Below are 56,482 nucleotides of genomic sequence, written 5' to 3'. Positions count from 1 at the left end.
CCGGCCTTGAGCACGCGCAGACCCGTCATGATGTCGGTGGCGCGGCTGCTCGCCATGCCGATGGCCGTCTGCTGGGCGGTGCTGTGCCGGGAGATGACGCGGCTGGGCAGCGCCACCAGCACCAGACTCAACGGGACGCCGATCAGGACGATCAGCCCCACTAATAGATCGGTCCACAGCAGGTAGGCCGAGATGCCCACGATGCCGATGAGCGCGGACCCGCCCAGGGCGATCTGGCGGAACACCAGGGCCGCGACGTCGGCGTCGGCCGAACACACGGACAGCACGTCACCCGAGCTCGCGTCGTCCATGGCGCGACGCCTGGTCAGCGGCACCCGGGTGGCCTCCACCCGCAGATCGTGCGCCTCTTCTTGGAGTGCGCGGTTGCTCAGTCTGGCGCCGAAGCGATAGCTCAGGCTCAGCACCGTGAACAAGGCGATGAGCCCGAGGACCGACCACAGCATCGCGGTCGCGTCGAGAGGGATGATCGCCCGGTCGACGATCACACCGATCGCGATGGGCACCAGCGCCTCGCAGAGCTGCCACATCGTCATGAGCACCAGCCCGGGGCCCACGAGGCGCTTTCGACGGCCGATCGCCCGGAGCAGGAGCCCGTTCGCGGTCGACGGGATGCCGGTGTCCTGCCGGCGCGTCGATGTGGGTGCTGACATGCGTGTGGGGCTCCCGCCGATGGTGAAGGGCGTCTGTGGGTCTCGCCGACTCACGACACTAGTTCCACCCGGGAACCCGGCGGTCTACGGTCCCTTCCGGCTGCGGCCTACGCGTCCCCCTACGGCGCCGTGGTCCCCACCGAGTACGCCGCCGCGGAGTCGCGCACATCCATCACGTACTCCCGCGAGGCGTTGTAGGCCAGCACGGCCCGCTGCCAGTTCTCGGCAACCGAGAGGTCTCCCCCGTTCTCGCACAGCAACCGGGCGGCGGCCACGGCGGCGTCGTCGATCTGGTTGGGGTCGGCCCGCCCGTCGCCGTTGGCGTCGACTCCGTACTTGCGCCACGACTCGGGGATGAACTGCATGGGCCCCACGGCACGGTCGAACTCCTGGTCTCCGTCCAGTTCCCCGCCGTCGGTGTCCGGGATGTTGGCGAATCCGGGCGAGCCGTCCAACTGGATACCGATGATCGGCGGCAGCGCGTAGCCGTCGTCGTTCAGGGAGGCTCCCCGGTAGCGACCGTGCCGGGTCTCCACGTGCCCGATCCCGGCGAGGGTCGTCCACGCCAGGTTGCACTCGGGCCGGGTCTGCCGCATGGTCTCGGCGGCGTTGCCGTAGGCGGCCAGGGCGGCGACCGGGATGTTCATCTGCTCGTTGATCCCCTGCGCCCAGGGCCGCAGCTGATAGGAGGTCCGGCCGGGGGCATTGATGTCGACGGCAGGGACGGGAGCTCCGGCGGCGGGTGGGATGCCGGGCGGGATGGCGACCGGGGCTTCACGGGTGGGCCCGTACGAACAGGCTGATGCCACCACGGCCGCGGCGAGGGACAGGGCCACAGCGCAGCCGCGGCGGGGGCGAATAGTCATTGAGTGCCATTCTGCCGAAAAGCCGCGGCGGGGGCGAATAGTCATTGAGTGCCATTCTGCCGAAAACTCGCCACGGCCCGCCTCGGGGGATTCCCTGATCTCACCCGCACCTGCCCTGATTCACCCGCGCGGGCCGTACCCCCCGGCCAAAGCGGTGAACTCGTCCAACAGGGCCGCCCGGCTGATCTTGGGTTGATCCAGCACCCAGCGCACGGCCACGTTCTCCACTGCCATCACGATCACCCACGCGCGCGCGGCGGGATCACCGGCCGTGACCCCCGCCGCGGAGAGGTAGACGGCGAGGAGTTCACGCACCCGGAGCTCGAGTGCGTGCTGCGCGGCCCGGTGACGCACGGCGGGAAGTTCCTCCCACACGATCCGCAGCAGCCCGGCGTCCACCTCCAGCGCGGTCAGCAGGGCGTCGGCGATGGAGCGGACCGTGCCGGGGTTCTGGACGTCGACTGGACCGGCGCCGGCGAGCGAGGCGGCAACCCGGTCGGAGATCTCCGCCGACCATCGGTCCATGACCTCGGTGACCAGGGCCGATTTGTCCGGGAAGTACTGGTACAGCGAGCCCGGGCTGACCCGGGCCTCGTCGGCGACGCGGTTGGTGGTGAACGAGTCGTAGCCGTCGCGCACGAGCACGACGCGAGCCGCCTCCACGATCCTCTCGACCATCGCCCGGGAACGTGCCTGCTGGGGGACCTTTCTCATGAACGCGAATTGTATGCGAGTAATTACTCGCGTCATAGTTGCACCATGACCACAGCGCCTGAGCGTGACACCGTCACCTCCTCATACCCCACCCGATACCGCGAGGCCGAGGACCGCTCCCGCCGCATGGGTCGCGCCCTCAAGCACATCGCCCGCGTGGACCAGATCGACGAGCAGCTCATGGACCGCCTGGGCCGCGGATACCTGGAGAAGGACGAGCCCGGCGCCCGCCTGGCCCGCGCCATGCGGCTGCGGTCCGGCGAGCCCGGGGCCGTGAGCCGGCGGCAGCTCGACGAGGCCCTCACGAGCGGCTCGGCGGGCCTGCCCGACGACGCCCCCGAGGTGCTCCGCGAGTACATCGCCCTCCTCGAGGACACCCCGGACTGGGTCGACTGGGACCAGATCGCCCACGGCCAGAAGGTGTACCTGCGCCTGGGCCAGAACGCCGCGGACATCCTGCTCCAACTCTCGCTGATCGGCGGCTACCGCTTCGGCGGACCCACCGACCTCCTGGTGGCCACCGGCGGCCTGACCGGCAACACCACGCTGCGTCGCCTGGCCGAGACCAGCCACTGGACCATGTCCCTCTCGATTCCCGACGGGCTGCGGCCGGGCGGCGAGTCGTGGCGCCTGACCGGGCACGTGCGGGCCATGCACGCCGTGGTCAACGAGGCGATGGAGCCGCGCTGGGACACCGGACGGTGGGGACTGCCCATCAGCCAGAGCGACCTGGCCGCCACCCTCGGCCTCTTCGACGCCGTTGTCCTGTTGGGCGTGCGCACCCTGGGCGTGCCGATGTCCCGCCGGGACTCCGACGCCGTGATGCACGTGTGGCGCTACGTGGGATGGCTGATGGGGGTCGACGACGACTTCCTGGTCGGCCGCGAGAGGGACCGGCACCGGATCAACTATCACATCCTGCTGGCCCAGGCAGGGCTCAGCGAGGCTGGACCGCAACTGACCCAGGCCCTGGTCGCGGCGCAGCGTCAGCGCAAGCGCAGCGGGCCGCTCCCCGGCGTGCAGGCGTGGCTGGGGCACGAGCGACTGCTGAGCATGCTCACGGTGCTACTCGGCCGCGAGTCCATGCGCGAGTTCGGCCTGCCCGTCCGGCCGCCGTGGGCGCATGCCTACCTGGTGGCACTGAACGGGCTGCGGTACCGCACCCCGTGGGGCCGCGCCCGGCTCGATGCGTGGGGGGAGAAGGTCCGCGACCGCGAGCGCAAGCAGACCTTCGGCGATGCCGCCGCCGATATCGGTAGGCCGCTCGCCTCGTGAGGTCCGTTCGCCTGATCTGCGCCCATTAGGCCCTTTCGGCTAATTGCTCGAAATTAGGCATTTTCACCTCCTGTCGGCCGGATGTGGGAAGATCGCCTCATGTACGTGGTGACGATCGACCAGCGCGGTAGCCGGGTCGCCGACGACCTGGTGCCGGGACTGCTCGAGGCCCTGGCGGTCATCCCCTGCGCGGCCGCCTTCGAGCGGACGGCCGGCGACGAGGTCCAGGGCCTGCTGACCGACCCCGCCGCGGTGCGCCGCGCACTGCTCGTGGCGCTACGCGGCGGCGAGTGGCACTGCGGCGTGGGGGCCGGAGAGGTCGACGACGACTCCTACGCCTCCGGCACCAGGGCCGGCCGCGGGCCCGCCTATCTGGCCGCGCGTGACGCGGTCGAGGCGGCCAAGGGCCTGAGCAGCTCGGTCGCGGTGCGCGTCCCGGCGACACCCGGCGCCGGGGCCGGAGCCGGGGCCGGGGCCGGAGCGGGGTCCGACGCTGCGGCCTGGGCCGGAGCCGGGTCCGACGCTGCGGCCTGGGCCGCGGACTGCGAGGCCGTGTGGGGACTCACCGCTCCGCTCATCCTCGACCGCACCGAGGCGCAGTGGCGGGTCGTGGACGCCGTCGACCGCTCCCCCACCCAGGCGGCGGCCGCACACGAACTGGACATCACCCCGGCCTCGGTCAACGGCGCGCTGCGGCTCTCGCGCATCCGGGAGGAGCGGGCCGCTTACCCGGCGCTCGACCGGCTCCTCGCCGGCGCACACGCTGCGGCGACGGGAGGCACACGATGAGCACCTGGCCCGAATGGATCCCCGTCACGATCGTCGTGGTGCTCAGCCTTCTCGCCTCGGCCGGGCTCGGATCGCCGATCGCGTCCCTGGTCCTGCGCTCCGCGCACGTGCCCGACCCGCCGACGGTCGAGGTCAGCGGGGATTCCCGCAGCCCGGTGGTGCAGCGGCGCGAGAACTCCGAACCGCAGGTCCGCGAGGTGCTGCGGGGCGGGATGTGGATCGGGATCCTCGAACGGGTGGGGCTCACGGCCGCGATCCTGGCCGGACGCTTCGAACTGGCCGCTGTCGTGGTGGCGATCAAGGCCCTGGGCCGCTACCCGGAGATCCGCGAGAACCCCGCCGTGAGCGAGCGGTTCATCATCGGCACGCTCACCTCGCTCCTCGTGGCGGCGGCGTGCGGGGCGGCCGGGCTGGTGGTGTTGGGCGTCGTGGGCTGACCTCGTGCGCGGCCCTCGGGCCGACCGAACCCTCAGTACGCTCGCCGGTATGACGTCTGACTCCGCGACCTCCCACGCAGGCTCCCCCGGCGACGCCGACGACAGGACGGGACGTGCCGGCGCCGAGCCCGAGAACGTCGCCCCCGGCCGGGCACGCCAGAACACCATCTACCGGGCCGGTGTCTCGGGCATCACCCCCACGGTGCCGACCAGCGCGGAGAAGCTCGAGGCCGCCGCACGCCGCGCCCTGCTGCGCCGCCCCGGCGGCAGAAAGGCCTGGGCCTACGTCTACGGAGGGGCCGGCTCCGGGGTCACGATGAGCGCCAACCGCGAGGCGCTCGACCGGCGCCGACTGGTCCCGCGCGTCCTGCGCAGCACCGACCAGCGGGACCTGTCGACGCAGGTGCTAGGGCAGACGCTGCCCGCGCCCGTCCTGGTCGCACCGATCGGCGCCGCGGGCCTGGTGCGCCGCGACGCCGACGTCCACATCGGGCGCGCCGCGGCCGAGCGCGGACTGCCGTACATCCTGTCCTCCCAGGGCTCGTCGCCGATGGAGGCCACTGCCGCGGCGATGAAGGACGGGCCGCGCTGGTTCCAGCTGTACTGGAGCAGGGACGAGCAGCTTGTCGACAGCTTCATCTCCCGGGCGGAGGCCGCGGGCGCCGGGGCGCTGGTCGTCACCCTCGACACCACGACGCTCGGCTGGCGGCCGTGGGATCTCGACCTGGGATCGCTCCCGTTCACGAGGGGGGTCGGGATCGCCCAGTACACCTCCGACCCCCGCTTCGCCGAGATGGTGGCCGACCGGGTCGCGCGTGAGGCCGCCGCCGGCGCCGGCACGGACCCCGACGCGGTCAAGGTCACGCCGAAGGCCGTCGTGACGCTGCTCGAGATGGCCCGGAACCACCCGGGCGCGTTCCGCAGGAACCTCACCGCCCCCGAGACCCGCGCCGCCGTCCAGACCTTTCTCGACACGTTCTCCAACCCGGCGCTGAACTGGGACCACATCGCCACGCTGCGGGACCGGACGCGACTGCCGGTCGTCCTCAAGGGCGTCCTGCACCCGGAGGACGCCCAGCGGGCCTTCGACATGGGCGTCGACGCGGTCATGGTCTCCAACCACGGGGGCCGCCAGGTGGACGGGTCCATCGGCACGCTGGACGCCCTCGTGCGCATCCGCGAGGCCGTCGGCCCCGAGCCGACCCTGCTGCTGGACTCCGGCATCCGCAACGGCACGGACGTGGTCAAGGCCATGGCGTGCGGCGCGGACGCCGTGACGATCGGCCGGCCGCACATCTACGGGCTCGCCATCGCCGGGCAGCGGGGGGTGGGCGAGGTGCTCGACAACCTGCTCGCGGAGATCGACCTCACGCTGTCCCTGTGTGGCGCGAGCTCGTGGGACGACGTGGACGCCTCGCTCCTGGCCTGAGGCGGACGCCGCTCTTCCTGTCCATCCGCCGCTGCTCCCGGCCACCCGCCACTGCTCCGGCCACCCACCGCCTCGCGGTACGCCTGACGGAAAAGACCCTCGGTCTCCGCGATACTGCTCGCAGGCGTCGGCACCCTGCCCGCCCCCAGACCGACCGCGAGGACCTCGATGCGTGACCCCGAACTGTCCGTCCTGCTCACCGTCTACCACGCGATCGCGCCCTCGCAGCTCCGCGATGCCCTGGACAGTGTGCACGCGCAGACGGTTCAGCCGGCTGAGGTGATCGTGGTGGAGGACGGTCCCCTGCCGCCCGCGCTGCGTGAGGTCCTGGACTCCACCCCGGACCTGCAGCGGTTCGCGCTACCCCAGAACCTCGGCGCCGCCGCGGCGTCCCAACGCGGGTTCGACGAGGTCCGGACCAGCTGGGTCGCCCGCCAGGACGCCGACGACATCTCCCTGCCCGAGCGGTTCGAGCGGCAACTCGACGCCGCCCGCACGCTCGGGGTGGACGTCCTGGGTTCGGCGATGCTCGAGTTCGACACCGACCCGGAGCACCCGAAGGCCATGCGCGCCCTGCCCACCGAGCACGAGGACATCGCCCGCTACGCGCGCATCAACAACCCGGTCAACAACCCGTCCCTGCTGGCCCGCACCGACGCCATCCGCGCCGTCGGCGGGTACCGCCACGTGCCCTACCAGGAGGACTACGACCTGATGATCCGCCTGATCGGCGCGGGCTACCGCCTGCACAACCTGCCCGAACCGCTGGTGAAGTTCCGCGTCACTGATGCTCAGTTCTCCCGTCGCAAGAGCCGCCAGCTCACGGCCTCCGAGCGCACCATTCAACGCACCCTCCTCGACGCGGGCATGATCTCCCGTCCCCGCGCCGTGGCCAACTACCTCGCCCGCAACGCCTACCGGCGTCTGCCCGCCCCCGCCATGAACGCGGCCTACCGACGGATCTTCCACAGCTGACCGACCCCGCTCCTGACACGGGTGTGCCCCCTCACCGCAATCGGCGAGGGGGCACACGCGTAGTGCCGTCGAGCACGCTCAGATGATCGGCACGCCGTCCCGCTTGGCCTCGGCGGCCTCCCTGATGAAGGCTCCTACCAGGACGGCCAGGACGCCGGCCACGATCACGGGCCAGATCAGGACGTAGATCGTCAGAAGTATCGGTGTCATCTGCAGTTCCTCTCCTAGACGCGGACGACGTCGTCGTCGTCATCGTTCTTGTTCTCGGCCGTGTTCCGGGCGTCGGCGTCGGCGAGCTCCTCCGCCACCGCGTCGGTGTCGTAGTCGGCGGTGGCCAACGCGATCTCGTCGAAGTCGTAGTCCATCGAACTGCGGTACGACATCGCCACGCAGACGATCGTGCTGACCGCGTACGCGACGAGTGAGGCCGTGAGCGTGTCGTAGTCACGCAGGAAGCCGAGGATGAACGGCGCGCTGCCGAGGGCCGCGACGACAGCCACGACGAGCGCCGGCCTGAGTCCCAGGAAGCCGAACACCATCAGGCCCAGGACCACGCCCACACCCACCACGGCGAGCGCCTCGACGGCGTATGCGAGCACGCCGGAGTCCGGGATCAGCCCGAAGCGAGTGGGCAGGAAGACCGCCAGGGCGACCAGCACGGAGACGGTGAAGGCCGAGTTGGTGACCTTCTTCCAGTAGAAGCTCGCGATCACCGGGAAGACCAGTGCGCCCCACAGCGCGCCCACGAACACCAACAGATCGAGGATGTTGAACCGGATGTTGGCGAAGAACAAGGCGGCCACCGTGGCCAGGACCATGGTGATCCGGCCGACGATGAGCATCACCCGGGGGTTGGGCACCGTGCCACGGCCGCGCATGCCCTGCCCGTACAGGTCGCTCATCGCGATCGACGACATCGCGGACAGGTCCGAGTCCGCGGTGGAGGACAGCGAACCGATGATCATGATGAAGAACACCGCCACCAGGACACCGGGCAGGTACTCGGCCGCCACCTGGGGAAGCACGTTGTTCGGGTCGCCGTCGACGGGATCGATCCCCGCGTAGAGGGCGAGCACGCCGACCATGCCGATGCCGATGATCGTGGCGCCGTACCCGATGGTCGCCGTGATGAAGGTCGGCCTGATCAGGTCCTCGCGGACCGCGAACAGTCGCTGCGCGATGGTCTGGTTGCCGATCGCGTAGGCGAGGACGGCAGCGATGTACGGAGCACCCTGGTTGAGGAACGCATCCGAGGAGAAGAACGACTGCTGCTGCGGGGTCAGGTTCTGGGCCCCGGTGGTGAACAGGTCGACTCCACCGAGGAAGAAGAACATCGACGGCACGATGATGATCACCGCGCCGAGCATCGCCAGTACCTGCGCGAAGTCGGTGAGCACGGAGGCGCGGAAACCGGACCACAGCGTGTAGAGCAGGACGCCCGCGGCGATCACGATCACGCCCTGGATGAAGCTGAACGGGCTGAGCATCGAGATCAGCGCGCCGCCGGCGATGAAGTTCGACGTCAACGAGATGACGGAACCCAGGATATTGGATCCGGCCAGCATGAACTGGGAGGACCTACCGTGGCGGGCGAACATGACCTCCGCGAGAGTGTGCGCCTGCGGGGCGACCTCGCGGATGCGTTTACCGAAGGGATAGATGAACAGGATCATCAGGGCTCCCCAGAACCCGTAGTGGATCGGCCCTGAAATGCCGTAGAGGTATCCGGAGTTGACCGAGGCGTACATGGAGGACGCCCAGATCCACGTGGCGGTCATCGACGCGGCCGAGATCCCGAACCCGATCTTGTGGCCGGCGGTCATGAAACTGTCGGCGTTCTCTTTCCTCTTGGCGATCCGCGTGGACATGACCATGGTGCCGCCGTAGAACAACACCAGAAGTAGAACCACGGCCGTTGCGCTCAGCGCTGTAGAGCTCAGCAAATCTGCCCCTCTCCCTCTTCATTTGTCATGTGAACACGCTGAGCCTAGTGAATGCACCGCCTTAACGAAGAATCGACGTGGGGACGGCGTTGTGCGGATGGCCAAGTGCATGGAGCACTATCCGCGAAGTTCCGGGCCTCGACCAGGCTTTTGCTGGAGGAAATCCCCAAACGGCATGCAAACGGCATCGCACGCCCTCGCGCGCGGGTCGCGTGCTCGTCCCCACTCCACATCCGCTCGCCCGTCCACCCGCTCCACATCCGCTCGCCCGTCCACCCGCTCCACATCCGCTCGCCCCGATGCACGCACGCGCGAGCCGCAGGGCAGGCGAGCGTGCATCCCCGGAGTCGGCGGCGGGCTCAGGCGGGCCGGGCAGGCCCGGTGGTGGCGGCGGGCTCAGGCGGGCCGGGCAGGCCAGGCCGCGTGCCAGTCGGCCGCGGAGGCGTCCGCGGCCGCGACGTCGAGCCGCGACTCGGCCTCGCGGAGGTCGCGCGCGAAGGTCCTGACCACCTGCCGGTACGCGACCTCGGCGGAGCCGGACTCGGACTCCGCGCCCGGACCGTCGTCGCGGCGGCCGGCGGTGTGCTCGTGGAAAAGGCCCGCCGGGTCCACATGGATCACTGTCATCTGCGCGGGGACCAGCTCATCAGGCACACCCGCCGAGCGGGCGCGGGCCAGCACTTTCTGCCCGAGGGCGAGGGCCGGCATGTCCCACGGGATGCCGTCGACCACCCCGCGCGGCGGGCGACCGGCGCGTTCGGCGGCCTTGGCCTCCTGCCACAGGCGGTCCTGCTCGGCTGCGTCGAGGCCGACAGCGCCATCAGCGGTGAACCAGTAGGGCGCACGACGACGCAGCTTGTCCAGCAGTGCGCCGGCCACGTCGTGGATATCGAACGCCCCCTCGGCCCGCTCCTCGCCGATCGCGGCGTGGAACAGCACCTGCAGGAGCAGATCGCCCAGCTCGGAGACCAACTCGTCGCGGTCGCCGTCGACCACGGCGTCGACCAGCTCCCACGACTCCTCCAGCAGGTACGGCAGCAGCGAGGCGTGGGTCTGGGCGGCTTCCCACTCGCCGTCGCGCCGGATGCGGGCCATCACCTCGACGGCCTCGGCGAGCCGATCCCCCGCGCCCACGCCCGCACCTGGGCCCGCGCCCGGGCCAGCGCCCGCGCCCACACCTGGGCCCGTCGAGAAGAGCGTTTCGGACACATCGGCCGAGTGGATCTGTGCGGAACGCTCTTTTCGATGGGGGTCGGAGCCGGAACCGGACTCGGGACTCACACCGACACCAACTCCGGCTGGATCACCGGGTGCGAGCCCTCCGGATCCCCGGCCATGGCTGTGAGGAAGTCGGCGGCGTACTGCAGCATCTCGTCGTCGCGCGCCTTCTCCGCGCCCGCACCGGCACGCGCGCCTGCCGCCTTGGGCAGCGGGAGCAGCACGGTCTTCTGCGTGGCCCGGTACTGCGCGGCCGGGTACATGCGCTTGAGCCGGATCTGCTGGGAGTCGAGCAGGTCGAGCGGGCCCACGCGCAGGCGGGAGCCGGCCAGCACGATCTCCCGCACCTTGTACTTCTGGCACACGAGCCGCAGCCGGGACACCGACACCACGCGCCGGGCCTCGGCGGGCATGGGGCCGTAGCGGTCCACCAGTTCCTCGACCACCGCGTCGATGTCCTCGGGCGCCCGCGCCTGGGAGAGCTTGCGGTACGCCTCGAGACGCAGTCGGTCGCCGTCGACGTACTCGACCGGGATGTAGGCGTCGACCGGCAACTCGATGCGGATCTCGCCCACCTCCTCCTCGACCTCCACGGTCTCGCCGTCGGCGATCGCGCGGTAGGCCTCCACGGCCTCGCCCACCAGACGGATGTAGAGGTCGAAGCCGACGCCGGCGATGTGGCCGGACTGCTCGGCGCCCAGCACGTTGCCGGCGCCGCGCAGCTCGAGGTCCTTCATGGCCACGGCCATGCCCGCGCCCAGGTCGTTGTTCTGGGCGATGGTGGCCAACCGGTCGTACGCGGTCTCGGTGAGCGGCTTCTCCGGGTCGTAGAGGAAGTAGGCGTAGCCGCGCTCGCGGGACCGGCCCACGCGCCCGCGCAACTGGTGCATCTGCGACAGACCCAGCTGGTCGGAGCGGTCCACGATCAGGGTGTTGGCGTTGGAGATGTCCAGGCCGGTCTCGACGATGGTCGTACACACCAGCACGTCGTAGTCGCGGTTCCAGAACCCGCCGACGGTCTGCTCGAGCTGCTCCTCCCCCATCTGCCCGTGGGCCACCACCACGCGCGCCTCGGGCACCAGGTCGCGGATCTTCGCCGCGGTGGCGTCGATGGTCCGCACCCGGTTGTGCACGTAGAACACCTGCCCCTCACGCAGCAGCTCGCGGCGGATCGCGGCGGCGACGTGCTTGTCCGAGTGCGCGCCCACGTACGTGAGCACGGGTAGCCGCTCCTCGGGCGGGGTGAGGATCTGGCTCATCTCACGGATCCCGGCCAGCGACATCTCCAGCGTCCGCGGGATGGGCGTCGCGGACATGGTCAGCACGTCCACGTGGGTGCGCAGCGAGGTGATGTGCTCCTTGTGCTCCACACCGAAGCGCTGCTCCTCGTCCACCACCACCAGCCCGAGGTTCTTCCAGTGCACCGCGGTGGCCAGCAGCCGGTGGGTGCCGATCACCACGTCCACGGTGCCGTCGGCCAGTCCCTTGAGCACCTCCTTGGCCTCGGCGTCGGAGGTGAACCGGCTGAGCCCCTTGACGGTCACCGGGAACCCGGTCATGCGCTCGACGAAGGTCGCCTGGTGCTGCTGCGCGAGCAGCGTGGTGGGCACCAGCACCGCGACCTGGGTGCCGTCCTGCACGGCCTTGAACGCCGCCCGCACGGCCACCTCGGTCTTGCCGTAGCCCACGTCGCCCACCACCACGCGGTCCATGGGGGCGGTCTTCTCCATGTCCCCCTTGACCTCCTCGATCGCCGTGAGCTGGTCGACGGTCTCGGTGAACGGGAACGCGTCCTCCATCTCCCGCTGCCAGGGGGTGTCGGGGCCGAACGCTCGGCCCGGGGCGGACTGCCGCTTGGCGTAGAGCTGCACCAGCTCGGTGGCGATCTCGCGGACCGCCTTGCGGGCCTTGCGCTTGGTGTTCTGCCAGTCGGCGCCGCCCATCTTGCTCAGCGTCGGGGCCTCCCCGCCCACGTAGCGGCTGAGCTGCCCGAGGGATTCCATGGGCACGAACAGGCGGTCGCCGGCGCCCCCGCGCTTGCCGGGGGCGTACTCGATCACCACGTACTCGCGGCGACTCGAACCGTCCCCGCCGCGCACCTGCCGCTCGACCATCTCCACGAACCGGCCGATGCCGTGCTGGTCGTGCACCACCCAGTCGCCGGCCTTGAGCGCCAGCGGGTCCACCTGGTTGCGTCGCTTGGCGTGGCGCGCCTTGGGGCGCGCGGTGGCGCCGAGTCGGTTGCCGGTGAGGTCGGTCTCGGAGACGACGACGAGGTGGTCCCCCTGCTCCCCGGAGTCCCCCGACAGGGCGAACCCCCCGTGCAGGATCGCCTCGTAGACCGACACCACGCCGGGGGCGGGCTCGGATCCCGCCGGGGCGGCGGTGGCCGGGACCTCCGCCTCGGACAGGCGTTCCAGGACGCGGTCGACGGTGCCGTGGCCCGGGACCACCACCGCGGCCCGGCCGCCGGAGGACATGAGCGCCCGCAGCCGGGCGAACATGGCCTGCATCTCGGAGTCCTTGCCGCGCGGGGCGGGCGGGTCGCCGGCGGGGGCGTCCACCACCAGGCCGTCCTCGGGGTCGGTGAGGAATCCCGGGGGGACCAGCTGCCACCAGGGCACGCCGGCGGCGGTGGCCTCGGAGCGGACGGCGGAGAAGGTGCGGTAGCCCGAGCCCGACAGGTCCAGGGTCTCGCTGTCCACGGGGGCGTCGCCGCCCATGGTCGCGGCGGTCCACGAGGCCTCGAGGAACTCCCGACCGGCGGAGGCCAGGTCGGCGGCGCGGCGGCGGACCTTGTCCGGGTCGCACACCACCACGCGGGTGCCCTCGGGCATGAGCATGGGCAGGGTGGCCATCTCCTCCGGCACGAGCACCGAGGTCAGCGCCTCCATGCCGTCCCGGGGGATGCCCTCGGCCAGCGAGTCCAGCAGTTCCGCCAGGGTCGGGTTCTCCCGGTGCGCCCCGGCCAGCCGCCGCGCGCGCTCGCGGACGTCCTCGTCGAGCAGCAACTCCCGGCACGGGAACAGCACGGCCGAGGAGACCTCGCCCTCGGGCAGGGAGCGTTGGTCGGCCACTGAGAACTCGCGGATCTCGGCGATCGTGTCCCCGTCGAACTCCACACGCAGGGGGTGGTCGGCGGTCGTGGGGAACACGTCCACGATGCCGCCACGCACCGCCACGTCGCCGCGGCGGGCCACCATGTCCTCGCGGCTGTAGGCGAACTCGGTCAGGGTCGCCAGCAGGTCGGAGGGGTCGAACTCGGCGCCGCGGGTCACCCTGATCGGCTCACGGCGGGCCGCCCCCGGGGAGATGGGCTGCACCACCGACCGCGCCGCCGCCACGACGATCCTCGGGGCGTGTCCCCCCATCACCGAGTTCAGGACCTGCAGCCGCCGACCGATCGTGTCGGAGGCGGGCGACAGGCGCTCGTGCGGGAGCGTCTCCCAGCTCGGGAACTGCGCCACGGCCTCGTGCGACGAGTCCGGGTCGTCGAACAGTCCCGCCAACTCGTCGGCCAGCTCCTCACATTCACGCTCGGTGGCCGTCACCACCAGCAGCGGGGAACGCTCCGCCAGGGCCGCCACCAGGAACGGCCGCAGGGACTCCGCCGACCGGACCACGGCGGAGTCCCGGTCCAGTCCCGCCCGCAGATCGGCCAGCGCCGGGTTCGCTGCGACCGCCCCGGCCAGGCCGGACAGAGCTGCGGTGGTGGGGCTGCTGACAGTGGTGGTCACGCGTGTGAGTCCTCCAGGTGGGGTGGGCGCGGCGGACGTGGCCGCACGGAAAGCACCAGTGTAATCAGCATCCGGCGGCGGAGCGCGGGGGCGACTCCACGGGCCACGCGGAGCCGCCACAGGACCCCCGCGGTGACGCCACGGTCGCGCCACGGTGCCGCCACGGTGCCGCCACCGGGTGGCCGCGTCGGTCGCGATGTTACGTCGGCGCCGGATGCGTTGTTCCAATCGCAACCACCCGGTAACGGACCGATACGCAGCGGTAACGGTCCGGGCGTGTACTCGCTGCCATGTCATCGGAACCCGTCCGGTGACCCAGTCCCCGAGGAGCCCACAGTGCCCGAGTTCGACGCCACCATCACGGAGAATATCGCCGCCTCCCTCAAGGAGATCCCGCACCCGTCCCTACCCAAGGGCACCAGCATCTACGGCGGGACCAAGATCTTCCCGGACTACAAGGCCGAGGAGGGGGAGTCGTACTTTACGCTCGTCCACGGGATCGCCCACGAGTCCTCCGTCTCCTTCGTCGCCGTCCTCCAGGCCACCCGCGCCCTGCGCAAGGGATTCGAGTCGGCCATCTACTTCTACGGCCCCGGCGCGATCAACTGCCTGGCCACCCGCGGATTCCCCACCACCGGGGACTCCGGCTTCCCCGGCGAGCAGAACATCAACGAGTCCCTCGAGTCGTTCATCTCCGAGGGCGGAACCGTGTTCTGCTGCCGCTTCGGGCTCGGTCTCCACGGCGGTCGCGAGGAGGACCTGATCGAGGGCGTGATCCCCGCGCACCCGCTCGACGTGCAGGACGCCCTGATCCACTACGCCCGTAAGGGCGCCATCATCAACTCGACCTACATGGTCTGATGCCATGACGACCATCGGCTCGGTCGCCGCCAACTTCGGCCGCGACCTCGAGGAGAACTACCGGACCATCGCCCATTACACGGAGATCGCCCGCGAGAGCGGCGTCGACTTCCTGGTCTTTCCCGAGGCCGCCATCGGGGGCTACCTCTCCAGCCTCGGAAACCACGGCGACACCACGCCCACCTCGCGATCACTGCCCCCCGCCATCCGGCTCGACGGCCCCGAGATCGCGCGGGTGCAGGAGATCATCGGAGACCTGGTGGTGGCCATCGGGTTCTGCGAGCTCGACGACGACGGGGTGAGCCGTTACAACGCGGCCGCCGTCCTCGACGGAACCCGCGTCTACGGCACCTACCGCAAGGTGCACCAGCCCCTCGGGGAGAACATGTCCTATGCCTCCGGCGGCGACTACCGGGTGTTCGACACCCCGGTCGGTCGGGTGGGCCTGCAGATCTGTTACGACAAGGCGTTCCCCGAGGCCGCACGCGTCATGGCACTGCAGGGCGCCGAGATCATCGCTTCCCTGTCCGCGTGGCCGGCGGCACGCACCGCGACCGCCGCCAACCTCCAGGAGGACCGCTGGACCTACCGGTTCAACCTCTTCGATTCCGCCCGGGCCCTGGACAACCAGGTGTTCTGGGTGGCCTCCAACCAGGCGGGGACGTTCGGGTCCCTGCGGTACGTCGGGAACGCCAAGATCGTCGATCCCGGCGGGAACGTCCTGGCCACCACCACCCTCGACGAGGGCCTGGCGGTCGCCGAGGTCGACGTGGCGGGGACCTTCGCGGCCATGCGCGCCGGGATGTTCCACCTGCGCGATCGGCGCCCCGACGTGTACGGATCACTGGTCGAGGTCAGTGATCGGGCCGACGAGAGGACGCTCGCCAGTGCCTGAGATGAGCTTCGCCGTCCGGTGGCCCGACGGGACGGTCCGGGACTACTACTCCCCCAGCCTGGTGATCCACGACCACCTCACGGTGGGCGACCGTCTGAGCGTGGCCGAGTTCCGCCGCCGGGCCACCGACGGGCTCACCGAGGCGGGCGAGCGGGTCCGCGAACGCTACGGCTTCCTGTGCAGCTCGGCGGCGGACACCGCCGCACGGGTGGCCTCCGCGTCCCGGTCCCACCCCGGGGACGCCCTCGTCGAGGTCGTCTCGATGCACCCCCCGCTGCCCTCCGCATCCCCACCCCCCGCATCCCCACCCCCCGCGCAGGCGCCCTCCGCCTCGCCGGACCCCCAGGAGCACTCATGAGCACCACGCAGTTCTCCCCCGGCTCCCATGTCCCGGTGCTCGTCATCGGCGGCGGCCAGGCCGGTCTCTCGGTGAGCCATCACCTCGGTACGGCGGGCGTCGACCACCAGGTGGTGGAGAAGCAGACCGCCGTCCACGCCTGGGCCGACACCCGGTGGGATTCGTTCACGCTCGTCACGCCCAACTGGCACTGCAGGCTGCCGGGCTACCACTACGAGGGCCCCGATCCCGACGGGTTCATGACCCGCGAGCAGGTGGTCGAGTGGCTGCACGGCTGGCTGGAGACCTTCGACCCGCCGCTCGCCGAGCACACGGCCGCCACCCGGCTGCGCCGGACCGGCACCGGCTTCGAGGTGACCCTCGCCGGCCCGGTCGGCGAGCGGACGGTCACCGCGGACGAGGTGGTGGTGGCCACCGGCGGCTACCCGGTCCCCGTGATCCCGCCCTACGCCTCGTTCCTCGACCCCGCCGTGACGCAGCTGCACTCCGAGCAGTACCGCAACCCCGACCAGCTGGCCGAGGGCGCGGTCCTGGTGGTGGGGTCCGGCCAGTCCGGAGCGCAGATCGCCGAGGACCTGCACCTCGCCGGTCGCCGGGTCCACCTGGCGGTGGGCAACGCCCCGCGTGTCGCCCGGTTCTACCGGGGCCGGGACTGCATGACCTGGCTCGCGGACATGGGGCTGTACGACACCCCGGCACAGCAGTACCCCGGCGGTAAGGCCGCGCAGGAGAAGACCAACCACTACGTGACGGGCCGCGACGGCGGGCGGGACGTGGACCTGCGGCGATTCGCCGCCGAGGGAATGCGGCTCTACGGCACGCTCACCTCGGGCCGGGACTCCGGGCTGCGCTTCGCCCCCACGCTGACCGACGCGCTGGACTCCGCGGACCGCGTGTACAACTCCATCTGCGCCGACATCGACCGGCACATCGACGCACACGGGATCGACGCCCCGCCGCCGTCGAGGTACGAGCCGGTGTGGGCGCCCGAGTCCGACCCGACGTCCCTCGACCTCGCCGCGGAGGGCGTCACCACGATCATCTGGGCGATCGGTTACCGGCCCGACTACCGCTGGATCGAGGCGAGTGCGTTCGACGGCGCCGGCCACCCCATGCAGACCCGCGGCGTGACGGAGGTACCCGGCCTGTCCTTCATCGGCCTGCCCTGGATGCACACCTGGGGCTCGGGCCGCTTCCTCGGCATCGACCGCGACGCGGCGCACCTGGCCGAGGGCATCATCGCCCGCCGTCACGCCACCCGAGAGGAACGGGCATCATGACCACCTCCACCACCGGAGTGTCCACCTCGACCCGGGTCGACCTGGCCCTGCTCGGCATCCGGGGCACCCCTCCGCTGCACCGCAGCGGGGGCGCGGGCCCCAGCGACGACGGACACCTCGTCGTCTCCGGGCGCGCCGCGGCGATCCCCCGCAACCCCGACAGCCCCTTCGTCTTCGACGGCGACCGGGTCCTGCGTGACGGCGTCGACACCGGCCTGGAGATCTCCGCGATCGGCCGTCCCCGCTTCTACGACCGCACGACCTCCGACGGGGTCCCCTACGAGAAGATCGCGCGCCTCCACGGCCGCGACGTCCTGGCCACGACCGTGGTGCAGACCTGCATCCGCTACCGCCGCGAGGAGCGCTGCCGGTTCTGCTCGATCGAGGAGTCGCTGCGCGCGGGTACGACGGTGCCGGTCAAGCAGCCCGAGCAGCTGGCCGAGGTCGCCCGCGCCGCCGTGGACCTCGACGGTGTCACCCAGATGGTCATGACCACCGGGACGTCGGCGGGACGCGACCGCGGGGCCGCGCATCTGGCCCGCTGCGTCCGCGCCGTCAGAGCGGCGGTCCCGGGGCTGCCGATCCAGGTCCAGTGTGAACCGCCCGCCGACCTGGCGGTCCTCACCGACCTGCGTGAGGCCGGTGCCGACGCGATCGGCATCCACGTCGAGTCGCTCGACGACGACGCCCGGCGGCGGTGGATGCCCGGCAAGTCGACGGTGCCCCTGGCGGAGTACCGGGCCGCGTGGGACGAGGCGGTCCGCGTGTTCGGGCGCAACCAGGTCTCGACCTACCTGCTGGTGGGCCTCGGTGAGGACCCCGACGAGATGATCGCCGGGGCCAGGGAGCTCGCCGAGTCGGGGGTCTACCCGTTCATCGTCCCGTACCGCCCCCAGTCGGGGACCCTGGCCGTCGACGTCGACGGGGCCCCCGCCCCCGACCAGCGGCGCGTGGAGTACATCAGCCGCGAGGTGGGCGCGCACCTGGAGCGCATCGGGATGGCCGGGGCCGACCAGCGTGCCGGCTGCGCGGCGTGCGGGGCGTGCAGCGTGCTGCAGTCGGTCGGAGGGTGAGACGATGCTCGACATCCGAGACCTCACCGGCCCCGCCCTTCCGGGCCGGACGCGCACGGCGGAGTCGGTCCTCGGGGCGGAGTCCGTCCTGGGCTCGGCCGCCGCGTCCATCCTCGCCGGCGGGCGCCGCGCAGAGCCGGGCCCGGTGGTGCGGATCGCCGCGGATCGACGTACCGTCGCCGCCTACCGCCGGCTCCGGCACGAGGAGTTCGTCCTCCGCCAGGGACTGTTCCCCGGAAGCGACCTCGACGACGTGGACGCCGACCCCCGCACGGTGCTGCTCGTCTCCCTCGCCCCCGACGGCTCCGTCCTCGGCGGGGTCCGGATCGCGCCGTGCGCGCAGCCGGACATCGGATGGTGGGCCGGCAGCCGACTCGTCGTGGCCGACACGGCCCACTCCGGTGGCATCGGGCCCGCCCTGATCCGCTCCGCCTGCGCGCATGTGGAGGCCCGCGGGGTCCTGCGCTTCGACGCAGGCGTCCAGGACCGCTACGCGCCGCTGTTCACCTCCCTGGGGTGGGTCGACACCGGGGCGGGACCGGTCGTGGCCGGTCGCGCCCACCGCCGGATGAGGTGGCCCGTCGACCGGATCCAGCGCCTGGCCGACTCCACCAAGTCCCTCCTGTCCGGACTCCTGTCCCCGTTCGCCGGGCAGCCCGGGGGCCTCGGCGCCACCGGCTTCCGCGGCGACGACGGGGCGCCGGTGCCGGGCACCGATCTCATCGCGGCGTGTGACGCGATCCTCCCCTCGATGGTCGAGCGTGATCCCGAGTGGGCGGGGTGGTGTTCGGTCCTGGTCAACCTCGGCGACCTCTCGGCCATGGGCGCCGACCCCGTGGGACTGCTCGACGCCGTCGCCGCGCCGACCAGTTCCCATCTCGAGCGGATCGTCAGGGGCGTGGCCGCGGCCGCCGCTGCCTGGCGGGTCCCGGTGCTCGGCGGCCACACGCAGGTCGGTGTCCCGTCGGCGCTGTCGGTCACCGCGCTCGGGCGCACCCCCCGGCCGGTCCCCGCCGGAGGCGGCCGCGTCGGCCACACCCTGTCCCTCACCGCAGACCTCGGTGGTTCCTGGCGGCCGGGCTACCACGAGCGGCAGTGGGACTCCTCCAGCGGCCGGACCTCCGATGAGCTTCGCCTACTCGCCGGGCACGTGGCACAGATCGCGCCCGCCGCCGCCAAGGACGTGAGCATGGCGGGGATCGTCGGCACGGCGGGGATGCTGGCCGAGGCCTCCGGGACCGGTGCCCTACTCGACGTCGCGGCGATCCCGCGCCCGCGGGGGGCGAGCGTCGGCGCCTGGCTCACCTGCTTCCCGGGGTACGCCATGCTCACCGCGGACCGGGACCCCGCGCCGGCACCCGCGGGGCCGGCGGTCAGCGCTGCCTGCGGTCACCTGACCGACGAGCCCGGGGTGAGGCTGCGGTGGCCCGACGGTGAGGTGACCGTCGCCGTCGCCGGCACCGTCACGGGGCTGGGCCCCGCCTGATGCGCACGGTCACCCTGGGGGCGCTGGCCGGGAACTTCGGACGCGACCTCCCGCGGTGCGTCGGCAAGGCCGTCGGGATCATCGACGCGGCCGCCCGCGACGGCGTGGACCTGCTCGTCTTCCCGCACGCGACCCTCGGCGGCTACCTCGGCGACCTGCGTGCCCCCTCCGCCGAGACCCTCCCCCCGGCGCTCGACCCCGAGGGCCCGGAACTGGCCGCCGTCGCCGCCGCCGCGGGGGACATGACCGTCTGCATCGGCTACACCGAGGCCGGAGACGGGACGCGGTACAACACCGCCGTCTGCCTGACCGGCGACGGTGTGCTCGGCGTCCACCGGAAGGTCCACCAGCCCGTGGACGAGGGCACCCACTACGGCGCCGGGGAGACGTTCCGCGCGTTCGACACCCCGGTCGGGCGACTGGGGATGCTCATCGACTACGACAAGACCTTCCCCGAGTCGGCGCGGTCGCTCGCCCTCGACGGCGCCCAGGTGGTGGCCGCCCTGTCGGCGTGGCCCGCCAGTGTGACCGACCGCGCCGCGCGACTCCCCGCCGATCGTCAGTCCCGGTTGTTCGACCTCTACGACTGCGCGCGGGCCGCCGAGAACCAGGTGTTCGTGGTGGCCTCCAACCAGACCGGGGTCATGGGTTCGCTCCGCTTCCTCGGCCAGGCCAAGGTCGTGGGGCCCGGCGGCGAGGTCCTCGCGGCCACCCGGTCCAAGGGCGGGATCGCCCGGGTCGAGGTCGACATCGACACGGAACTGGCCCGATCGAGGAGGGTGCTCGACCACCTCGCGGAGCGACGACCCGAGACCTACACGATGGAACCGGAAGGGACCCCGCCGTGCGCATAGCCCTGCTCACCTACTCGACCCGACCGCGCGGGGGCGTGGTCCACACCCTGCACCTGGCCGAGGCCCTGGCCCGGACAGGCGCCGCCGTGACGGTGTACTCGCTGGCCCGCGGCGCGGATGCCGACTTCTTCCGTGAGGTCGACCCCGCCGTCACGGTTCGCCTCGCGCCGTTCCCGGACCGCCCGGGCGAGTCCGTCACCGACCGCATCGTGCGCTCGATCGCCACCCTGCGCGAGTTCGTCGATCCGGACGGCTTCGACATCGTCCACGCCCAGGACTGCATCAGCGCCAACGCCGTCGACCGGTGCATCCGCACGATCCACCACCTCGACGACTTCACCACCCCCGTGCTGGTGGACTGCCACGAGAAGGCCATCACCACCCCCTACGCGCACGTGTGCGTCTCCGAGGCCGTCGCCGCCGAGGTCCGGCGGGGATGGGGCCTGGCTCCCACGGTGATCCCCAACGGCGTGGACCACGCCCGCTTCGCGCAGGCCGCCGGCCCGGGGGCAGGGGCCGCCTCCGCCCGCGCCCGGTGGCGGAGCAGGCTCGGTCCGTACGTGCTGGCCGTGGGCGGCATCGAACCGCGCAAGGGCAGCATCGATCTGCTCGAGGCGTTCGCGCTGATGCGCCCGAGGCGTCCGGACCTCTCGCTCGTCCTGGCCGGCGGAGAGACCCTGTTCGACTACCGCGACTACCGCGCGCGGTTCGAGCAGCGGGCCCTCGAGCTGGGGATCGACCCCGTCGTCCTCGGCGTGGTGCCCGAGGCGGACCTGCCGGGCCTCGTCGCGGCGTGCGACGTCTTCGCCTTCCCCTCCACCAAGGAGGGCTTCGGGTTGGCCGCCATGGAGGCGCTCGCCGCGGGCCGCCCGGTGGTCGCGCGTGACCTGCCGATCCTCCGCGAGGTGTTCGGCACCTGCGTGGACTACGCCGCGTCGATACCGGAGCTCGCCGACCGTCTGGAGTCGGCACTCTCCCCCGATCCCGCGAGGGCCCAGGACGGCAGCTCCCTGGCGGCCTCGCTGACCTGGGACGCGGCGGCCGCAGCGCACCTGTCGTTCTACTCCGCCCACCCGCGCGGACACCGCGGACGGCCGTCACCGGCGCGGAGGCGCGCCGGCTGATCGGCCATCGGTACGCTGGCCGCATGCGCGAGACCTCAGACGCCCCGGACGTCGACCCCACGGGCGCCCCCGCCGAGCCCGTGACGATCGCCCCCGCCGCGGGCACCGGCGCCGACGCCCACTCCGGCGTCGTCTCGCGGGTGTTCACCGACCGGTGGATGGGCGTGTTGCTGACCATCGGGTCGGTCATCGCCCTGGTGGCGTCGTTCCAGCTCAGCCTGGACAAGATCCGGCTCCTGGAGAACCCGGACTACATGCCGGCCTGCAACTTCTCCATCCTGATGAGCTGCAAGAGCGTCATCAACTCCGAGCAGGGCTCGGTCTTCGGCTTCCCCAATCCCTTCATCGGGCTGGTGGGCTACGCCGTGCTCATCGCGATCGGCGTGGCCGCCGCCTCGGGCGTGCGCTTCCCGCGCTGGTACTGGGTGGGCGCGCTGCTGGGCCTGACGTTCGCCGCGGGGATGGTGCACTGGCTGGCGTACCAGTCCATCTTCTCCATCCAGGTGCTCTGCCCCTGGTGCATGGTCGTGTGGGCCGTGACCATCCCCATGTTCTGGTACACGCTGCTGCACGTGCTGGCCAAGCTCACCGGCGCCGGCTGGGTGCGGGCGCTCCAGCGGTGGCACCTGGTCCCCGTCGTCGTGTGGTTCCTGGCCATGGCCGCGATCATCCTCTGGGCGTTCTGGGACTTCTACTGGGCGGACTTCTTCGGCAACCTCTGACGGCAGCGCCCTCCGACCGGCAGAGCACTCCGACCAGCAGAGCCCGTCGGCCGGCCCACGCCATCCCCGCCACCGGCACCGCCCGTGCGACCTGAAGGGAACCCGATGCGCTTCGTGGGAATCGACGTGGTGATCCCGGTCCACGACGAGCAGGTGCTGCTCCCCGGGTGTCTGGACTCGCTGGAGGCGTGCGCCGCGGTCACCCCCGTGCCGGTGACGGTGACCGTGGTGCTCGATTCCTGCACCGACGCCTCCGAGACGATCGCTCGCGGCCGGGCCCGGATCGTGCGGTGCGACGCTCGCAACGTCGGCGCCGCGCGGGCCGTCGGGTTCGACTCCCTCCCGCGACCCGCCTCGCCGCAACGGTCCGGGCAGCGCTGGTACGCCACCACCGACGCCGACTCGCGCGTGCCCCCCACCTGGCTGGCCGACCAGCTGGCCCGGGCACTCGACGGCGCCGACGTGGTCGCCGGACTGGTCGAGGTGACCGACTGGTCCGAGTGGAACCCGGACACCCGGGTGCGCTACCTCGAGGGCTACCGGGCCGGTTCCGACCACCGGCACATCCACGGCGCCAACATCGGCATCTCGGCCCGTGCGTACCGCGACCTGGGCGGGTTCGAGCCCCTGCCGGTCCACGAGGACGTGCGCCTGGTGCACCGCGCCGAGGAGGCGGGGCTGTCGATCGCCTGGTCCACCGCGACGCCCGTGACCACCTCCGCCCGGCGGCACTCCCGGACCCCCGGTGGGTTCTCCGGTCACCTGGCCCTCACCGAGCTGGACCACGCCGAGCTGGATCACGCCGAGTCGGACCGCGCCGAGCCGGACCACGCCGAGTTGGACCACACCAGGAGCGGGGTCACCCCATGACATCACCCGATCGCCCCCGCGGAGCCGACCTCGCCCGCGAGTGGGTCGAAGAGGGGCGCGCCGACCTGCCCCTCCCCGGACACGGGGACACCCGCGCCCGCTGGTCCGAGCTCACCGCGATGTGCGCCCACGACGTCTCGGCGGGCCGCCTGGTCGAGGCCCACGCCGACGCCGACGCAATCCTCGCCGAGATCGAGGGCACCCGAGTCTCGCCCGGCGAGTTCTGGGGCGTGTGGGCCGCCGAGCCGCCGACACCGCGGGTCACCGCACGGCGCTCGGAGCGCGGCGCCGGGCGGTCAGACGGCGACGACGGGGGGTGGGTGCTCGACGGGGTCAAGGCCTGGTGCTCCGGTGCGGCGGGGTGCACGCACGCCCTGATCACGGCACATGACGACGACGAGCCGCGCCTGTTCGCCGTGGACCTGCGCCACCCCGGTGTGTCCGTCCGGGCGGACGGCTGGGCGCACCCGGGGATGGCGGGGACCGGCACCACCGCCGTGGAGTTCCGGGACGTGCCGGCGCGCGCGGTCGGCCACAGGCGCTCGTACCTGGACCGGCCCGGGTTCTGGCACGGCGGGATCGGCGTGGCGGCGTGCTGGCTGGGCGCCGGGATCGCGGTGGCCCGGCCGCTCGTGGCCCGCTCGAGTAGGCCCGACACCGACGAGCACGCGCTGGCCCACCTCGGCGCGGTCGACGTGTCGCTCGGCGGCGCGGTGTGGGCGCTCGACGCCGCGGCGCGTGAGATCGATGCCGCCGGCCCGGCCGCTGTCACCGAGTCCGACCTCGTCGCCGCCCGTCACCGGGCCGTCCGCGTGCGGGCGATCGTGGAGGCCGCGGTCGACGACACCATCCGCAGGGTCGGACGAGCCCTGGGTGCCGGTCCGCTCGCGATGGACCCGCGCCACGCGCAGGCCGTGCTCGACGCGAGCGTGTACGTCCGGCAGTTCCACGCCGAACGCGACCTCGCCGGCCTCGGCCGGACCGCCCGCACGCACGGCGGCTGGGCCCGTGGGTGAGGTGCCGATGAGCGAGCCCGAGGGCTGGGCGGGCATCGGACCCGGGGACCGCGGCACCCCCGCGGCCGCGTGGGCCCGATGGGTGGCCGACCGCGGCCCCGATCCGGTGTTCACCATCCCGGGTGAGTGCCGACGGCTCGTCGTCGTCGCTCCCCATCCCGACGACGAGATCCTCGGCGTCGGGGTCACCGCCTCCAGGGCCGCGGCCGCGGGCGTCGACGTCACGGTGGTGGCGGTGACCGACGGCGACGCCTCCCACCCGGACTCCCCCACGCTCACCCGGCAACAGCTGTCCGGACTGCGGGTCGAGGAGAGCCGGCGCGCGTGCACCCAGCTCGGACTCCCCGAGCCCGTCCGCCTGGGCCTGCCGGACGGGCGGGTCCGCGAGCATCCCGCCCTCCTCACCGACGCCGTCGCCGGGATCGTCGGCGACCCGGGCCCGAGCACGCTCGTCCTGTCGACGTGGCGCGGGGACGGCCACCCCGACCACGAGGCCGCTGGCCACGCGGCCGCCGACGCCTGCGCCGCCACCGGGGCCCGGCTCGTCGAGTACCCGGTGTGGGCCTGGCACTGGGCCGCACCCGGGGACCCGCGGGTGCCGTGGGCGCGGCGCCGCCGGGTGGTGCTCACCGACCACGAGCTCGCCGCCAAGCGGGCTGCCGTGTCCGAGTTCGTCACCCAGGTCGCGCCACTGTCCGACCGGAGTGGTGACGAGGCGATCCTGCCGGACTGGGTCCTCGACCGTCTGGTCACCCGAGAGGAGACGGTGTTCTGGTGAGCACTCCCGGCCACTACTTCGAGTCGATGTACTCCGACTCGTCAGATCCCTGGGACTTCGCGACCGCCTGGTACGAGCTGCGCCGCTACGGGCTGATAGTGGCGTCGCTGCCCGAGCAGCGGTACCGGGTGTGCTTCGAGCCCGCGTGCTCGGTGGGCGTGCTCACCGAGATGTTGGCCGCGCGCTGCGACGAGGTCCACGGGGTGGACGTGGTCGACACCGCCGCGGAGGAGGCCCGCCGTCGACTCGCCCGCGCCGGGGTGACCACTGCCCACGTCCGTACCGCCGACGCGCTCGACCCGTGGCCGCGCGCCACCTGCGACCTGCTGGTCCTGTCGGAGTTCCTCTACTACACCCCGGTCGCGGAGCTGGACGGGCTCCTCACCGGGCTGCTGCGGCTGGTCGAGCCGGGCGGGACGGTGGTGGCCTGTCACTGGCTGGGCCGATCCCCCGACCACGCCTGCACCGGCGAGGACGTCCACGCCGCGCTGGCCGAGCGCGGCGATCTCACCCTCCTGGCGCACCACCGAGAGGAGGGCTTCCTCCTCGAGGTCTTCCGCCGCTGACCCCACGATCGCTCGTCTCACCGCGCCCTCCGATCAGGACCCCGCGGCCTCCGCCTGCTCGACCAGGTGCACGATCGCCTCCGCGTGCAGCCGGAACAGCGCTGGCACGTCGGCGTCCCCGGTCAACGACGCGAGGAAGATCCCGTCGCCACCACCGAGTGCATACGTCGCCACGAGCCGCGCGTCCGCGTCAGGCAGCCCTGGCCGCACGAGTGCGAGTTCCTCCGCGATCCGTCCTATCGCCTCCCCGCGCAGCCGCAGGTAGATCTCGCGGGCCGCCGGCTCCACGGGGCGCCGTTCCAACGCCAGCATCAAGACCAGTCGCAGGAAGTCCGGCGACTCCGAGAACGTCCTGGCCACCCCCTGGCACAGATCGGTCACCCGCTCGGCGAGCGAGTCCCCCTGGCCCCGGGTCACCTGGCCCAGCCACAGCTCGATGCTCTCCTCCACCACAGCGGCCAGGAGGGCGTCCTTGTCGGCGAAGTGCCAGTAGATCGAACTCGCGGGGAGCCCGCTGACCTTGCTGACCTGCGCGATGCTGGTCCCCTCGTACCCGCGCTCCCCGGCCACCGCAGCGGCGGCCTCGAGGATCCTCCGTCTGGACTCGCGACCTTTCGCCCGCGTGCGCCTGCTCCCGCTCACCTGGTCCCCCACGGTCCCCTCCTCGGCCATGCTGCCTCCCGGTCCTGTGTCCAGCGCCTCATTGTCCGTGCGTGCCCGGAGTTCTACTGTAGTGATCACTACAGTACCGCGATGGCGAGAGGCCACCGCCCGAAAGGTGGACGACATGATCGATTCCCTCACCCGCAACTGGTGGGTTCAACTGATCCGCGGAGGGCTGGCCCTCACGCTCGGCGCCACGGCACTCGTCGCTCCCGGGTCCGATACGGGCGCCGGCATGACGCTCGCCGTGTTCCTGGTGGCCGCGTTCGCGATCGGCGACGGCGCCATGACCGTCACCACCGGGCTGGCCCTGCCGGGCGAGCACCGCGGCCGGGGCGGACTGATCGCCACCGGCGCCGGTGTCATCGTGCTCGGGATGGTCGTGTTGTTCTGGCCCGGACTGTCCGCCACGGCGCTCACGCTGGTGTTCGCCGCCTGGCTCGTGGTCTCGGGAGCACTCGTGGCCTACGGGGCGCGGACACTGCGTCACGAGATCTCGGACTCGTGGATCATGGGCGCACTGGGGGCGGTGCTCATCGCGCTCGGCATCGGTCTCGGCCTGGTCGGCCCCTCGACCATCGGCACGTTCGTGATCTTCGCCGGCTGGTTCGGGCTGGCCGTGGGCGCCGTCATGGTGGCCGTCGCGTTCAGGCTGCGGGCGGATGCCGGGCGTCTGCCCTCGCCGGCCATGGCCTGAACCCCGCGCGGGCCGCGGGGACGCGCTACGGCCGACCCGGCCCCGGGCGCAGATCGCGGCCGACCAGGGCCCCCTCCGGGTTGCTCGGCCCGGTGTACTTGTCCCGCACCTCGGCCTCGAGGGTCGGCCTCGGGTCGAGGTGGGAGAGCCCGTTGAAGCACAGGTTGACGATGTGCGCGGCCACCTCCTCCTTGGGCGGGGTGCGCACGTCCAGCCACCACTGCGCGGTACCGGACACCATTCCCACCAACGCCTGCGCGTACACGCTCGCGGTGACGGGGTCGAAGCCCCGGTTCACGAACTCCTCCTCGAGGATGTACGTCACGCTCGCCGTCGCGTCGTTGAGCAGGGTGGAGTACGACCCCCCGGGGGCCGTCGACGACTCGCGGACCAGGATCCTGAACCCGTCGGTGCGTTCCTCGACGTAACGCAGCAACGCCATGGCGGCGCGCTCGATCCGGCGCCGGGACCCCTCGCCCTGCAGGGACTCGGTGATCTCGGCACCGAGGTACGCCAGCTCGCGGTCACACACCACGGCGTAGAGGCCCTCCTTGCCGCCGAAGTGCTCGTAGACCACCGGCTTGGAGACCCCGGCGACAGCCGCGATCTCCTCCACCGTCGCGGAATCGTAGCCGTACTCCGCGAAGATCCGGCGGCCCACCTCGACCAGCTGCTGCCGTCGCTTGGCCGCCGTCATCCTGGTCCTCGGAGCCGGAATGGCCTCGCCCGTCATCATCAACCCTTTCGCCCGTCCCCCCGAGACTAGACGGCCCCGCTCACAGGGGGATCAGCAGACTGGCCGGGCCCAGCAGGGCGCACACCCCGAGCACCCGCAGGATCGGCCAGCGCAGGACGAAGGTCAGCACGAGCGCGACAAGGGTGATGCCCACTGCCACGGGATTCACCGATGCGGCGTCGGGAATGGTGATCCGGAGAGGACCCCAGGTCCAGATGCTGGTGGCGGTGAACAGGGTGTTGAGTGCGAAGTAGAGCGCGAGGTTGGCGATCACCCCCACCACGGCAGCGGTGATGCCCGCGAGCGCGGCCGAGATGGCCACGTTGTGGCGCAACCGCTCGACGTACGGCGCTCCCAGCAGGATGAACAGGAAGCTCGGGACGAAGGTGACCCAGGTGACCAGGAGGGCTCCCAGGGTGGCGGCGACCCAGGGGTCGAGACCTCCGGGGTTGCGGTAGGCGGCCAGGAACGCGACGAACTGCACCACCATGATCAGCGGCCCCGGGGTGGTCTCCGCCAACGCCAGTCCGCGCACCATCTCCCCCGGCGCCAACCATCCGTAGGTCTCCACCGCCTGTTGGGCGATGAAGGCCAGCACCGCGTACGCACCGCCGAAGGTGACCAGGGCGGAGAACGAGAAGAACAGTCCCTGGGTGGTGAAGATGCTGTCGGATCCGAAGATCACGGTCACCGCGGCGATCGGCGCCGCCCACAATCCCAGCCCGATCGCCAGGATCCTCACCACGCGGCCGGAGCTCGGCCGGTCATCGTGGAGCGCGTCGTCGGAGATGACGGGGGCGGTCTCGTCCTGGTCACCGTCACCCTGAGGCGGGTGCGCGAAGTCCGGGTCGCGGCGCGAGAGCAGCCAACCGGCGAGAGCGGCCACGGCGATCACCACCGGGAACGGCACCGCGAACAGGGCGAGCGCGGCGAACGACCCACCCGCGAGAGCGATCAGGGCCGGGCGAGTGAGAGACCTCCTGGCCACCCGCAGCACGGCCTGGGCGACGATGGCCAACACCGCCGGGGCGAGCCCCGCGAAGACGGCCGCGACGGCGGTGGTGTCCCCGAAGGCGACGTAGACCGCCGAGAGGGCTCCGAGAGCGACCACGCCGGGCAACACGAACAGGGTCCCCGCCGCGATGCCACCGCGAGTGCCGTTGAGCAACCACCCGAGATAGATCGAGAGCTGCTGGGCCTCAGGGCCGGGCAACAGCATGCAGTAGTTGAGCGCGTGGTTGAACCGCCGCTGCCCGATCCAGCGCCGGTCCTCGACCAGGACTCGCTGCATGACCGCGATCTGACCGGCCGGACCTCCGAAGGTCTGCAGGGAGATCAGGAACCACACCCGGAGGGCCGAGCGGAAGGGGACGAGGTCGCGCGCGGCGGCAGTGGCGACGGGCGCGTCACCGGTCTCGACAGGGGGCTGGTGGGAGTCGGTGCTCATGCCGGCTCCCGTCCGAGGAGAGCCTGACGGCGGCAGTATTCGTACAACCCGTCGACGACGGGACCGGACATGGCCGGGGTCTGGTCATCGCCACCGATCATGGCCCCGTCGACGGGGATACCGGCGCGGGTCGACCACGTCATCAGTCCTCCTGGGTGGTGCGGTCGGGATGCGGGGCGTCGCGGGCCGCTGGGGCCGAGCGGCGTTCGGCAGGAGGAGAATAGCCCCGGCGGGAGAACCGGTGGGGTGGGGACCGTCGACGAAGGAGCGGGGAGATCGTCGACGTCCCTCTCCCCCTCCTCGCCGGGGCTGCGAGCCCGGTGGCCACTCGGAAGTCTCTGACGGGCCGCCTCTGTTGTCGAGCGTTCCGATCGTGATGACGGAAACGTGATGACGGAAACGGGGGTCAGGCCACCCGGCGGCGGCCTCGGTTGCGGGTGCGCACGACGGCCCCCGGGCACCGCGAACGGTCGCCCGCCGCCGGACCCCTTCGTGACCCCCGCCGCTCCAGCAGGTCCGCGCCACCGGGCGCCGGGAGGTGTGCCAGACTGTTACCGACCCGGTCAGGGTCGTTCCCCCGTGGTGTAATCGGCAACACTTCTGATTTTGGTTCAGATATTCCAGGTTCGAGTCCTGGCGGGGGAGCCACCGGCCCCCTCGCGGACCTCAGCCCATCCCGCCGGAGATCGCGAGCGCCAGGACGAGCAGCAGGATCGCCACGATCGCCAGAACGGCGAGCACGGGTTGGCGCCGGTTGCGCGGGGTGCGGACCTCCTCCTCACCCTGCTGGGTGACGGACTGGGGGTCGGACTCGTTCGCTCCGGTCATGTGAACCTCTCCTCTTCGATTCGGGCGTACTCCTCCAGCAGTACCAACCCGTGGCGTCCGGCGTCGCCTTCCGCCCGCAGGCCCTCGCGCATCGACCCGAGCATTTCCCGGCCGTGGGGGAAGGGCGGCAGCAGCGGGACGTCGGGGTCGGCGACCGCCTCGATCACCGTGGGCCGGTCCGCCGTGAACGCCGCCTCCAGCGCGGCGTCGAGTTGGTCGGCATCCTCGACCCGAACCCCGCGCAGCCCCAGCAGCCGGGCATAACCGGCCATGTCGAACGCCGGGACGTCCTGCGAGGGCGCGAACCGCGGGGCCGCCTCGGTCTCCCGCTGCTCCCAGCTCACCTCCGCCAGGTCGCCGTTGCACAGCACCACCACGACCATCGTGGGGTCATCCCATCCGGGCCACGCCTCGGAGACGGTGATCAGCTCGTTGATCCCCAACATCTGCACGGCCCCGTCGCCGGCCAGCACCACGACGGGCCTGGCCGGGGCGGTGGCCTTGGCGGCGATCGCGTACGGGATGCCGCACCCCATCGACGCCAGCGTGGACGACAGGTGTGCCGGGACCGAGGTGGGCAGGTCCATCTGCCGGACGTAGTGGTACACCGAACTGCCCACGTCCACGGCGAGCCGGGAGTCGTGCGGCATGTGACGGCACAAGCTGCGCGCCACGAGCTCCGGGTTGAGGCCGCGGGCCGGCACCTCCGCGCGTTCGCGGGAGATCTCGCGCCACTGCCCGACCCGTTTCTCCACCTCGGCGCGCCACGCGGACCGGTCACGCTCCCCCACGCGCCCGGTCAGCGCGCGCAGCGCCACCGCGGCGTCACCGACCAGCCCGACCTCGACGGGGTAGCGGTTGGCCAGGTGGGACGGGTCGAGGTCGATCTGCACGGCCCGCGCCTGCCCGGGCACCGGGTAGAACTCCGTCCAGGGATCGTTCGATCCGACTATCAGGAGGGTGTCGCAGTTCTGCAGGATGCGCGCGCTCGCCGTCGTCCCCAGGTGCCCCATCGTCCCACCCACCAGAGGGTGGGACTCGTCGACGTACGGCTTGCCCAGGAGGCTCATCGTCACCCCGGCGTCCAGGGCCTCGGCCAGGTCCATCAGCTCCTGCCGGGCCCCGGCCATGCCGCGCCCGGCGAGGATGGCGATGCGCTCCCCCGCGTCCAGCAGCTCGACCGCGCGGGCCACGTCGTCCTCGCGCGGCGAGACCACCCCGTGCGTCCACTCGGGCGCGGTCACGACGACCCCGTGCTCCTGACCGTCGTCCCCGGCCAGCTCGGGCGCCGGCGCGTTCTGCACGTCATGGGGGATCACCACCACGACCGGGGTCCGGTGCGTCAGGGCGGCGCGGAACGCCCGGTCGATCACCATCGGCAGCTGGTCGGCGGCGACGACGGTCTGCAGATAAGGCCCGGCCACGTCGGCGAACACGCTGCTCAGGTCGATCTCCTGCTGGTAACCGGAGCCGAGCACGCCCGTGTGCTGCTGCGCCACCAGCGCCACCAGCGGGACGCTGTCCAGCTTGGCGTCGTACAGGCCGTTGAGCAGGTGCACGGCACCCGGGCCCTGTGTGGAGTTGACCACTCCCACCCCGCCCGAGTACTTGGCGTCGGCCACCGCCATGAACGCCGCGGACTCCTCGTGCCGCGCCCGCATGAACCGCGGTGCCACGTCGGACCGCTGCAGCGCGCCGAGTATCGGGTTGTTCCCGTCCCCGGCGTATCCGTAGATCCGTTCCACATCCCAGGCGACCAGTCGTTCGACGACGAGGTCGGCCACCGTCTTGTCGTGGGTCATCTGTGTCCCCTCTCCGATTGACGGCCCTGATGGTGGGCCCCACCGTAGGGGCCGCACAGGCGGGCCTCCACCGGTACCGCGCAACGACGTGGTCCCCGTCAGACCCAGCCCTTATCCTTTCGGGGACGGTCCGCTCGCCGGACGCGAACCCGACACCGGCACGCCACGCCGCCCGAGGAGACTTGATGACGACACCCGACACCGACCGCTCGCAGACCGCGGTCATCGTCCTGGCCGCCGGTTCCGGCACCCGGATGAAGAGCGCGACGCCCAAGATGCTGCACCGGGTGTGCGGCCGGACGATGCTCGGGCACGCGCTGCACGCCGCGGCCGGGATCCACCCGGAGCAGATCGTCGTGGTGGTGGGGCACCAGCGTGAGCAGGTCGGGGCCGCGGTCGCCGAACTCGCCGTCGACCTGGGTGTCCCGGTGACCACCGCGGTGCAGGAAGAGCAGAACGGCACGGGCGACGCGGTGGCCGCGGGCATGGCCGCCCTGCCCGCCGACTTCTCGGGAACGGTGCTGGTCACCACCTCGGACATCCCCCTGCTGGACGCGGACACCCTCCGCGAGGTGGTCACGCGCCACGACCTCCGGCCACGCGCCTCGGTCACCATCCTGACCTCCACGGCCCCCGACCCCACGGGATACGGGCGGATCGTGCGGAACGACGACGGCGAGGTGCTCAGGATCGTCGAGCACAAGGACGCCTCGGACGACGAACGGGCGATCGACGAGGTCAACTCCGGCATCTACGCCTTCGACGCCCGCGTCCTGCGGGAGAAGCTGGGCGAGCTGGGCACCGACAACTCGCAGGGCGAGCTGTACCTGACCGACGTCATCCAGTTGGCGCGTCAGTCCAACGGGCTCATCCGCGGCCACCGTGTCGAGGACGCCGATCTGGTGGCCGGGGTCAACGACCGCGTCCAGCTGGCCGGACTGGCCGCCGAGATGAACCGTCGCCTGTGCGAGACGGCCATGCGCGCCGGCGCGACGATCGTCGATCCGGGCAGCACCTGGGTGGACGTGGACGTCCACATCGGCCGGGACGTCACCATCCTGCCGGGCACCCACCTCACCGGCTCCACCGTGATCGGCGACGGCGCGACCGTCGGACCCGACACCACCCTGCAGGACACCACGGTGGGCGAGGGCGCGAGCGTCGTGCGCACCCATGCCGTCGGCGCGAGCATCGGGCCCGGGGCCGAGGTCGGCCCGTTCGCCTACCTGCGTCCGCAGGCGGAGCTCGGCGAGCGCAGCAAGATCGGCACCTTCGTGGAGGTCAAGAAGTCGAGCATCGGGGCGCACACCAAGGTCCCGCACCTGACCTACGTGGGCGACGCGACCATCGGGGAGCACACCAATATCGGGGCATCCAGCGTCTTCGTCAATTACGACGGGGTGAACAAGAACCGTACAGTGATCGGCGATCACTGCCGCACCGGTTCGGACACCATGTTCATCGCACCGGTGACCGTCGGAGACGGGGCCTATTCGGGCGCGGGTACCGTGATCAAGAACGACGTCCCGCCCGGGGCCCTGGCGGTGTCCGGCGGACGACAGAGGAACATCGACGACTGGGTGATCGAGAACCGACCGGATTCCGGCTCGGCCGAGGCCGCCCTACGTACCCGGAACGACTCCTAGAAGGACGGACTCACCGAGTGAGCGAGTGGATCGACAACCAGAAGAACCTGATGTTTTTCGCGGGGCGTGCGCACCCCGAACTCTCGGATCAGGTCGCCGCCGAGCTGGGGATCGAGGTCACCCCCCAGACCGCCCGCGACTTCGCCAACGGGGAGATCTTCGTCCGCTTCGAGCAGTCTGTCCGCGGCTGCGACGCGTTCGTGCTGCAGAGCTGCCCGGCGCCGCTGAACAAGTGGATCATGGAGCAGCTCATCATGATCGACGCCCTCAAGCGCGGCAGCGCCAAGCGGATCACGGCCGTGCTGCCGTTCTACCCGTACGCGCGGCAGGACAAGAAGCACCGTGGTCGTGAGCCCATCTCGGCCCGCCTGATCGCCGATCTGCTCAAGACCGCCGGCGCCGACCGGATCATCACGGTCGACCTGCACACCGACCAGATCCAGGGCTTCTTCGACGGCCCGGTCGACCACATGCACGCCCAGGGCCAGCTGTCGGACTACGTGCGTGAGCACTACGGCACGGACAACATCTGCGTGGTCTCCCCCGACGCCGGCCGCGTCAAGGTGGGCGAGAAGTGGGCCGACGCCCTCGACGGTGCGCCCCTGGCGTTCGTCCACAAGACCCGCGACCCCAACGTGCCCAACCAGGTCAAGTCCAACCGCGTCGTGGGTGACGTCGAGGGACGCACCTGTGTGCTGATGGACGACATGATCGACACCGGCGGCACCATCGCCGGCGCCGTCAAGGTCCTCAAGGACGCCGGTGCCGGCGACGTGATCATCGCCTGTACCCACGGTGTCTTCTCCGACCCGGCGGCCGAGCGGCTGGCCACGTGCGGGGCCAAGGAGGTCATCACCACCGACACACTGCCGATCCCGCCGGAGAAGCGGTTCGACAACCTCACCGTGCTGTCCATCGCCCCGCTGCTGGCCCGGACCATCCACGAGGTCTTCGAGAACGGCTCGGTGACCAGCCTGTTCAACGGGAACGCCTGACATGTCCGCGGACGCCGCGGGTCGCGCCACGATCTACCACAACCCGCGCTGTTCGAAGTCCCGGCAGGCGCTCGACCTGCTGCGCGAGCGGGGGGTCGAGCCGACTGTGGTCAAGTACCTCGACACCCCGCCTACGGTCGCCGAGCTCCGCACCCTCATCTCCGATGCCGGGCTGACGGTGCGGCAGGCCGTGCGGGTCAAGGAGGCCGAGTTCACCGAGCTGGGTCTGCTCGAGGCCTCGGACGAGGAACTGCTCGAGGCGATGGTGGCGCACCCCCGGCTCATCGAGCGGCCCTTCGTCGTCACCGGCAAGGGCACCCGCCTGGCGCGGCCCACCTCGGCCGTCGAGGAGATCCTCTGACGGTTGGGGTGGTCGGAGTGACCCGGGCCCCGGCGTGACCCGGAGCCCGGGGTACCCGACGTGATTTGGGGGCGGGGCGCCGCGCCGCTAGGCTGATCGGGTCATCTCGGCGAGGGAGGGCCCTGCAGGGGCCACTCCGTTATCGACGCGATCATTGTCGGTGTGGTCCCCGCTGGGCCGCCCCGGGCGATCGTCTCGGTCGCCGGGGAGGTCTCCCGCCCGCAGAGCGCACGCGCGCTCCCCACCGACAGAAGGTTCACCATGGCCAAGGAAATCAACAACCTCAAGACCACCATCCGCACCGAGTTCGGCAAGGGCTCCGCCCGCCGCGCCCGTCGCGAGGGCCAGGTCCCCGCGGTGCTCTACGGCCACCACACCGAGCCGCGCCACCTCCTCCTCAACACCCTGGAGTTCGCCGCGGTGCTGCGTGCACACGGCACCAACTCGCTGCTCACGCTGGACATCGAGGGCGAGGAGCAGCTCGCGCTGCCCAAGCAGATCGACGTGCACCCGCTCACCCGCGTCATCGAGCACACCGACCTGCTGGTCGTGCGCAAGGGCGAGAAGGTCACGGTCGAGGTCTCCGTCACGGTCGTCGGCGACGCCGCCCCGGGCACCCTCGTCACCCAGGACGCCAGCTACGTCGAGATCGAGGCCGACGCCACCCTCCTGCCCGAGGGCTTCGAGGTCTCGGTCGAGGACGCCGAGGCAGGCCTCCAGATCACCGCCGCCGACATCGAGCTCCCCGCCGGCAGCACCCTGGTCTCCGATCCCGAGACCCTGATCGTCAACGTGATCGAGGCGCCGACCGAGGCGGACCTCGAGTCCGAGGAGGAGGCAGCCCCCCAGGGTGAGGACGCCGCCCAGGCCGCCGAAGAGGCGTGATCCCCCTCGCCGCGGCCTGAGCTGCGGCGACACCGCCCGCGGGCCCGCTGCCGACCATCGAGTCGGAGCGGGCCCGCGGTCGATTCCGGAACCCCTCGTCCGGACGCACCGGCCGGCTGGTCCCGACCGCAGTCGAGACCTAGCCGCAGTCGAGACCTAGCCCCGAATGAGGCCGACGGCCAGGACGACCATCATCACGGCGATCCCCGCGTCCAGCACCCGCCACGCCCCGGGCCTGGCGAACACTCCACGCAGGGCCCTGCCCCCGAAACCGATCAACGCGAACCATGCCGTGCCGGCGAGGAACGCCCCGGCCGCGAACACCCAGCGCAGATCCCCCGCCTGCTGGTTGGCGAGGGTCCCCAGGAACACCACGCTGTCCAGATAGGCGTGGGGGTTGAGCCAGGTGAACGCCGCGCACGCCGCCACCGCGCCCAGGGTCGAGGGGATCCGTGCGTCGCCGTCCACCTGCAGCCCGCTGCCGGGGCGCAGGGCGCGGGATGCGGCGAAGGCGCCGTAGGCCAGCAGGAACACCACCCCGAACCACTTCATCACCGTGATGGCGGCGGGCGCGGACTCGACCAGCGCCCCGACCCCGGCCACGCCGAGCAGGATCAGGGCCGCCTCGGACAGGACGCAGAAGATCACGATCGGGACCATCGCCACGTCGCCGCGGATCGAGCGTTGGAGGACGTAGGCGTTCTGTGCGCCGACGGCGGCGATGAGCCCGAGGCCCATGCCGGCGCCCATGAGAAGCGTGGAGGTGGCGGTCACATCCCCACGCTAGGGTCGCGATGGATGTAGCGCTACTACAGTTCCTTGGCTAGCATTAGCCGCACTTATGGACGCACTTCACCTGGACCAGCTGCGCACCCTCGTGGCCGTCGTCGACCTCGGTTCGTTCGACGCGGCCGCCACCCACCTCCACCTCACGCAGTCCGCGGTGTCCCAGCGGATTCGAGCGCTGGAGGACTCGGCCGGCCGAATCCTGGTCCGCCGGGACCGCCCGGTCACGGCGACCGACTCCGGCGAGACAGTGCTCCGGACCGCACGGCAGATGCTTCACCTCGAGGAATCCCTGTCCCGGGAGTTCGACGGAGCGGGCACCCCGACAGAGCATGTGGTCCTGGCGGTGGCGTGCAACTCCGATTCGCTGGCCACCTGGTTCCTCGACGCCATGACCGAGGTCCACTCCTCGGGCCGGGTGGTCTTCGACCTCCGCCGCGAGGACGAGTCGTTGTCCTCCCAGCTCCTCCGGCGGGGCGAGGTGATGGCGGCGGTGACCAGCGAGTCCCGACCCGTCCAGGGGTGCCGGTCACTGCCGCTGGGGTCGATGCGGTACCTCGCGTGCGCCAGTCCCGGGTTCGTGGCCCGGCACCTGCGGGACGGTTCGCCCACGACCGCGCTGGGCCGAGCCCCCATCGTCGACTTCGATCGCAGCGACGCCCACCAGAACCACCACTACCGACGGTTGGCCCGCCGCGAACCGACCGGACCCCGACACTTCATGCCCAGTTCGCACGACCACGTCCGGGCCATCGCCGCAGGGCTGGGCTGGGGCCTGGTCCCCGAGCGACTGGCCACACCGTGGCTGGTCTCCGGCGAGCTCGCCGAGGTCTCCCCCGACCGCCCCCTCGACGTCCCTCTGTTCTGGCAACACTGGAGACTCCAGTCCCCCGACCTCGACGCCCTGACGGCGGCGGTGCTCGAGACGGCCCGGGCCGAGCTGCAGGCATGACGGCCCGAGCCGGAGCGGAGGCGAGCGGGTGGAGCGGCGACCGACGGGAGCGGCGACCGACCCGGTCTGGGACCATGGGTCCGTGAGTACCGCTGACGCCCCCGGACCCAGACTCGTCGTGGGCCTGGCCAACCCCGGTCCCGACTACGAGGGCACCCGACACAACATCGGCTGGGACGTGCTGGTCGAGCTCGCCTCCCGCGCCCTTCCCATGCCCGCGAGCTTCTCCACGCACAAGCGGACCAACTGCGAGGTCGCCCAGACGCGGTTGGCCGACCAGGCCGTGGTCCTGGCCCGTCCGCGGAGCTACATGAACCTGTCCGGGGGCCCCGTCGCGGCGGTGGCGAAGTACTTCTCCGTCGCCCCCACCGAGGTGATCGTGGTGCACGACGAGATCGACATCGACTTCGGTCAGGTCCGGCTCAAGCGTGGCGGGGGCGAGGGCGGGCACAACGGCCTGCGCTCGGTGACCAGCGCCCTCGGCACGCGCGACTACATCCGCGTCCGCGCGGGGGTCGGCCGGCCACCGGGTCGCATGGCGGTGGCGGATTACGTACTCAAGCGCTTCTCTAAGCTCGAGCAACCCGACGTGCCGTTCCTGGTCCAGGACGCTGCCGACGCCGTCGAACTGCTCCTCACGCACGGGCTGGAGACCGCCCAGAACCAGGTCCACTCCGCGTGAGCCGTCCCCGGCGGCTGCGACGTGACGCCGCTCTGGGCGCGGGGGCACTGACGGGCCGGAGCAGGAGCGCACGACCGGCTCGTGGGGCGATCACATGTCGAACAGCTCTCGCAGCCGGTCGAGAAGCGCCACGAGCGCCCCGCTCTCCAGCGACGCCGCGACCTCACCCTCGCTGAACCTCTCGGACCGCATCATCCAGGTGAGCAGCGCGACGGCCAGCTCCTCGTCGGAGTCCCGGGCCAACGCCACGAGATCAGGTGCCCGGCTGCCCATTCCGTGCCCACCTCGCCGCTGGAGCGTCCGCCGGTACTCGACATCGGTCAGCGCTCCCCCGTTGCAGACCTCCATGACCTTCTCGGTGTCGCGGTCGTAGATCGGGTACCGGAGGTTATACGAGCCGTCCTCGTTCTGACCGCCCCCGGACCACACGACCGAGCGGACACCACGCAACCGCTCGACCGCCGGGAGCAGGTCGCGTAGCGCGGCCCTCCGCTCCTCGCGTACCCGTGCGTCCCCGACCACAGAACCGTCCCTGCTCGCACTCATTCCCGTCTCCGCTCCGGCGCGTCCGGTGACGCCGCCACTGCGCACCGTAGGCGCCGGGTCCGACATCGCGCCCCGCGTGACCTCGCCTTTCGCGCGCGCCCGCAGACCCCGGGCGGCGCACCGGCGGATTGGGTGCTCGAACGTGGACGGACGTACCCTGGGATGACGACGGCGAGGGCCGCCGGAGCACCGAGGAGGACGCGTGACGGAGACCGCCGAGGACACCGGGACGACCGGGCAACCCGCTGGTCCCGACAGGTCCGGGGCCCACACGGACGTACGCTCCGAGGTCGCCCGACGCCGCACCTTCGCCGTGATCGCCCACCCGGACGCCGGCAAGTCCACGCTCACCGAGGCGCTCGCGCTGCACGCGCGGGTCATCACCGAGGCCGGCGCCGTCCACGGCAAGTCCGGTCGCCGCGCCACCGTGTCGGACTGGATGGAGATGGAGAAGGCCCGCGGCATCTCGGTCAGCTCCACGGCACTGCAGTTCACCTACAAGCCGGCCGGGGCGCCGGACGACGACGAGCCGTACGTCATCAACCTGGTGGACACCCCCGGGCACTCCGACTTCTCCGAGGACACCTACCGCGTCCTCACCGCGGTCGATGCCGCGGTCATGCTCATCGACGCCGCCAAGGGCCTCGAGCCGCAGACGCTGAAGCTGTTCCGGGTGTGCAAGCACAACGGGCTGCCCATCATCACGGTGATCAACAAGTGGGACCGGCCGGGGCAGGCGCCGCTGGAACTGCTGGACGAGATCACCGAGCAGATCGGCCTGGTCCCCACCCCCCTGTTCATGCCCGTGGGCATCGCCGGCGACTACCGGGGTCTGCTCCGCCGCGGCCCCGAGGGGGCGCCGGAGGAGTACATCCACTTCACCCGCACCGCCGGCGGCTCGACCATCGCCCCGGAGGAGCACTACGACCCGGCCGCCGCCGCCGAGCGTGAGGGCGAGGTCTGGGAGACCGCCGTCGAGGAGTCCGAACTGCTCTCCGCCATGGGTCAGGACCACGACCAGGAGCTCTACCTGGCCGGCGAGACCAGCCCGGTGATCTTCGCCTCCGCGATGCTCAACTTCGGCGTCCACCAGATCCTCGACGCGTTGGTCGAGCTGGCCCCGCCGCCGCACGCGTGGGACACCGTCACCGGTGCGCCGCGTGAGACCTCGGATCCGTTCTCCGCGGTCGTGTTCAAGGTGCAGGCCGGCATGGACGCCGCGCACCGCGACAGGCTCGCGTTCATGCGCGTGGTCTCCGGCGAGTTCGAGCGCGGCATGGTGGTCACCCACGCCCAGTCCGCCAAGCCGTTCACCACGAAGTACGCGCTCACCGTCTTCGGCCGCGACCGCACCACCGTCGAGACCGCCTACCCGGGCGACGTGGTGGGCCTGGTCAACGCCACCGCGCTGGCCCCCGGCGACACCCTCTACACCGGTAAGAAGGTGCAGTTCCCGCCGATCCCCCAGTTCGCCCCCGAGCACTTCGCCGTGGTCCGCGCGCACTCGCTGGGCAAGTACAAGCAGTTCCGCAAGGCGATCGACCAGCTGGCCGCCGAGGGCGTGGTTCAGATCCTGCGCAACGACACCCGCGGCGACGCGAACCCGGTCATGGCGGCGGTCGGGCCCATGCAGTTCGAGGTGGTGACCGCCCGCATGAAGACCGAGTTCAACGTCGAGGTCGTCGTCGACAACCTGCCCTACTCCATCGCCCGCCGCACCGACGCCGCCTCGGCCGACGAGCTCGGCCGCCAGCGCGGAGTGGAGGTGTTCCAGCGCACCGACGGCGAGCTGCTGGCCCTGTTCGGCGACAAATGGCGTCTGCAGTACATCAGCAAGGAGATGGATCACCTCACCATCGAACCGCTGGTCGCCGACACCAACTGACCCTCGAGTCACACACGCCTCACCGGGCCCGCGAAAGCTCTGAACAACCGTCCAGAAATTGCTCGGATAGGGCTCGGAACGGCCCACCCTTGGTTAACCCCGGTGATTCACGGGGATCTGCGGATCGCTGGGCGAAAATAGACCGAAGTGCTTCCTGAACAGGGGAAACTGGGACTTGTCTAAGGTTCCATGTTCTCCAGCAGAAAGCACTCGGTAGGTGAAGCTTACTTCGTGGTCGGCCGGGCTGTCCGTTACTGCTGATGGTGTCGGGGTGGTCTCTCATGCCGGGGCCATCGCTCCGCGCCTTCTGGCTGATCAGGTCGGTCTGACCGCCGCGCTGTCAGGGGCCATGGCCCGCCGCCGGTTCATCCCGATCCACGATCGCGGCCGGGTGTTGATCGACGTCGCGGTGATGCTGGCCGATGGCGGCGAGTCCATCTCAGACATCGGCGTCCTGCGCCACCAGTCTGGCGCCCTGGGCCCGGTGGCCTCGGCGCCGACAGTGTGGCGCACACTCGATGAGGTCACCGCCGGCAAGCGCAAGAAGATCCAGGTGGCGCGGGCTCGGGCACGGCGGCACGTGTGGTCCCACCTGCCCGGCGGGGTGCCCGCATCCAAGTGCGCGGGCCGGGACCTGGGATCGACGATCGTTCTCGATGTGGACGCCACCATCGTGGTCACCCACAGCGAGAAGGAGAACGCCGCGCCGACGTACAAGCGCACGTTCGGCTACCACCCGATCGGCGTGTGGTGCGACAACACAGAAGAGTTCCTCGCCGCGAGCCTGCGGCGGCGACACCCCGGCCGTGGCGTGCGATCACTACCACCGCCACGCCGAGGACGTCCGCGACCTGGCCGCCCTGGGCGTCGACGACTACCGGTTCTCGATCTCCTGGTCGCGGGTCCTGCCCACCGGGCGCGGGCGGGTCAACCGGCCCGGCCTGGACTTCTACTCGCGGCTCGTCGACGACCTCCTGGCGGCCGGGATCCGCCCGGTGCCCACCCTCTATCACTGGGACCTTCCCCAGGCCCTGCAGGACGAGGGCGGCTGGCTGAGCCGGGACACCTCGCAGGCCCTGGCCGACTACACCGCCGTGGTGGTCGACGCCCTCGGCGACCGCGTCACCCGCTGGCTCACGCTCAACGAGATGAACGTCCACACCCTCTACGGCCACGGACTCACCGATCACGCGCCGGCGCTCGGGATGGGACTGGACTGCCTGCCCGTGGCCCACAACCTGCTCCGCGCACACGGTCTGGCGGTCGAGGCGATCCGTGCCGCCGGCCCCCGGCACGAGGTCGGGGTGGTGCAACAGCACTTCCCCGTCATCGCCGCGACCGACTCCCCGGAGGACGTCGGGGCCGCCGAGATGTTCCGCATCCTGACCAACTGGCTGTTCTCCGATCCGGTCCTCCGGGGCGCCTACCCGGAGGACTGGGTGGCCGAGCTCGTCATGACCACCGCCGGCCTGACCGCCGACCAGCTCGAGCAGGACCTCGTCGTCATCGCGAGCCCCCTCGACCACTACGGCGTCAACTACTACGAACCCACGGTGATCGAGTCCCCACGCCCCGACGCCGACTACGCCGGGGTGCTCGAGGTGGACTTCCCGGAGGACATGCCGTTCCGCCCGGTGCGGATCGAGGGCGTCGAGCGGACCGACTTCGAGTGGGCCGCCGGGTACGCCGAGCGCTTCGGCCTGGTCCACGTCGACCACAGCACCCTGACGCGCACCCGCAAGGACTCCTGGTACTGGTATCGCGACCTGATCGACGCGCACCGCAACCGAGTCGCGGGGAATGGTCCGACACGGGCCTCCGGGACCCCTCCGGCGGTCTAAGCTGGGCGGATGACCACCGATTCGGCCACCGGGCACCGTCGGACCCTGGGAGCGATCAGCGTGTGCGCGGCCGTCGCGCTCCTCGGATCGGCGTGCGGGACACCGGTGGCCACACCCGGCCCCGACGAGAGCCCGGCCGCCTACTCGGGACTCGAGGTCAGCGAGGACCGGATCGACTACGCGATCGGCAAGGTCACCGGGATCGTCGAGGAGGAACTCGACGCCTCCGGCATCCCGGGCGCGGCCGTGGCCGTGGTGCACGGCGGTGAGGTGGTCCTCGCGGAGGGGTTCGGCGTCCGGGACACCAGCACGGGCGCCGAGGTGGACGCCCGGACAGTCTTCCCGCTGGCCTCGATCTCCAAGTCGGTCAGCGCCACGGTGGTGGCGGCCGAGAGCGGCAACGGTGAGGTCGACTGGTCCACCCCCGTCAGCGAGTACCTGCCGTGGTTCGAGCTCTCCGATCCGCAGGTGTCCCCCCTCGTGACCGTCGGTGACGTCTTCGCGCACCGCTCCGGGCTCCCCGAGCACGCGGGTGACGACCTCGAGGACCTGGGCTACGACCGACCCGCGGTCCTGCACGGGCTGCGCCACCTGCCGCTCACGCCGTTCCGAACCTCCTACGCGTACACCAACTTCGGTCTCACCGCGGGGGCCGAAGCGGTGGCGGTCGCGGCCGGGACGCCCTGGGACGAGCTGGGTCGCGAGCGGATCTTCGACCCGCTCGGCATGACCGACACCTCGTTCTCCCACGACGAGCTGCTCGAGCGGGACAACCGGGCGGTCGGCCACGTGCGCGCCGACTCCCCCGACTCCCCCGACTCCGCGGACCAGAGCGACCCGGACGGGGACTGGGTCCCGGCCGATCCCCAGCGCGACCCCGACGCCCAGGCGCCGGCGGGGGGCCTGAGTTCGTCGGTGACCGACATGGCCGCCTGGATGGCGATGGTGCTCGACGACGGCAAGGGGCCCGGCGGCTCCCAGGTCGTGCCCGCCGAGGCGCTGCGCGAGGCCCTCACCCCGCAGATCGTCTCCTCGCCGCCGCGGGCCGCCGCGGACCGTCCCGGGTCCTACGGCTACGGGTTCAACATCGGTACCAGTTCCTCGGGTCGGGTCCAGTGGAGCCATTCCGGGGCGTTCGCGCTCGGGGCGGGCACCGCGATGCTCATGCTGCCCTCGCTCGACCTGGGGATCATCACGGTGACCAACGCCTCGCCGAGCGGGGTGGCGGAGACGATCAACGCCAGGTTCGCCGACTACGCCCAGTACGGCGACCCCACGCTGGACTGGCGGGATCTGTTCGGCCAGGCGTTCGCGTCACTGCTCGACCCGGTCGGGGACCTGGTGGACGCGACCCCGCCCGCCGATCCGGCACCGTCGAGGGACCCGGCCGAGCTGGTCGGGACGTACCGCAACGACTACTTCGGGACCCTCGAGGTCAGAGAGTCGGAGGACGCGCTGGAGATGACCGTCGGCGGCGCCGCCGCCTGGCCACTCGACCCCTGGGACGGCGACACGTTCGCGGTCGAACCGCGGAGTGAGAACTGGCCGCCGGGGTCGCGGGGTTCCGTGACGTTCGACGACGACGAGGTCACCGTCGAACTCCTGGACGGCAACGGTCTCGGGACCTTCACCAGGGCGCCCGCCGGGGACGAACCCGGCGATCCCGGATCCCCCGACTGACCGCGCGCGTCCGCCGCCCCGGCGCACCCGGCGCACCCGGCGCAGCCGGAGCCCCCGCCCCCGCCCCCGCGCCCGGGCCCGGGCCCGCGGGGAGGGTCAGCGCGGTGCCGGCAGCTTCCCGGCCCGCCGCCGGTCGCGTTTGGCATCGGCGTCGGGAGTGGTCGTGAACGTCGAGAACCACGTCATCCGGGGGTCGGCGTCCACGAGGAAGGCCTTGACCGCGAGGGTCAGCGGCACTGCCAGGATCGCGCCCAGAGCACCGGCCACCGACGCCCAGAACACCAGCGAGAGGAACGTGACGGTGGGGGTCAGCCCCACGGCGTCGCCGGTGAACTTGGGCTGGATGAAGCTCTGGATCACCAGGTTGACCACGCTGTAGATCACCACCACCCAGATGGCGTCGACCGGTCCCCCGGTCAGGAGCGCGAACAGCGCGGGCGGCACGAGGCCCAGGACGAAGCCGATGTTGGGGATGTAGTTGGTGACGAAGGCCAGGACGCCCCAGACCAGGGCCAGCGGCACACCGATGATCATCAGTGCGATCACGTCGATGACCGCCACGATGAGACCGAAGATCGTCGAGACGATCCAGTACGACTTCACACCGTCGGTGAACGAGCTGAGGGCGTCCGCCAGCCGGGGCCGCTGGCGCGCGATCACCGCCCGACGGCGGGTGATCCCCGGTACGTCGAACACCAGGAAGGTCAGTGCGATCACCAGGACGGTGAGCTGCCCGCCCGCCGAGGACAGCTGCCCCGCCACGTTCTGGACGGTGCCGATCACGGTGCCGGGGTCGACTCCCGCCAGGCTCGAGGAGACCTGGTCCTCGCTCACCCCGAACCGTCCGAGGAACTCGATGGTCTGCTCGTACAGTTCGACGAACTTGTCCTGGTAGCGCGGGATCTCCTCGGCGGCGATCCACAGCGCCCACACGAGCATCCCCACCAGCGCGGCCAGCAGGAGGTAGAGCACCAGCAGGACGATGATCATCCCGCCCCACCTCGGCAGGCCGGCACGCTCGAGCAACCGCTGCAGCGGCTGGGCGGCGATCACCAGGTTCAGGGCGAGAAAGGCGGGCATGACCAGGTTCGCGTGCTGGGAGATCCCCCAGAGCACGACGAACGCGGCGGCCAGGGACACCACGGTGACGCCGGCGATCCCCCAGCCCTTGGGCTCCTCGTGCGGGGCGAGCACATCGGGTTCGCGCGCGCCGTCACCGGTGGTGGTCATGGCCCCTCCTCGACCCGCGCCCCGTGCGCTGGACGCCGATCAGAGTAGACTCTGTCAGCCCCCGGTCAACGCCGAACGAATGGCGTCCACGTGAACGTCGTCGAGGTCGGCGGGGTCCCAGGTGGGGTTGCGGTCCTTGTCGATCACCACGGCCCGGACGCCTTCGACGAAGTCCGGGCGGGCGGTGATCCATCCGCCCAGCGCCAACTCGGCCGCCAGGCACTCTCGCAGATCGCTCGCGGCCGCCCCTGCGCGGAGCAGCTCGATGGTCGCGATGACGGACGTGGGGCAGTGCGACCGCAGCATCTCGAGGGTCGAGGTGGCCCACTCGTCCTGCGCACCGGACTCCAGGGCCGCGACCATCTCCTGCACGGTCGCACGGGAGAAGACGTCCTCGATCCGGTCGATGTGCTTCTCGACCGCGGACTCCCCCGCCGCCGAGTGCTCGAGGCCGTGGCGCTCCAGGGCGGCGTCCAGGCCATCGGACCCGATGGCGGAGACGAAGGCGTCGCGGTCGGCGTCGTCGATCAGATGGGTGGCCAGACCCGTGTAGAGCGCGTCGGCGGAGTTCATCCGGACCCCGGTGGTGCCGAGGTAGATCCCCACCGCGAGACCCCGGGTCCCGCCGCCGCACAGGCGGGGCAGGAAGTGGCTGGCGCCGACGTCGGGGATGAACCCGATCGCCGTCTCCGGCATGGCCATCATGACCTTCTTGGTGACCACGCGGTGCGAGCCGTTGATGGAGATCCCGAGGCCGCCGCCCATCGCGACGCCGTGGATCACGGCGACGGTGGGCACCCGGTGCGTGTGGTACGCGAGGTCCATCGCGTACTCCTCGGAGAAGAACTCCCGGTTGGTCTGGTGCTCGCCGGCGGCCGCGGCGTCGCGCAGCGCGCGGATGTCGCCGCCCGCGCAGAACGCCTTCTCCGAGGTACTGGTGGTGACGACGGCCTCCACTCCCGAGTCCTGCGACGCGGCATCCAGGGCGGAGTGCAGGGCCCGGCACATGGGCAGGTCGAGGGAGTTCAGTGCCTTGGGGCGGTCCAGGACGATGTGCTGCATCCGGCCTTCTCGCCGGGTGGTGACGAATTCGCTCATGCCCCCAGTGTGGCAGGCCGGTCTGTGCCCGTCGCCGGGATACTAGGAATTCCTACCTAGGCCGCCCCCGCCGCCCCGCCCGGCGTCAGGTCGCCGATCGTGCCCCGCCTCCGGTCAGAGCAGCTCCGACGCCACGTCCGGGACGTACTTGAACTCCTCGCGCGGCGGGCGCTCGTAGCTCGCACCCTCGGGTCGTTCCGGGATCTCGAACGTCGGCGGCTCCAGCTTCTCCCACGGCACGGTGGAGAGCAGGTGCGAGATGACGTTGATGCGCGACCGCTTCTTGTCCTCCGACTCGACCGTGTACCAGGGCGCCTCGGGGATGTCGGTGTGGATGAACATCTCGTCCTTGGCACGGCTGTACGCCTCCCACCGGTTGATGGACTCCAGGTCCATCGGCGAGAGCTTCCACCGGCGCACGGGGTCGTCGTGCCGCGAGCGGAAGCGGCGCTCCTGCTCCTCGTCGGACACGGAGAACCAGTACTTGCGCAGCATGATCCCGTCCTCCACGAGCAGGCGTTCGAAGATCGGCGCCTGGTGCAGGAAGCGGCGGTACTCGTCCGTGGTGCAGAAGCCCATCACTCGTTCCACGCCGGCCCGGTTGTACCAGGAGCGGTCGAAGATCACGATCTCCCCGGCCGCGGGCAGGTGCTCGATGTAGCGCTGGAAGTACCACTGGGTCTTGTGCACCTCGGTCGGGGCGGGAAGCGCGACCACGCGGGCGAACCGCGGGTTGAGGTACTGGGTGATGCGCTTGATCGCCGACCCCTTGCCGGCGGCGTCGCGGCCCTCGAACACCACGACGAGCCGGTTCCCGGTCTCCTTGAGCCAGGCCTGCATCTCCACGAGCTCGGCCTGCAACCGCTCGAGCTCGGCCTCGTACGCCTTCTTGGGCAGTTTCTCCAGGCCGCTGGCGAGTTCCTTCTTCTTCGACCCGGTGTCGCCGCTCTTCGAGGACGTGCTCTTCCCGCTCGAGGTGGCCTTCTTGTCGTCCTTCTTGCCGCTCATGCCCGCGATCCTACGGCCCCGGGCGCACCCGGCCCGGCTCTTCGGATGCGGTCCGCAGCCGGCTCGCGCGATAATGGACGGCGTGAGGTCCCGTGACAGCATCCTCGACGCGACCCGAGCGGTGATCGGGGACGTGGGGTTCGACGGGGTCAATATCGCCGTCGTGGCCAAGCGGGCCGGGGTGAGTCGGCAGACGGTGTACTCGATCTTCGGTACCCGTGAGGAGTTGATCGGCGAGGCGGTCACCGAACGGTTGACCGCGCTGGTCGGTGCCTACGAGTCCGTGATGGACTCGGCCGACTCTCTGCTCGAGGTGCTGGTGGAGATCGTGATCGAGGCCCGGCGACGCATCCTCGGGGACCCGCTGCTGCGAGCCCTGACGCTGTCAGGCGAGGGCAACCCGATCCACCATCCGGGTGCTGTCGACAGATCCCTCGAGTACACAGCCCACCTGCTCGGTCCGGCGATCGAGCGATTCCCCGAGTTCGCCGACCGCATCGACTTCCTCGCCGACGTCGGCGTGCACATCGGCTGGTCGGTGATGGTGCTCGACGATCCCGACTCCCGCTCCGACGCCGACCTGCGGGCGTTCCTCACCGCCTGGCTCGCACCACTGCTGCAGCCGCCATCGTGAGCGCTCTGCTCGTCCTCTGGGACCTCGACCTCACGTTGCTCGACCCCGCCGGGTTCGGCTCGCGGATGATCGCCCCCGCGCTCGCCGAGATGGTCGGCGGCGAGCCCGTCATGGACGTCTCCTTTGCCGGGCGGACCGACCGCGCGATCTGCACCGACCTGCTCGGGCGGAACGGGATCGACCCCCGCGAGGACCTCGTCACCACGCTGCTCCACGCCGTCGCCGAGCGGTGCGAGGCGCACGGGCAGGACCTGCTCGACGCGGGAGGTGGGGCACTCCCGGGAGCTCACGAGGCGATAGCCGCCCTCGCCGCGGTAGACGGGCTGCACCAGGGGATCGTCACCGGCAACATGCGACGGACGGCGCTGCTCAAGCTCCGGGTGTGTGGGTTCGACGGGCTTCCCGATCCGCGGCTCGGGGCGTTCGGGGATCACCACGCCGACCGCGCCGACCTCGTCCGCGGTGCCCTCACCACCGCCCGCGCACGCGGACTCGAGGTGTCCGCTGAGCGCGCGGTGGTGATCGGTGACCACGTCCACGATGTCCGCGGCGCTCTCGACGTGGGGGCCCGCTGCGTCGCCGTCGCGACCGGTCGGGTCTCCGCTGACGAGTTGCGATCAGCTGGTGCCCACGCCGTCCTGCCGAGCCTCACCGATGCCGACGCCCTGCTCTCCGCCTGTCTCGCCCACACTCGCGCGCATCCCTCACCGGCCGATTGACGCTCCCAGCCCCTGCCTCACGCACACCCCTGCGCGCCCCGGCGCTCCCCCACCCCGCCGCGCCCCGCACACCCAGCGCGCCCCCACCCCAGCGCCTTCATCCCAGCGCGCCCCGCGCAACGGGTGTGGTCGTGGCCCTTGTGGCCACAACGCAGTTCTGTCGCAGTGGGCACGACCAAGATTCGGGTGATGTGGTCGCGCGTCGCGGTCATACCCGTGCGCGGCCGCGCTCGAGGGACGCACCGATCTGGCGGAGTACCGCCCGTGGATTCCGGAGCATCGAACCGGTCACGCGGACCACCTGCCAGCCCAGCTCCGAGAGTTCGGCGTTGACCCGCGCGTCGTACTCCCAGGTAGACCTGCCTCGATGGACGTCCCCGTCGTAGAACACCGCCACCTTCCCGACCTCGTACGCCAGATCCGCAGTGGCGACCTTCACCCCGTACTCGTTGTGGATCTCGACCTGCGGAGTCGGGTCGGGGAGGTCCGACCGGACGATCAGCAGCCGAAGCCTGGTCTCGGGCGGCGAATCAGCTCGCTGGTCACACCACCGGAGAAGGCTCCGCACCCTCTGCAGACCGTGCAGCCCTCGCAGGCCCCGTGCCAGTGCACTCACCTCGCTGACGGCGATCCGGGATCGATTGCACACGGCGTCGATCTTCGCGATCGCCGTATCGTCGTTGACCTCCCACCTCGCTACGTCGATGGCCGTCCGTGCAGCGGAGGTCACACGGAGTCCACCGATCGCTTCCACCTGTCCCGCCGGCAGAGCACGCCGGAGGCGACGCAGCCGCACACGGCCCGGAGCGGGTGCCGTTCCGACCGCGTAGATGTCGACTTCTCTCTCGACCGCAGCCGGCGCGTACCACCGCTCCCGGTGGATCAGTGCCGCCGCGAGACCGCCGATCACGGCTCCAGCGGGTGCCCATAGCGCTGCGCCGCGGACCACTACATCCGGTGTGGCGGGCGCTCCGGTGGCGAGGTACACGTCGGGGAACAGACGACGATGTCCTGACCTGAGCTGATGTCTGGACAGATGGCCTTCCACGACCACCGCACTACCGATGAACGGCTCAGCAGGATGAGGAATGGGCACCTCAGGATCATCGCCCGCGGTGACCGTTCACGCCCGCCCCCGGCGTCCCCTGTGGATGAGGACGACGAGCATCCACAACGAACCGCGCCGCTCGGTCTTGCCATCAGGTGTTCCGCCCACATTGTGGTCGTGTCCAGCGCGGCGAAACGCTCGATTCACCGCAGCAAAGACGACCAGGTTCGACGTCCACACCGCTCTCGCGCCGGCGGGTGGATCAGCCCTCGACCTGTTCGCCGAGCTCCATCCAGCGCTCCTCGAGCTGTTCCTTCTCCGCGCTCACGTCCTTGAGATCACGGTCGAGGGACGCGAGCTTCTCCGTGTCGAGCGCCTCCCCTGCGGCGGCGGTGAGGGCCTCGTGGAGGGTCGCCTGTCGTTGATCGAGTTTGAGCATCTGGCGCTCGATCTTGGACATCTCCTTGCGCAGCGCCCGCTCGTCACTCGAGCTGAGCCCGGACCCGCCGGAGCCGGCGGTCGCGGCGGATGCCGAACCACCGCCCGATCCACCGCCCGATCCGGCCCCGGGACCCGAGCCCGAGCCCGAACCCGAGCCAGCGGGCTCGCGCAGGACCTTGCCCGAGTCGCCCGCGGCCCCGGCGCGCTTGCGGCGCTCGAGGTACTCGTCGATCCCCCGCGGCAGGTTGGTGAGCCCGCCGTCTCCGAACAGCGCCCACACCGAGTCGCAGATGCGCTCGACGAGGTAGCGGTCGTGGGAGATCACGACCATCGTGCCGGGCCACCCGTCGAGCAGATCCTCGAGCTGGCGGAGCGTGTCGATGTCCAGGTCGTTGGTGGGCTCGTCGAGCAGCAGCACGTTGGGCTCGGCCATGAGGACCCGCGTGAGCTGCAGGCGCCGCCGCTCGCCGCCGGAGAGGTCGCCGACCGGCGTGCGCTGGCGGGCGGGGGTGAAGCCGAGGCGCTCGGCCAGCTGGGAGGCGCTGAGCTCGATGTCACCGAACGCCACGCGGGCGGCCACGTCCTCGATCGCCTCGAGCACCCGCTGGTCGAGCGGCAGGTCGTCGAGCTCCTGCTTGAGCCACCCGATGCGGACCGTCTTGCCCTCCTTGCGGCGGCCGGCGGCCAGGGGGGCCTCACCGGCGAGGGCACGCAGGAGCGTGGTCTTGCCGGAACCGTTGACGCCCACCAGGCCGAGTCGTTCGCCGGGGGCCAGTCGCCAGGTCAGGTCCTCGACGAGGGTGCGGCCGTCGGGGGCGTCGAGGCGCGCCTCCTCGAGCTCGATCACCACCTTGCCGAGCCTCCGGGCGGCGAAGCTCGACAGGCGTAGTGAGTCACGGGGCGGCGGCACGTCCTTGATCAACGCCTCCGCGGCCTCGATGCGGTACCGCGGCTTGGAGGTCCGCGCCGGTGCGCCGCGACGCAGCCAGGCGAGCTCCTTGCGCATGAGGTTCTGCCGCCGGGACTCGGAGGCAGCGGCCTGTCGGTCCCGCTCGGCGCGGGCGAAGACCCAGTCGTTGTACCCGCCCTCGAACTGCTCGACGCGGCCGTCGACCACCTCCCAGGTGTGGGTCGCGACGGTGTCGAGGAACCACCGATCGTGGGTGACCACGACGAGGGCGGAGGACCGCGCACGCAGGTGGTCGGCGAGCCACTGCACGCCCTCGACGTCGAGGTGGTTGGTCGGCTCGTCGAGGACCAGCAGGTCGAGGTCCTGGACCAGCGCCGCGGCCAGGGAGACCCGCCGCCGCTCGCCGCCGGACAGATCGTCCACCGCGGTGTCCAGACCCAGGTCGTGGATGCCGATCCCGTCGAGCACGGCGCGGATCCGCGAGTCTCCCGCCCACTCGTGAGTGGCCACGCCCAATCCCCCGAGCACGGACTCGCCCACGGTGTCGGCGGCCAGCTCGGTCCGCTGGGTGACCACGGCCAGCCGCAAGCCGCTCACGCGCGAGACCCGTCCGGTGTCCGGCTCGGCCACCCCGGTGAGGATCTCGAGCAGCGTGGTCTTGCCGCCGCCGTTGAGGCCGACCACGCCGATGCGGTCGCCGGCGTTGACGCCCAGGGAGACGTCGTCGAGCACCTGTCGGATCCCGAAGGACACCGACCCCTGCTCGAGGTTGATGAGGTTCGTGGGGGCCATTACTGCTCCGGTGTCTGTTGCGGGTTGTCTATGACGTGGGCGCCGGCGACGGGGCCGCGGGTGAGTCGGACCTCGCGTGCGACGCCGGTCTCGCTCACCTCGGCCGCCACCGCGATCGCCTGCTCGCGGTCGGCGCAGAAGAACAGGCAGGTGGGACCCGAGCCGGAGACCATACCGTGCAGCGCACCGGCCTCGGCTCCGGCCCGGAGGGTCCTGCGCAGGGCCGGCATCAGCGAGAGTGCGGCGGGCTCGAGATCGTTGGCGAGCACCCCGGCCACCCGCGCCGGGTCGTCCCCGGCCAACGCCTCCACCAGCGGCTCGACGCCGCCGGCCCCGGGCAGCTCGCGGGCTCCACCCGGCTCGCCGCGCAGGCGGTCGAGTTCGGCGAACACCACCGGGGTCGACAGACCGCCGTCGGCCAGCGCCACCACCAGGTGCTGTTCGGCGCGGGCGTGCAGCAGCGGCGCGAGGGTCTCACCCCGACCGGTGCCGAGCGCGGTACCGCCGCGGATGCAGAACGGCACGTCGCTGCCCAGGCGTGCGGCCCGCTCCTCGAGCGCCGCCCGCCCGAGTCCCAGACCCAGCAGTCGGTCGGTGGCCACCAGCGCGGCCGCGGCGTCCGCGCTCCCGCCCGCCATCCCGCCGGCCACGGGGACGCCCTTGACGATCCGGATCGACAGCCGCGCGTCCGTACCGGCCTCGCTGCGGAGCAGGTCGACCGCCCTGGCCGCGAGATTGGTCCGGTCCGTGGGCACCTGGTCCGCACCCGGCCCGGTGACGACCACCTCGTCGTCGTCGGCGTCATCACCGTCGACCAGCGCGACCGTGACCCGCTCCCACAGGTCCACGGCCCGGTACACGGTGAGCAGGTCGTGGAATCCGTCCGCGCGAAGATCGCCGACCCCGAGGTGGAGGTTGATCTTGGCGGGGGCCACGGCCGTCACGGCGCGCGCGCCGGCGGGGGTGGAGACGTCACGAGGCACGGCGACCAGCCTACGGCTCGCGGTGGGCCGACCCTATCCCGAGTCGCCGCGCCGCCTCCGCGATGCGCACGTAGTCGGCGGTCGTGAGCTGCTCGCCCCGCGTCCTGGGGTCGACACCCGCCTCGACGAGCGCGAACTCTGCATCCGCGGCGGACCCGGCCCAGCCGGACAGCGCCGCGCGCAGAGTCTTGCGCCGTTGGGCGAAGGCGGCGTCGGCCACCGCGAACACCCGCTTGCGGTGCGCCTCCCCCAGGTCCCACGGCGGGGTCTCGTACGCGTCGATCCGCACCAGACCCGACTCGACGTTCGGCACCGGCCAGAAGACGTTGCGTCCCACGGTGCCGGCGCGCCTGACGGTGCCGAAGAAGCCGGCCTTGACGCTCGGGACGCCGTAGACGCGGGAGCCGGGTGCGGCGGCCAACCGGTCGGCCACCTCGAGCTGCACCATCACCAGTGCGGTGCGCAGCGTCGGCACCTCGGCGAGCAGGTGCAGCAGCACCGGGACGGACACGTTGTAGGGCAGGTTGGCCACGAGGGCGGTCGGCGCCGGCTCGCCGAGTTCGGATCCGCGCACGGCGAGCGCGTCGGCGGTCACGACGGTCAGGTTCCCCGCGAGCTCCGGCGCACGCTCGGCCACGGTCACGGGCAACCGCTCGGCCAGCACCGGATCGATCTCGATCGCCACCACCCGTCCGGCGGCGTCGAGCAGCGGCAGGGTCAGCGAACCGAGCCCCGGGCCCACCTCGACGACGGTGTCGTCGCGCCCCACCCCGGAGACCGTGACGATCCTGCGGACCGTGTTGGCGTCGTGGACGAAGTTCTGCCCCTTGGACTTGGTGGGCTTCAGGTCCAGCACCTCGGCGAGCGCGCGCACCTCCTGGGGGCCGAGGAGATCGGCCTGTCCGCGGAAGGTCGCGTCCGGACCGGTCAGCGCAGGCCCAGCTTCGAGGTGCAGGCGGGCCAGGCGCCCCATCCCTGCGAGGCGCGGACCTTCTCGGCGATCGCGATCTGCTGCTCCCGCGTGGCCAGGTGCGCGCTGGGGGCGTACTGGCCGCCGCCGTGACCGGTCCACGTGCTGGGGGCGAACTGCAGGCCGCCGGAGTAGCCGTTCCCGGTGTTGATGCTCCAGTTGCCGTTCGACTCGCACTGCGCGATCGAGTCCCACACGCCGCCGTTCGAGACCGCGGGAGCCGAGGGGCGGGGCTTGGTGCCCACCCGGACGACCGCGGGTCGGGGCTCGCTGAGGACCTTCTCCTCGCCGCGGGCGCGCTCGGTCTCGACGCCGTTGACCAGCGTCACGGTGTACCGGACCTCGCGCTCACCGGGGGCGCCGGGCTCGACCACGGTGCGCTCACCCTCGGTCGCCTCGGGATCGTCGGTGGCCTGCTCGGAAACCTCGAACGGCTCGACCACGGTCTCCTCGGAGGTGGTCACGCGGGTGACGGTGACCTCGGTGCCGGGGGCGGCGGGCGCGTCGGCGGGGGGCGCCACGGTGTCGAGCGGGCCCAGGGTGATGCCGGCCCGCTCGAGGTACTCGCCGACGGTGTCGCCGGGCGAGGCCAGGGGGGCGGCCGGGGCGCCGTTGTCCGACAGCATCAGCTCGCGGGGGGTCACCACCGAGACCTGCGCACCGTCGAGGGGGACCTCGGCGTCGATGCGGGGGGTGACGTAGCTGCGGGGCGGGACGTCGTCGCGCTCGGCGATCAACTCGGCGACCGTGGCGGCGGTGGTCCACACCTGCTCGCTGCTCCCGTCCACCTCGACGGTCACGGGCCGGGCGCGCAGGAGGGTCACGGTGTCGCCGTCGTCGATCCGGTCGCCGGGCGCCACCACCACGTCGCGCTCGTCCACGCTGTACCCCGCGTCCTCGATCGCCGCGCGCACATCGGACTTGAAGGTCACGAGCTCGACCGGGGCGCCATCCACCTCGAGGGTGAAGGCGGTGCGCTGGTCCAGTGCCGCGACGCCGCCCACGACGAGGGTGGTGAGCATGCCGGCCACCGACAGCCGCAGCATGGTCGAGCGGGACCTGTGGATGCGGTGGATCGGGGCCAGGACGCCCTTCGCGCCCGTGGGGGTGTCGGTCCGTGAAGCTTCAACCACTGGTCAGTTCTCTCCTCGCATAGCCCGCGGACGCCCATACGGGCGTCCGCGTTTCATCACGATAGCGTAACGAGTGGGAGCCGCAGGGGCAACGTGACGCGCCTGACATGCGACGACGACGAGGTGGGGCAGGTCACGATTCGTTACATTCACCCCTTGGCACACATGAGTCACACGGGCCACATCTCTCGGCGGCCCGGCCGGGGGCTCAGACGGTCAGGCCGAATACCTCGCGGGCCGTGGTCGCGGCCTCGACGACGAACTCCTCCGGCGTCTGCCCGCGCACCTGCGCCACGACCCGGGCCGTGTACCCGATCAGGCCCGGCTCGTTGCGGGCGCCCCGGAACGGCTCGGGCGCCATGTAGGGGGCGTCGGTCTCCACGAGCAACTGCCCGGCCGGGGCCCGGCGGGCGGCCTCGCGCAGGTGCTCGTTGGCCTTGAAGGTCACGTTGCCGGTGAAGGACAACACGTAACCGCGGTCCAGCGCCTCGCGGGCCACCTCGATCGGCGAGGAGAAACAGTGCAGCATGACGTGCGGGATGCCCGACCCCGGGCCGGCGACCTCGCCGAGGACGCGCATCAGGTCGTCGTCGGCCTCCCGGTTGTGGATCATCAGGCACTTCCCCAGCTCGCCGGCGAGCGCGGCGTGCCAGCGCAGCGACTCCTCCTGCTCCGCCGGATCGGCGCACCCGTCCATCGTGCCCACCCAGTAGTGGTCGAGGCCGGTCTCCCCCACGGCCACCACGCGGGGGTGCGCGGCCAACTCGCGCAGTCGCGCGCGCACGGCGGGGCCACCGTCCGGGTCGGTGAGCTCCCGCGCCCGGGTGGGATGCACGGCGACGGCGGCGTACACCCGCTCGTCGGCGTCGGCGGCGGCCACCACGGCCTCCGACTCGGCCAGGTCGTCGCCCACGGTCACCATCGCCGCCACCCCGGCCAGGGCCGCCCGGTCGGCGGCGGCGCGTACCTCATCAGCCGTGCGGTGGCCGCAGGAGTACAGGTGCGTGTGGGCGTCGACCAGGCCGGGTAGCGGCTCGGGGAGGACGGGGGTCGGGCGGGGCCTGCGTTTACCCATCGGCGCCGGTCACTCCGCCGTCTGGTCAGGGGCGTGCTGCCCCGTGGCCGGTGGGGGCGTGGCCGGTGGGGC

55 protein-coding genes, 1 tRNA gene and 1 pseudogene (2 of these 57 running past the window's edge) are annotated in these 56,482 nt (G+C 71.5%); 32 read left to right on the top strand and 25 right to left on the bottom strand.

The window, feature by feature from the left end:
- The 3 genes from ABD250_RS04575 to ABD250_RS04565 form a co-directional block, all read right to left on the bottom strand.
- On the bottom strand, positions 1-671 hold the beginning of the coding sequence (locus tag ABD250_RS04575) for an ABC transporter transmembrane domain-containing protein (RefSeq protein ID WP_344390879.1). It extends 1,117 nt beyond the left edge of the window; the window shows 671 of its 1,788 coding nt (coding positions 1-671); the start codon lies at positions 669-671; the stop codon falls past the left edge of the window.
- 119 nt (positions 672-790) lie between these two features.
- On the bottom strand, positions 791-1,537 hold the full coding sequence (locus ABD250_RS04570) for a lytic transglycosylase domain-containing protein (protein ID WP_182659153.1): 747 nt from the start codon (positions 1,535-1,537) through the stop codon (positions 791-793).
- Between the two features lie 120 nt (positions 1,538-1,657).
- The gene (locus ABD250_RS04565; RefSeq protein ID WP_241730756.1) at positions 1,658-2,251 is read right to left on the bottom strand and encodes a TetR/AcrR family transcriptional regulator; all 594 of its coding nucleotides are present in this window, start codon (positions 2,249-2,251) and stop codon (positions 1,658-1,660) included.
- Between the two features lie 45 nt (positions 2,252-2,296).
- On the opposite strand from ABD250_RS04565, the gene ABD250_RS04560 reads away from it, so the two are divergent.
- The 5 genes from ABD250_RS04560 to ABD250_RS04540 all read left to right on the top strand — a co-directional run bounded on the left by ABD250_RS04560 (position 2,297) and on the right by ABD250_RS04540 (position 7,156).
- A complete protein-coding gene (locus ABD250_RS04560; protein WP_182659152.1) occupies positions 2,297-3,526 on the top strand; it encodes an oxygenase MpaB family protein in 1,230 nt (409 codons plus the stop codon).
- An 81-nt stretch (positions 3,527-3,607) separates the two neighbouring features.
- Positions 3,608-4,315: a hypothetical protein gene (locus ABD250_RS04555; protein WP_344390876.1), complete on the top strand. Its 708-nt coding sequence runs from the start codon at positions 3,608-3,610 to the stop codon at positions 4,313-4,315.
- Positions 4,312-4,752: a hypothetical protein gene (locus ABD250_RS04550; RefSeq protein WP_259846145.1), complete on the top strand. Its 441-nt coding sequence runs from the start codon at positions 4,312-4,314 to the stop codon at positions 4,750-4,752. The genes ABD250_RS04555 and ABD250_RS04550 overlap by 4 nt, the downstream gene beginning before the upstream one ends.
- A gap of 49 nt (positions 4,753-4,801) precedes the next feature.
- On the top strand, positions 4,802-6,181 hold the full coding sequence (locus ABD250_RS04545; RefSeq protein ID WP_344390872.1) for an alpha-hydroxy-acid oxidizing protein: 1,380 nt from the start codon (positions 4,802-4,804) through the stop codon (positions 6,179-6,181).
- A 168-nt stretch (positions 6,182-6,349) separates the two neighbouring features.
- Positions 6,350-7,156, top strand: a complete 807-nt coding sequence (locus tag ABD250_RS04540) for a glycosyltransferase (RefSeq protein WP_182658558.1) — start codon at positions 6,350-6,352, stop codon at positions 7,154-7,156.
- Between the two features lie 78 nt (positions 7,157-7,234).
- Here ABD250_RS04540 and ABD250_RS04535 read toward each other — a convergent pair whose 3' ends face one another.
- The 4 genes from ABD250_RS04535 to mfd form a co-directional block, all read right to left on the bottom strand.
- A complete protein-coding gene (locus ABD250_RS04535; RefSeq protein WP_218873259.1) occupies positions 7,235-7,366 on the bottom strand; it encodes a putative transporter small subunit in 132 nt (43 codons plus the stop codon).
- A 14-nt stretch (positions 7,367-7,380) separates the two neighbouring features.
- Positions 7,381-9,030, bottom strand: a complete 1,650-nt coding sequence (locus tag ABD250_RS04530) for a sodium:solute symporter family protein (RefSeq protein WP_422110527.1) — start codon at positions 9,028-9,030, stop codon at positions 7,381-7,383.
- Between the two features lie 465 nt (positions 9,031-9,495).
- A complete protein-coding gene (locus ABD250_RS04525) occupies positions 9,496-10,233 on the bottom strand; it encodes a MazG nucleotide pyrophosphohydrolase domain-containing protein (protein WP_344390868.1) in 738 nt (245 codons plus the stop codon).
- 143 nt (positions 10,234-10,376) lie between these two features.
- Complete coding sequence (mfd, locus tag ABD250_RS04520) at positions 10,377-14,054, bottom strand: transcription-repair coupling factor (RefSeq protein ID WP_344390866.1); 3,678 nt, start codon at positions 14,052-14,054, stop codon at positions 10,377-10,379.
- 336 nt (positions 14,055-14,390) lie between these two features.
- Between mfd and ABD250_RS04515 the strand changes: the two genes are divergently transcribed.
- The 13 genes from ABD250_RS04515 to ABD250_RS04455 all read left to right on the top strand — a co-directional run bounded on the left by ABD250_RS04515 (position 14,391) and on the right by ABD250_RS04455 (position 25,937).
- Positions 14,391-14,915: an MSMEG_0572/Sll0783 family nitrogen starvation response protein gene (locus tag ABD250_RS04515; protein WP_179525783.1), complete on the top strand. Its 525-nt coding sequence runs from the start codon at positions 14,391-14,393 to the stop codon at positions 14,913-14,915.
- 4 nt (positions 14,916-14,919) lie between these two features.
- On the top strand, positions 14,920-15,810 hold the full coding sequence (locus ABD250_RS04510; protein ID WP_179525784.1) for a carbon-nitrogen hydrolase family protein: 891 nt from the start codon (positions 14,920-14,922) through the stop codon (positions 15,808-15,810).
- A 1-nt stretch (position 15,811) separates the two neighbouring features.
- A complete protein-coding gene (locus ABD250_RS04505; protein ID WP_194306987.1) occupies positions 15,812-16,168 on the top strand; it encodes an MSMEG_0570 family nitrogen starvation response protein in 357 nt (118 codons plus the stop codon).
- Positions 16,165-17,448: an MSMEG_0569 family flavin-dependent oxidoreductase gene (locus ABD250_RS04500; protein WP_344390863.1), complete on the top strand. Its 1,284-nt coding sequence runs from the start codon at positions 16,165-16,167 to the stop codon at positions 17,446-17,448. The genes ABD250_RS04505 and ABD250_RS04500 overlap by 4 nt, the downstream gene beginning before the upstream one ends.
- Positions 17,449-17,465: 17 nt before the next feature.
- Complete coding sequence (locus ABD250_RS04495; RefSeq protein WP_344390979.1) at positions 17,466-18,521, top strand: MSMEG_0568 family radical SAM protein; 1,056 nt, start codon at positions 17,466-17,468, stop codon at positions 18,519-18,521.
- A gap of 4 nt (positions 18,522-18,525) precedes the next feature.
- On the top strand, positions 18,526-20,007 hold the full coding sequence (locus ABD250_RS04490; RefSeq protein ID WP_344390861.1) for an MSMEG_0567/sll0787 family protein: 1,482 nt from the start codon (positions 18,526-18,528) through the stop codon (positions 20,005-20,007).
- Complete coding sequence (locus tag ABD250_RS04485) at positions 20,007-20,861, top strand: nitrilase-related carbon-nitrogen hydrolase (protein WP_179525788.1); 855 nt, start codon at positions 20,007-20,009, stop codon at positions 20,859-20,861. The genes ABD250_RS04490 and ABD250_RS04485 overlap by 1 nt, the downstream gene beginning before the upstream one ends.
- Positions 20,852-21,985 (top strand): MSMEG_0565 family glycosyltransferase, encoded by a 1,134-nt coding sequence (locus ABD250_RS04480; RefSeq protein WP_344390858.1) that lies wholly within the window; start codon positions 20,852-20,854, stop codon positions 21,983-21,985. The genes ABD250_RS04485 and ABD250_RS04480 overlap by 10 nt, the downstream gene beginning before the upstream one ends.
- 23 nt (positions 21,986-22,008) lie before the next feature.
- Positions 22,009-22,707, top strand: a complete 699-nt coding sequence (locus ABD250_RS04475) for a vitamin K epoxide reductase family protein (RefSeq protein ID WP_182617849.1) — start codon at positions 22,009-22,011, stop codon at positions 22,705-22,707.
- A 105-nt stretch (positions 22,708-22,812) separates the two neighbouring features.
- Positions 22,813-23,577 carry a glycosyltransferase family 2 protein gene (locus ABD250_RS04470; protein WP_182659477.1) on the top strand — a complete coding sequence of 255 codons (765 nt, stop codon included), beginning with the start codon at positions 22,813-22,815 and terminating at the stop codon, positions 23,575-23,577.
- On the top strand, positions 23,574-24,593 hold the full coding sequence (locus tag ABD250_RS04465) for an acyl-CoA dehydrogenase family protein (RefSeq protein ID WP_344390855.1): 1,020 nt from the start codon (positions 23,574-23,576) through the stop codon (positions 24,591-24,593). The genes ABD250_RS04470 and ABD250_RS04465 overlap by 4 nt, the downstream gene beginning before the upstream one ends.
- A gap of 7 nt (positions 24,594-24,600) precedes the next feature.
- Entirely contained in the window at positions 24,601-25,371 is a 771-nt protein-coding gene (locus tag ABD250_RS04460; RefSeq protein ID WP_344390853.1) for a PIG-L deacetylase family protein, read from the top strand.
- On the top strand, positions 25,368-25,937 hold the full coding sequence (locus ABD250_RS04455; protein ID WP_179525794.1) for an SAM-dependent methyltransferase: 570 nt from the start codon (positions 25,368-25,370) through the stop codon (positions 25,935-25,937). Before ABD250_RS04460 ends, ABD250_RS04455 begins: the two co-directional genes overlap by 4 nt.
- A gap of 33 nt (positions 25,938-25,970) precedes the next feature.
- On the opposite strand, the gene ABD250_RS04450 is transcribed toward ABD250_RS04455, so the two are convergent.
- Entirely contained in the window at positions 25,971-26,609 is a 639-nt protein-coding gene (locus ABD250_RS04450) for a TetR/AcrR family transcriptional regulator (RefSeq protein ID WP_182659314.1), read from the bottom strand.
- Positions 26,610-26,724: 115 nt separating this feature from the next.
- Here ABD250_RS04450 and ABD250_RS04445 point away from each other — a divergent pair, with 115 nt between their 5' ends.
- Positions 26,725-27,297: an HdeD family acid-resistance protein gene (locus tag ABD250_RS04445; RefSeq protein WP_182659315.1), complete on the top strand. Its 573-nt coding sequence runs from the start codon at positions 26,725-26,727 to the stop codon at positions 27,295-27,297.
- 25 nt (positions 27,298-27,322) lie between these two features.
- Here ABD250_RS04445 and ABD250_RS04440 read toward each other — a convergent pair whose 3' ends face one another.
- From ABD250_RS04440 to ABD250_RS04430, 3 genes are all read right to left on the bottom strand, one after another.
- Positions 27,323-27,994 (bottom strand): TetR/AcrR family transcriptional regulator, encoded by a 672-nt coding sequence (locus tag ABD250_RS04440; protein WP_241730788.1) that lies wholly within the window; start codon positions 27,992-27,994, stop codon positions 27,323-27,325.
- A 79-nt stretch (positions 27,995-28,073) separates the two neighbouring features.
- Positions 28,074-29,480, bottom strand: coding sequence for a chromate efflux transporter (gene chrA / locus ABD250_RS04435; protein ID WP_182659316.1), 1,407 nt, complete (start codon positions 29,478-29,480; stop codon positions 28,074-28,076).
- Positions 29,477-29,623 (bottom strand): hypothetical protein, encoded by a 147-nt coding sequence (locus ABD250_RS04430; RefSeq protein WP_182659317.1) that lies wholly within the window; start codon positions 29,621-29,623, stop codon positions 29,477-29,479. The genes chrA and ABD250_RS04430 overlap by 4 nt, the downstream gene beginning before the upstream one ends.
- A 430-nt stretch (positions 29,624-30,053) precedes the next feature.
- Between ABD250_RS04430 and ABD250_RS04425 the strand changes: the two genes are divergently transcribed.
- Positions 30,054-30,128: transfer RNA gene (locus tag ABD250_RS04425), tRNA-Gln, on the top strand.
- Positions 30,129-30,146: 18 nt separating this feature from the next.
- Here the strand turns inward: ABD250_RS04425 and ABD250_RS04420 are convergent.
- Both ABD250_RS04420 and ABD250_RS04415 read right to left on the bottom strand, forming a co-directional pair.
- Positions 30,147-30,308, bottom strand: coding sequence for a hypothetical protein (locus ABD250_RS04420; RefSeq protein WP_182652855.1), 162 nt, complete (start codon positions 30,306-30,308; stop codon positions 30,147-30,149).
- The gene (locus ABD250_RS04415) at positions 30,305-32,110 is read right to left on the bottom strand and encodes a thiamine pyrophosphate-requiring protein (protein WP_182659318.1); all 1,806 of its coding nucleotides are present in this window, start codon (positions 32,108-32,110) and stop codon (positions 30,305-30,307) included. Before ABD250_RS04415 ends, ABD250_RS04420 begins: the two co-directional genes overlap by 4 nt.
- Positions 32,111-32,295: 185 nt before the next feature.
- Between ABD250_RS04415 and glmU the strand changes: the two genes are divergently transcribed.
- The 4 genes from glmU to ABD250_RS04395 all read left to right on the top strand — a co-directional run bounded on the left by glmU (position 32,296) and on the right by ABD250_RS04395 (position 35,997).
- The gene (gene glmU / locus ABD250_RS04410; protein WP_182640019.1) at positions 32,296-33,756 is read left to right on the top strand and encodes a bifunctional UDP-N-acetylglucosamine diphosphorylase/glucosamine-1-phosphate N-acetyltransferase GlmU; all 1,461 of its coding nucleotides are present in this window, start codon (positions 32,296-32,298) and stop codon (positions 33,754-33,756) included.
- 17 nt (positions 33,757-33,773) lie between these two features.
- Positions 33,774-34,751, top strand: a complete 978-nt coding sequence (locus ABD250_RS04405) for a ribose-phosphate diphosphokinase (protein WP_179525800.1) — start codon at positions 33,774-33,776, stop codon at positions 34,749-34,751.
- A 1-nt stretch (position 34,752) separates the two neighbouring features.
- Positions 34,753-35,112, top strand: coding sequence for an arsenate reductase (glutaredoxin) (gene arsC, locus ABD250_RS04400; protein ID WP_179525801.1), 360 nt, complete (start codon positions 34,753-34,755; stop codon positions 35,110-35,112).
- A gap of 261 nt (positions 35,113-35,373) precedes the next feature.
- The gene (locus ABD250_RS04395) at positions 35,374-35,997 is read left to right on the top strand and encodes a 50S ribosomal protein L25/general stress protein Ctc (RefSeq protein WP_182659323.1); all 624 of its coding nucleotides are present in this window, start codon (positions 35,374-35,376) and stop codon (positions 35,995-35,997) included.
- A 156-nt stretch (positions 35,998-36,153) separates the two neighbouring features.
- On the opposite strand, the gene ABD250_RS04390 is transcribed toward ABD250_RS04395, so the two are convergent.
- Positions 36,154-36,771, bottom strand: coding sequence for a LysE family transporter (locus tag ABD250_RS04390; RefSeq protein ID WP_182659319.1), 618 nt, complete (start codon positions 36,769-36,771; stop codon positions 36,154-36,156).
- A gap of 67 nt (positions 36,772-36,838) precedes the next feature.
- Here ABD250_RS04390 and ABD250_RS04385 point away from each other — a divergent pair, with 67 nt between their 5' ends.
- Positions 36,839-37,735: a LysR family transcriptional regulator ArgP gene (locus ABD250_RS04385; protein WP_182659320.1), complete on the top strand. Its 897-nt coding sequence runs from the start codon at positions 36,839-36,841 to the stop codon at positions 37,733-37,735.
- Between the two features lie 82 nt (positions 37,736-37,817).
- Positions 37,818-38,417, top strand: coding sequence for an aminoacyl-tRNA hydrolase (pth, locus tag ABD250_RS04380; protein ID WP_179525804.1), 600 nt, complete (start codon positions 37,818-37,820; stop codon positions 38,415-38,417).
- Between the two features lie 90 nt (positions 38,418-38,507).
- On the opposite strand, the gene ABD250_RS04375 is transcribed toward pth, so the two are convergent.
- A complete protein-coding gene (locus ABD250_RS04375; protein WP_182659321.1) occupies positions 38,508-38,963 on the bottom strand; it encodes a DUF6508 domain-containing protein in 456 nt (151 codons plus the stop codon).
- Between the two features lie 202 nt (positions 38,964-39,165).
- On the opposite strand from ABD250_RS04375, the gene ABD250_RS04370 reads away from it, so the two are divergent.
- The 4 genes and pseudogenes from ABD250_RS04370 to ABD250_RS04355 all read left to right on the top strand — a co-directional run bounded on the left by ABD250_RS04370 (position 39,166) and on the right by ABD250_RS04355 (position 44,369).
- Entirely contained in the window at positions 39,166-40,848 is a 1,683-nt protein-coding gene (locus ABD250_RS04370; protein ID WP_182640997.1) for a peptide chain release factor 3, read from the top strand.
- 217 nt (positions 40,849-41,065) lie between these two features.
- Positions 41,066-41,653: pseudogene (locus ABD250_RS04365) on the top strand (transposase); the annotation flags it as partial.
- A 1-nt stretch (position 41,654) separates the two neighbouring features.
- Positions 41,655-42,689 carry a glycoside hydrolase family 1 protein gene (locus ABD250_RS04360; RefSeq protein ID WP_338404238.1) on the top strand — a complete coding sequence of 345 codons (1,035 nt, stop codon included), beginning with the start codon at positions 41,655-41,657 and terminating at the stop codon, positions 42,687-42,689.
- Positions 42,690-42,698: 9 nt separating this feature from the next.
- Positions 42,699-44,369 carry a serine hydrolase gene (locus tag ABD250_RS04355; RefSeq protein WP_182659324.1) on the top strand — a complete coding sequence of 557 codons (1,671 nt, stop codon included), beginning with the start codon at positions 42,699-42,701 and terminating at the stop codon, positions 44,367-44,369.
- Positions 44,370-44,465: 96 nt separating this feature from the next.
- Here ABD250_RS04355 and ABD250_RS04350 read toward each other — a convergent pair whose 3' ends face one another.
- The 3 genes from ABD250_RS04350 to ppk2 form a co-directional block, all read right to left on the bottom strand.
- Positions 44,466-45,599: an AI-2E family transporter gene (locus ABD250_RS04350; RefSeq protein ID WP_344390838.1), complete on the bottom strand. Its 1,134-nt coding sequence runs from the start codon at positions 45,597-45,599 to the stop codon at positions 44,466-44,468.
- Between the two features lie 54 nt (positions 45,600-45,653).
- Entirely contained in the window at positions 45,654-46,697 is a 1,044-nt protein-coding gene (locus tag ABD250_RS04345; protein ID WP_179525811.1) for an enoyl-CoA hydratase/isomerase family protein, read from the bottom strand.
- Between the two features lie 114 nt (positions 46,698-46,811).
- Entirely contained in the window at positions 46,812-47,705 is an 894-nt protein-coding gene (gene ppk2 / locus ABD250_RS04340; RefSeq protein ID WP_241730760.1) for a polyphosphate kinase 2, read from the bottom strand.
- A gap of 82 nt (positions 47,706-47,787) precedes the next feature.
- On the opposite strand from ppk2, the gene ABD250_RS04335 reads away from it, so the two are divergent.
- Together ABD250_RS04335 and ABD250_RS04330 are read left to right on the top strand one after the other, a co-directional pair.
- Positions 47,788-48,339 carry a TetR/AcrR family transcriptional regulator gene (locus tag ABD250_RS04335; protein WP_179525812.1) on the top strand — a complete coding sequence of 184 codons (552 nt, stop codon included), beginning with the start codon at positions 47,788-47,790 and terminating at the stop codon, positions 48,337-48,339.
- On the top strand, positions 48,336-49,058 hold the full coding sequence (locus ABD250_RS04330) for an HAD hydrolase-like protein (protein ID WP_182659174.1): 723 nt from the start codon (positions 48,336-48,338) through the stop codon (positions 49,056-49,058). The genes ABD250_RS04335 and ABD250_RS04330 overlap by 4 nt, the downstream gene beginning before the upstream one ends.
- A 208-nt stretch (positions 49,059-49,266) precedes the next feature.
- Here ABD250_RS04330 and ABD250_RS04325 read toward each other — a convergent pair whose 3' ends face one another.
- The 7 genes from ABD250_RS04325 to metG form a co-directional block, all read right to left on the bottom strand.
- The gene (locus ABD250_RS04325; RefSeq protein ID WP_182659173.1) at positions 49,267-49,788 is read right to left on the bottom strand and encodes an endonuclease domain-containing protein; all 522 of its coding nucleotides are present in this window, start codon (positions 49,786-49,788) and stop codon (positions 49,267-49,269) included.
- 580 nt (positions 49,789-50,368) lie between these two features.
- The gene (locus ABD250_RS04320; RefSeq protein WP_259847730.1) at positions 50,369-52,249 is read right to left on the bottom strand and encodes an ABC-F family ATP-binding cassette domain-containing protein; all 1,881 of its coding nucleotides are present in this window, start codon (positions 52,247-52,249) and stop codon (positions 50,369-50,371) included.
- On the bottom strand, positions 52,249-53,232 hold the full coding sequence (locus ABD250_RS04315) for a 4-(cytidine 5'-diphospho)-2-C-methyl-D-erythritol kinase (protein ID WP_344390832.1): 984 nt from the start codon (positions 53,230-53,232) through the stop codon (positions 52,249-52,251). The genes ABD250_RS04320 and ABD250_RS04315 overlap by 1 nt, the downstream gene beginning before the upstream one ends.
- A 10-nt stretch (positions 53,233-53,242) precedes the next feature.
- Positions 53,243-54,205: a 16S rRNA (adenine(1518)-N(6)/adenine(1519)-N(6))-dimethyltransferase RsmA gene (rsmA, locus tag ABD250_RS04310; protein ID WP_425551858.1), complete on the bottom strand. Its 963-nt coding sequence runs from the start codon at positions 54,203-54,205 to the stop codon at positions 53,243-53,245.
- Positions 54,160-55,335: a resuscitation-promoting factor gene (locus ABD250_RS04305; protein ID WP_344390830.1), complete on the bottom strand. Its 1,176-nt coding sequence runs from the start codon at positions 55,333-55,335 to the stop codon at positions 54,160-54,162. Before ABD250_RS04305 ends, rsmA begins: the two co-directional genes overlap by 46 nt.
- 208 nt (positions 55,336-55,543) lie before the next feature.
- Positions 55,544-56,410: a TatD family hydrolase gene (locus tag ABD250_RS04300; protein WP_304814400.1), complete on the bottom strand. Its 867-nt coding sequence runs from the start codon at positions 56,408-56,410 to the stop codon at positions 55,544-55,546.
- 9 nt (positions 56,411-56,419) lie between these two features.
- Positions 56,420-56,482 carry the end of a methionine--tRNA ligase gene (metG, locus tag ABD250_RS04295; RefSeq protein WP_241730713.1) on the bottom strand. 1,836 nt of this gene lie beyond the right edge of the window, so 63 of the gene's 1,899 nt are visible here — the last part of the coding sequence; the start codon falls outside the window, past its right edge — the gene reads right to left on this strand; the stop codon is at positions 56,420-56,422.

The sequence above is a fragment of the Dietzia cercidiphylli genome (assembly GCF_039531545.1).
GTDB lineage: Bacteria > Actinomycetota > Actinomycetes > Mycobacteriales > Mycobacteriaceae > Dietzia > Dietzia natronolimnaea.
The sequence above is the reverse complement of the archived record's forward strand: the minus strand, read 5'-3'. Positions and strand labels throughout refer to the sequence as shown.

Bases quoted from the DNA above. Each gene is read 5' to 3' on its own strand.
- ABD250_RS04560 (WP_182659152.1), top strand. From the start codon at position 2,297: ATGACCACAGCGCCTGAGCGTGACACCGTCACCTCCTCATACCCCACC.
- ABD250_RS04530 (WP_422110527.1), bottom strand. From the start codon at position 9,030: ATGGTCATGTCCACGCGGATCGCCAAGAGGAAAGAGAACGCCGACAGT.
- ABD250_RS04395 (WP_182659323.1), top strand. From the start codon at position 35,374: ATGGCCAAGGAAATCAACAACCTCAAGACCACCATCCGCACCGAGTTC.
- glmU (WP_182640019.1), top strand. From the start codon at position 32,296: ATGACGACACCCGACACCGACCGCTCGCAGACCGCGGTCATCGTCCTG.
- ABD250_RS04475 (WP_182617849.1), top strand. From the start codon at position 22,009: ATGCGCGAGACCTCAGACGCCCCGGACGTCGACCCCACGGGCGCCCCC.
- ABD250_RS04320 (WP_259847730.1), bottom strand. From the start codon at position 52,249: ATGGCCCCCACGAACCTCATCAACCTCGAGCAGGGGTCGGTGTCCTTC.
- ABD250_RS04505 (WP_194306987.1), top strand. From the start codon at position 15,812: ATGAGCTTCGCCGTCCGGTGGCCCGACGGGACGGTCCGGGACTACTAC.
- ppk2 (WP_241730760.1), bottom strand. From the start codon at position 47,705: ATGAGCGGCAAGAAGGACGACAAGAAGGCCACCTCGAGCGGGAAGAGC.
- ABD250_RS04545 (WP_344390872.1), top strand. From the start codon at position 4,802: ATGACGTCTGACTCCGCGACCTCCCACGCAGGCTCCCCCGGCGACGCC.
- ABD250_RS04450 (WP_182659314.1), bottom strand. From the start codon at position 26,609: ATGGCCGAGGAGGGGACCGTGGGGGACCAGGTGAGCGGGAGCAGGCGC.
- ABD250_RS04375 (WP_182659321.1), bottom strand. From the start codon at position 38,963: ATGAGTGCGAGCAGGGACGGTTCTGTGGTCGGGGACGCACGGGTACGC.
- ABD250_RS04345 (WP_179525811.1), bottom strand. From the start codon at position 46,697: ATGAGCGAATTCGTCACCACCCGGCGAGAAGGCCGGATGCAGCACATC.
- ABD250_RS04430 (WP_182659317.1), bottom strand. From the start codon at position 29,623: ATGACGTGGTCGACCCGCGCCGGTATCCCCGTCGACGGGGCCATGATC.
- arsC (WP_179525801.1), top strand. From the start codon at position 34,753: ATGTCCGCGGACGCCGCGGGTCGCGCCACGATCTACCACAACCCGCGC.
- ABD250_RS04300 (WP_304814400.1), bottom strand. From the start codon at position 56,410: ATGGGTAAACGCAGGCCCCGCCCGACCCCCGTCCTCCCCGAGCCGCTA.
- ABD250_RS04440 (WP_241730788.1), bottom strand. From the start codon at position 27,994: ATGACGGCGGCCAAGCGACGGCAGCAGCTGGTCGAGGTGGGCCGCCGG.
- ABD250_RS04510 (WP_179525784.1), top strand. From the start codon at position 14,920: ATGACGACCATCGGCTCGGTCGCCGCCAACTTCGGCCGCGACCTCGAG.
- rsmA (WP_425551858.1), bottom strand. From the start codon at position 54,205: ATGGGGCGCCTGGCCCGCCTGCACCTCGAAGCTGGGCCTGCGCTGACC.
- ABD250_RS04490 (WP_344390861.1), top strand. From the start codon at position 18,526: ATGCTCGACATCCGAGACCTCACCGGCCCCGCCCTTCCGGGCCGGACG.
- ABD250_RS04500 (WP_344390863.1), top strand. From the start codon at position 16,165: ATGAGCACCACGCAGTTCTCCCCCGGCTCCCATGTCCCGGTGCTCGTC.
- ABD250_RS04415 (WP_182659318.1), bottom strand. From the start codon at position 32,110: ATGACCCACGACAAGACGGTGGCCGACCTCGTCGTCGAACGACTGGTC.
- ABD250_RS04470 (WP_182659477.1), top strand. From the start codon at position 22,813: ATGCGCTTCGTGGGAATCGACGTGGTGATCCCGGTCCACGACGAGCAG.
- ABD250_RS04555 (WP_344390876.1), top strand. From the start codon at position 3,608: ATGTGGGAAGATCGCCTCATGTACGTGGTGACGATCGACCAGCGCGGT.
- ABD250_RS04385 (WP_182659320.1), top strand. From the start codon at position 36,839: ATGGACGCACTTCACCTGGACCAGCTGCGCACCCTCGTGGCCGTCGTC.
- ABD250_RS04535 (WP_218873259.1), bottom strand. From the start codon at position 7,366: ATGACACCGATACTTCTGACGATCTACGTCCTGATCTGGCCCGTGATC.
- chrA (WP_182659316.1), bottom strand. From the start codon at position 29,480: ATGAGCACCGACTCCCACCAGCCCCCTGTCGAGACCGGTGACGCGCCC.
- ABD250_RS04420 (WP_182652855.1), bottom strand. From the start codon at position 30,308: ATGACCGGAGCGAACGAGTCCGACCCCCAGTCCGTCACCCAGCAGGGT.
- ABD250_RS04550 (WP_259846145.1), top strand. From the start codon at position 4,312: ATGAGCACCTGGCCCGAATGGATCCCCGTCACGATCGTCGTGGTGCTC.
- ABD250_RS04445 (WP_182659315.1), top strand. From the start codon at position 26,725: ATGATCGATTCCCTCACCCGCAACTGGTGGGTTCAACTGATCCGCGGA.
- ABD250_RS04350 (WP_344390838.1), bottom strand. From the start codon at position 45,599: ATGACCACCACCGGTGACGGCGCGCGCGAACCCGATGTGCTCGCCCCG.
- ABD250_RS04565 (WP_241730756.1), bottom strand. From the start codon at position 2,251: ATGAGAAAGGTCCCCCAGCAGGCACGTTCCCGGGCGATGGTCGAGAGG.
- ABD250_RS04355 (WP_182659324.1), top strand. From the start codon at position 42,699: ATGACCACCGATTCGGCCACCGGGCACCGTCGGACCCTGGGAGCGATC.
- ABD250_RS04540 (WP_182658558.1), top strand. From the start codon at position 6,350: ATGCGTGACCCCGAACTGTCCGTCCTGCTCACCGTCTACCACGCGATC.
- ABD250_RS04460 (WP_344390853.1), top strand. From the start codon at position 24,601: ATGAGCGAGCCCGAGGGCTGGGCGGGCATCGGACCCGGGGACCGCGGC.
- ABD250_RS04570 (WP_182659153.1), bottom strand. From the start codon at position 1,537: ATGACTATTCGCCCCCGCCGCGGCTGCGCTGTGGCCCTGTCCCTCGCC.
- ABD250_RS04485 (WP_179525788.1), top strand. From the start codon at position 20,007: ATGCGCACGGTCACCCTGGGGGCGCTGGCCGGGAACTTCGGACGCGAC.
- ABD250_RS04465 (WP_344390855.1), top strand. From the start codon at position 23,574: ATGACATCACCCGATCGCCCCCGCGGAGCCGACCTCGCCCGCGAGTGG.